Annotated in this window: 34 protein-coding genes; 13 read left to right on the plus strand and 21 right to left on the minus strand. The window is 72.2% G+C overall.

What is annotated here, in order from left to right; all coding sequences use genetic code 11:
* Positions 1-94: 94 nt before the first annotated feature.
* Positions 95-1531, minus strand: a complete 1437-nt coding sequence (locus tag ACFUUZ_RS24880; protein ID WP_378700157.1) for an FHA domain-containing protein — start codon at positions 1529-1531, stop codon at positions 95-97.
* 190 nt (positions 1532-1721) lie between these two features.
* Here ACFUUZ_RS24880 and ACFUUZ_RS24885 point away from each other — a divergent pair, with 190 nt between their 5' ends.
* From ACFUUZ_RS24885 to ACFUUZ_RS24900, 4 genes are all read left to right on the plus strand, one after another.
* The gene (locus ACFUUZ_RS24885) at positions 1722-2915 is read left to right on the plus strand and encodes a hypothetical protein (RefSeq protein WP_378700159.1); all 1194 of its coding nucleotides are present in this window, start codon (positions 1722-1724) and stop codon (positions 2913-2915) included.
* 139 nt (positions 2916-3054) lie between these two features.
* Entirely contained in the window at positions 3055-4269 is a 1215-nt protein-coding gene (locus ACFUUZ_RS24890; RefSeq protein WP_378700161.1) for a hypothetical protein, read from the plus strand.
* A gap of 11 nt (positions 4270-4280) precedes the next feature.
* Positions 4281-5492: a hypothetical protein gene (locus ACFUUZ_RS24895; protein WP_378700163.1), complete on the plus strand. Its 1212-nt coding sequence runs from the start codon at positions 4281-4283 to the stop codon at positions 5490-5492.
* Positions 5452-7146, plus strand: coding sequence for a serine/threonine-protein kinase (locus ACFUUZ_RS24900; RefSeq protein ID WP_378700165.1), 1695 nt, complete (start codon positions 5452-5454; stop codon positions 7144-7146). The genes ACFUUZ_RS24895 and ACFUUZ_RS24900 overlap by 41 nt, the downstream gene beginning before the upstream one ends.
* Before the next feature lie 60 nt (positions 7147-7206).
* On the opposite strand, the gene ACFUUZ_RS24905 is transcribed toward ACFUUZ_RS24900, so the two are convergent.
* The 4 genes from ACFUUZ_RS24905 to eccCa (ACFUUZ_RS24920) form a co-directional block, all read right to left on the minus strand.
* Positions 7207-7494 carry a WXG100 family type VII secretion target gene (locus tag ACFUUZ_RS24905; protein ID WP_378700167.1) on the minus strand — a complete coding sequence of 96 codons (288 nt, stop codon included), beginning with the start codon at positions 7492-7494 and terminating at the stop codon, positions 7207-7209.
* Between the two features lie 40 nt (positions 7495-7534).
* Entirely contained in the window at positions 7535-7831 is a 297-nt protein-coding gene (locus tag ACFUUZ_RS24910; RefSeq protein ID WP_378700169.1) for a WXG100 family type VII secretion target, read from the minus strand.
* Between the two features lie 123 nt (positions 7832-7954).
* Positions 7955-9313, minus strand: a complete 1359-nt coding sequence (locus ACFUUZ_RS24915) for a type VII secretion-associated protein (protein WP_378700171.1) — start codon at positions 9311-9313, stop codon at positions 7955-7957.
* Positions 9310-13344, minus strand: a complete 4035-nt coding sequence (eccCa, locus tag ACFUUZ_RS24920) for a type VII secretion protein EccCa (RefSeq protein ID WP_378700173.1) — start codon at positions 13342-13344, stop codon at positions 9310-9312. The genes ACFUUZ_RS24915 and eccCa (ACFUUZ_RS24920) overlap by 4 nt, the downstream gene beginning before the upstream one ends.
* A 171-nt stretch (positions 13345-13515) precedes the next feature.
* Between eccCa (ACFUUZ_RS24920) and eccD (ACFUUZ_RS24925) the strand changes: the two genes are divergently transcribed.
* The 3 genes from eccD (ACFUUZ_RS24925) to ACFUUZ_RS24935 all read left to right on the plus strand — a co-directional run bounded on the left by eccD (ACFUUZ_RS24925) (position 13516) and on the right by ACFUUZ_RS24935 (position 17380).
* A complete protein-coding gene (gene eccD, locus ACFUUZ_RS24925; RefSeq protein ID WP_378700175.1) occupies positions 13516-14994 on the plus strand; it encodes a type VII secretion integral membrane protein EccD in 1479 nt (492 codons plus the stop codon).
* 89 nt (positions 14995-15083) lie between these two features.
* Positions 15084-16481 carry a type VII secretion-associated serine protease mycosin gene (gene mycP, locus ACFUUZ_RS24930; RefSeq protein WP_378700177.1) on the plus strand — a complete coding sequence of 466 codons (1398 nt, stop codon included), beginning with the start codon at positions 15084-15086 and terminating at the stop codon, positions 16479-16481.
* A 92-nt stretch (positions 16482-16573) separates the two neighbouring features.
* Positions 16574-17380: a potassium channel family protein gene (locus ACFUUZ_RS24935; RefSeq protein WP_378700179.1), complete on the plus strand. Its 807-nt coding sequence runs from the start codon at positions 16574-16576 to the stop codon at positions 17378-17380.
* A 112-nt stretch (positions 17381-17492) separates the two neighbouring features.
* On the opposite strand, the gene eccB (ACFUUZ_RS24940) is transcribed toward ACFUUZ_RS24935, so the two are convergent.
* Positions 17493-18965 (minus strand): type VII secretion protein EccB, encoded by a 1473-nt coding sequence (eccB, locus tag ACFUUZ_RS24940; protein WP_378700180.1) that lies wholly within the window; start codon positions 18963-18965, stop codon positions 17493-17495.
* Between the two features lie 114 nt (positions 18966-19079).
* Between eccB (ACFUUZ_RS24940) and eccE (ACFUUZ_RS24945) the strand changes: the two genes are divergently transcribed.
* Complete coding sequence (gene eccE, locus ACFUUZ_RS24945; protein ID WP_378700181.1) at positions 19080-20723, plus strand: type VII secretion protein EccE; 1644 nt, start codon at positions 19080-19082, stop codon at positions 20721-20723.
* Between the two features lie 3 nt (positions 20724-20726).
* Here eccE (ACFUUZ_RS24945) and ACFUUZ_RS24950 read toward each other — a convergent pair whose 3' ends face one another.
* Positions 20727-21293, minus strand: coding sequence for an NADPH-dependent FMN reductase (locus ACFUUZ_RS24950; protein ID WP_378700182.1), 567 nt, complete (start codon positions 21291-21293; stop codon positions 20727-20729).
* On the minus strand, positions 21290-22096 hold the full coding sequence (locus ACFUUZ_RS24955; RefSeq protein ID WP_378700183.1) for an S-methyl-5'-thioadenosine phosphorylase: 807 nt from the start codon (positions 22094-22096) through the stop codon (positions 21290-21292). The genes ACFUUZ_RS24950 and ACFUUZ_RS24955 overlap by 4 nt, the downstream gene beginning before the upstream one ends.
* Before the next feature lie 105 nt (positions 22097-22201).
* Between ACFUUZ_RS24955 and ACFUUZ_RS24960 the strand changes: the two genes are divergently transcribed.
* Together ACFUUZ_RS24960 and ACFUUZ_RS24965 are read left to right on the plus strand one after the other, a co-directional pair.
* Positions 22202-23107 (plus strand): DMT family transporter, encoded by a 906-nt coding sequence (locus ACFUUZ_RS24960; protein WP_378700184.1) that lies wholly within the window; start codon positions 22202-22204, stop codon positions 23105-23107.
* A 43-nt stretch (positions 23108-23150) separates the two neighbouring features.
* Positions 23151-23465, plus strand: a complete 315-nt coding sequence (locus ACFUUZ_RS24965; protein ID WP_378700186.1) for a metal-sensitive transcriptional regulator — start codon at positions 23151-23153, stop codon at positions 23463-23465.
* Positions 23466-23530: 65 nt separating this feature from the next.
* On the opposite strand, the gene truA is transcribed toward ACFUUZ_RS24965, so the two are convergent.
* The 8 genes from truA to infA all read right to left on the minus strand — a co-directional run bounded on the left by truA (position 23531) and on the right by infA (position 28177).
* Positions 23531-24424: a tRNA pseudouridine(38-40) synthase TruA gene (gene truA, locus ACFUUZ_RS24970; protein WP_378700211.1), complete on the minus strand. Its 894-nt coding sequence runs from the start codon at positions 24422-24424 to the stop codon at positions 23531-23533.
* On the minus strand, positions 24396-24920 hold the full coding sequence (rplQ, locus tag ACFUUZ_RS24975; protein ID WP_378700188.1) for a 50S ribosomal protein L17: 525 nt from the start codon (positions 24918-24920) through the stop codon (positions 24396-24398). Before rplQ ends, truA begins: the two co-directional genes overlap by 29 nt.
* 54 nt (positions 24921-24974) lie before the next feature.
* Positions 24975-26033: a DNA-directed RNA polymerase subunit alpha gene (locus tag ACFUUZ_RS24980; protein ID WP_357018662.1), complete on the minus strand. Its 1059-nt coding sequence runs from the start codon at positions 26031-26033 to the stop codon at positions 24975-24977.
* Positions 26034-26132: 99 nt separating this feature from the next.
* Positions 26133-26738: a 30S ribosomal protein S4 gene (gene rpsD / locus ACFUUZ_RS24985; RefSeq protein WP_378700190.1), complete on the minus strand. Its 606-nt coding sequence runs from the start codon at positions 26736-26738 to the stop codon at positions 26133-26135.
* Positions 26739-26760: 22 nt separating this feature from the next.
* Positions 26761-27174: a 30S ribosomal protein S11 gene (rpsK, locus tag ACFUUZ_RS24990; RefSeq protein ID WP_030522613.1), complete on the minus strand. Its 414-nt coding sequence runs from the start codon at positions 27172-27174 to the stop codon at positions 26761-26763.
* An 8-nt stretch (positions 27175-27182) separates the two neighbouring features.
* The gene (gene rpsM, locus ACFUUZ_RS24995) at positions 27183-27554 is read right to left on the minus strand and encodes a 30S ribosomal protein S13 (RefSeq protein WP_378700193.1); all 372 of its coding nucleotides are present in this window, start codon (positions 27552-27554) and stop codon (positions 27183-27185) included.
* A gap of 187 nt (positions 27555-27741) precedes the next feature.
* Positions 27742-27855 carry a 50S ribosomal protein L36 gene (rpmJ, locus tag ACFUUZ_RS25000; RefSeq protein WP_040686659.1) on the minus strand — a complete coding sequence of 38 codons (114 nt, stop codon included), beginning with the start codon at positions 27853-27855 and terminating at the stop codon, positions 27742-27744.
* A gap of 100 nt (positions 27856-27955) precedes the next feature.
* Complete coding sequence (infA, locus tag ACFUUZ_RS25005) at positions 27956-28177, minus strand: translation initiation factor IF-1 (RefSeq protein ID WP_003418601.1); 222 nt, start codon at positions 28175-28177, stop codon at positions 27956-27958.
* 273 nt (positions 28178-28450) lie between these two features.
* On the opposite strand from infA, the gene ACFUUZ_RS25010 reads away from it, so the two are divergent.
* Positions 28451-31387 (plus strand): AAA family ATPase, encoded by a 2937-nt coding sequence (locus ACFUUZ_RS25010; protein WP_378700195.1) that lies wholly within the window; start codon positions 28451-28453, stop codon positions 31385-31387.
* 10 nt (positions 31388-31397) lie between these two features.
* Here ACFUUZ_RS25010 and ACFUUZ_RS25015 read toward each other — a convergent pair whose 3' ends face one another.
* From ACFUUZ_RS25015 to eccD (ACFUUZ_RS25030), 4 genes are all read right to left on the minus strand, one after another.
* Positions 31398-31895, minus strand: a complete 498-nt coding sequence (locus ACFUUZ_RS25015) for a DUF4254 domain-containing protein (protein ID WP_378700197.1) — start codon at positions 31893-31895, stop codon at positions 31398-31400.
* Positions 31896-32122: 227 nt separating this feature from the next.
* On the minus strand, positions 32123-36211 hold the full coding sequence (gene eccCa, locus ACFUUZ_RS25020) for a type VII secretion protein EccCa (RefSeq protein ID WP_378700199.1): 4089 nt from the start codon (positions 36209-36211) through the stop codon (positions 32123-32125).
* Between the two features lie 25 nt (positions 36212-36236).
* Positions 36237-37640 carry a type VII secretion-associated serine protease mycosin gene (gene mycP, locus ACFUUZ_RS25025; RefSeq protein ID WP_378700201.1) on the minus strand — a complete coding sequence of 468 codons (1404 nt, stop codon included), beginning with the start codon at positions 37638-37640 and terminating at the stop codon, positions 36237-36239.
* Positions 37637-39058 (minus strand): type VII secretion integral membrane protein EccD, encoded by a 1422-nt coding sequence (gene eccD / locus ACFUUZ_RS25030; protein WP_378700203.1) that lies wholly within the window; start codon positions 39056-39058, stop codon positions 37637-37639. Before eccD (ACFUUZ_RS25030) ends, mycP (ACFUUZ_RS25025) begins: the two co-directional genes overlap by 4 nt.
* Positions 39059-39310: 252 nt before the next feature.
* Between eccD (ACFUUZ_RS25030) and eccA the strand changes: the two genes are divergently transcribed.
* Complete coding sequence (gene eccA, locus ACFUUZ_RS25035) at positions 39311-41146, plus strand: type VII secretion AAA-ATPase EccA (protein WP_378700205.1); 1836 nt, start codon at positions 39311-39313, stop codon at positions 41144-41146.
* A 12-nt stretch (positions 41147-41158) separates the two neighbouring features.
* On the opposite strand, the gene eccB (ACFUUZ_RS25040) is transcribed toward eccA, so the two are convergent.
* Entirely contained in the window at positions 41159-42664 is a 1506-nt protein-coding gene (eccB, locus tag ACFUUZ_RS25040) for a type VII secretion protein EccB (protein ID WP_378700207.1), read from the minus strand.
* A gap of 152 nt (positions 42665-42816) precedes the next feature.
* Here eccB (ACFUUZ_RS25040) and eccE (ACFUUZ_RS25045) point away from each other — a divergent pair.
* A partial coding sequence (gene eccE / locus ACFUUZ_RS25045) for a type VII secretion protein EccE (RefSeq protein ID WP_378700209.1) occupies positions 42817-44617 on the plus strand: 1801 nt, incomplete at its 3' end.

Genomic DNA, 44617 nt, shown 5'->3' on the forward strand with positions numbered 1-44617 from the left:
CTCGAGACTCGCGCCTGTGGCGCATGCGCTTCGAGCGCTGAACGACGAGACGGGCCGCGAACGGGGCTCGTAAGACTCGCCCCCTTCGGGAGACTTATCTCCCGAAGGGCGGTGGCGCTGCCGGTTCGAAGCGGAGGACTCGGTTGCCGATCATGACCTCGGCGCCGGGGACCAGGAGCATGGGCTGGTGTGGGGCGAGGCGGAGCCAGTCGCGGTAGCCGGGCATTCTCGTCCTGGTTCCGTTGGTGGAGCCCAGGTCGAGGACGGCGACGTCCCAGTTCAGGAGCCGGATCTCGGCGTGCGCCCTGGACATGCCGCCCGAGCTGTCCTCCACCTTGAGCGGCACCATGCCGCGGTTCACCGACTCGGAGTGGTCCGGGTCGCGGCCGATCACCGCGTCCGCGGCGAGCAGGTAGGTCATGCCGTCGTCGAGCAGCAGCAGCCCGAGCGGGGGGCGGATCACCTCGATCAGCGGCTGGGTCTGGTCCACCGGCATGCCGCAGACGGTGCAGAACGCCGAGCGCGGGTCGGTCGGGTGCGCCCGCGCGCACTTGAACCCCATGACCTTGACGTTGAGCGGGGCCGCCCGCGCGGTCGCCTCGAGCCTGCGCTGCAGCTCCGGGTCGGGCGGCGGCGCGGGGTTGGTGCCGTGCTCGGTCGGCGCGCGGTGCGGGTCCGGCGGCATGGTGACCGCGCGGGCGCCGGTGCCGACCGCGGGCAGCGCGTCGGTGGCCTCGACCTGGTCGAGCAGCGCGGTGGCGGCGGCCTCGGTCTCGTCCCGCGGCTCGGCCTGCTCCCGGCGCTGGGCCTGCTCGTCCTCTGGCTCGGCTCGCTCCCGGCGTTGGACCTGCGCGTTTCTGGGCTCGGCGCGCTCCCGGCGCGGGGCACGCTCGATCCGCGCGGTCGGAATCGGCGACGGCTCGGCCCTGCGGTGCGCGCCGCTCGGGTCGCTTGCACCCTGGTCGCCGCTGCTCGGGGGCGCGCTTCCGGCCCGGACAGCGTCCGACCAGAGGATCGCCCCCGCGCCCAGCGCGATCCCCTCGACCAGCCAGCCGATGCCGCGCTCCGCGGGCAGCTCGGGAATCCGGCCGTTCCGGTCGTCGACGAAGAGCGCGGCCGCGCGCGCGGGCACCGGCGCCACCCGGTCCACCGTGAAGGCGGCGTCGCTGCCGCGCAGCTGCTCGACCCCGGCCTCGCCGACGAGCACCGCGGTGACCGCACCGTGCAGGAACACCGCGACCCCGCCGTCCGCCCCCACCGACAGGATGCCGAAATCCACCGGCTGCCCCGGGCTGATCTGCTCGGCGTGCTTCATGAGCCAGCGGGTCGCCTCGCGGGCGATCATCGCCCCCGGCCCCGCCTCCCGCTCGAATGCCTCCCTGACCAATTCGGCCAGCGACTCCACCGCCGCCGCGGTCGGCGAATCCGGCGCGGGCGCGGCCACACCGCGATGCCGGACGACCACCACCGCCCCCGCGACCCTGGCCACGGCGTGCTGCCCCGCGACGACCTCGACCTGCCGATCCCTCACCGGCACCGACCTCCGCGGAATCGATCGCCCCGGCGGCGTGAACGCGGAGTGGTCAGCACGCGATCAAGCCTATGGCACCGCGGGTTACGGCGTCCCGCTGCCCACCGTTGCTTCGCCCCGCCGCGGGGCGCCGGTTCCGGTAACTTCGTAATCCACATCGCCGAGGATCGAGGGGCCTGTGATGGTTCGGATGTCGCGCATCGCGCTCTGCCTTTCCACTCTGACCGCGGCGGGGTTGCTCGCCGGATGCAGCGTCCCCGGCGTCCCGGTCGCCGGCGAGCCGGATGTGCGCAAACTCGAGGTCGGCAAGTACGAGGTGGACCGGCACGCCTACGAGGTGAGCGCGGACGGCCACGGCACCGTGCTGGAGGGCATCCGGATGGCCGACGCCGTGGCCCCCGCCATCGATATCGACCCCTCGCTCTCGCACGGCCGCAGCAGCAGGCCGCTGCTCACCGTCGACGACACCATCGGGCTGCTCGCCGCGGTCTCCCGCCCCGTGCTGGAGAACCGGAAGTTCCTGGTCGGCTACGTCGGGGCGGGCGCGGACCGCGCCGACCCGAAGGGCGAGAACCTGCCGACCGCCGACGCCACCGCCGTCACCACCGTGCTGCTCCGCTTCCCGGACCAGGGCGCCGCGGCCGCCGCGGCGCGCGAACTGGAGGACGCCGACATCGCCGTCTCCCCGGAGAACCAGAAGCTCTCCTCGGCCAAGTTCTCCGACGCCTACCTGCACTGGCGCCCCGGGGTGCCGAGCGTCGGCGCCTTCATGGCCCGCGGCGAGTTCGTGATCTCGCTGTTCGTGGAGCGGCCGAAGGCGGAGAGCGCCGACCTGGTGGAATGGGTGGACAAGACGCTCAGCGCCCAGGTCCCGCTGGTTGACCGGTTCGACGCGACCCCCGCCGCCGACTTCGACGAGCTGCCGGTCGACCCCGACGGCATGCTCGCCCGCGCCGTGGTCGAGGACCGCACCGGCCTCACCCCCGACCCGTCGGTCTTCGCCGTCTACGGCCCCAACCTCATGCTGCACACCGTCGACGACCAGGCCGCCAGGCAGCGGCTGATCCGGGACACCGGGCTGGACCGGAGCGCCGTCGCCTACAGCAGCACCGTGCACCGCCTGCGCGACGCCGACGGCGCCCGCGCCTTCATGGACGGCCTGCTGGCGGACCCCGGCGCGCAGTACGACCCGATCAGCGCCCCGAACGACGTCCCCGGCGCCAAGTGCCTCCGGCTCAACGAAGCGGGCGACATGGAGATGGAGTACGCCTACAACTGCTTCGTCACCTACAAGCGCTACCTCGCCGTGGTCAGCAGCGACTCGGAGCCCGACGTCAGGCAGAAGGTCGCCGCGCAGTACGCGCTGCTCGCCAACAGCCTGTAGGGCCTCGCTTCACACCCGGCCCCCGGTCGCGGCCGGGTGCTATGTTCTCTCGGGTATTCGTCCCGCGAGCGGAGGACTCGCGGGCACACGCCGGTCGCGGCGGGTAGCCCCGCAGCCGCGCCCGCGACGGAGGGGACAGATGGTGAACAGACGCTGGGGGCTGTGCGCGGCCCTCGTTGCCGCGGTCGTCGCGGTGACGACGGCCTGCGGCACGGACGACGCGGCGAAGCCCGCCCGGCCCGAGGTGGATCTCGCCGCGCTCGATGTCGGGAACCTGACCGCCGAGCCCAAGTACTACGACAAGCCGACCAGCATCGACATGGCGCGGCTCGTCGAGGGGATGCGGCTCGGCAACCACCTGCCGCTGCCGATGGAGATCGACCCCGAGGTCAAGTACGCGCCGACCGTCAAGGCGGGGGTGCGGCTGTTCACCTCCATGAGCTCGGCCGCGATCGCCAACCGGGTCGCAGGCAATCCGCTCGACCTGAATGCGCGCATCACAGGGTTCGTCACCGGCTTCGTCACCGCCGGGCGCAGTGACACCACCACGACGCTGTCCTGGGAACTCGACAATGTGGCCATGCTCTTCGAGACCGAGCAGGACGCGGAGAACGCCGTCGACGCCTTCGCCGAGGTGGAGCGGGGCTACCTCGCCGAGAAGGCCGTCCCGCAGGCGATTCCCGGTTTCCCCGAGGCCAAGGCCCACCTGGTGACCGAACTCGACGGCCGCATCAATTCGTACGTCGCGGTAGGCAGGTTCGCCCTGCTCACCCATATCTACGACAACACCATGCAGCAGCTCGACGCCACCGACGCGGGGCTGCTCACGGCCAGGGTGGCCCGCAGCATCGAGAAGATGCGTCCCGCCCTGGAGAGCTTCGTGCCGACCCCGGTGGGCGACCTGATGAAGCTGGACGTCGATCCGGAGAAGGTGCTCGCCCTTCCGCTCAATACCGTCGACGATCCGGGCCAGGTCGGCATTCCCGGCGTCTACAACCGGCACGGCGGGCTCCAGATCGGCTTCAATCCGGAGAAGGACAGCGAGATGTTCGAGGCGGCCGGGGTGGACGCCGTCGCCTGGAAGGGCGGGTATGTCTACCGCGCCAGGGATGCCGTGGCCGCGGAGAAGCTGATCGACCGGCGGGCCAAGGTCGGCAAGTTCTACCGCCGCGTGCCCGGCCCGGCGGGCCTGCCCTTCGCGCAGTGCCTGGAGTACATCGGCCCGGCGGAGGGCACGGTCCACTACTGCGGGGTGAGCTTCGGGCGGTACGCCGCCGAGGTGACCGCGAGCCAGCTCCAGGACGTGCACCAGCGGATCTCCGCGCAGTACGCGATCCTCGCGCGGGCGAAGTGAAGGGAAGATCGATGACGCTCCGACGCCATCTCCGCCTGGTCGCGGCAGCGCTCGGCACGGTCGCGCTGCTCACCGGGTGCACCAAGGTCGACGGCAGCCCGGCCGCCGCCGAGATCGACGTCCGCACGCTCGACGTCGGGAGCTACCCGACGACACCGCTGGAATTCCGCTATGCCTACGACCACACCCTGCTCGGCGGGCAGAATCTCGCGGCGATGCGGCTGGCGAACCACATGGTGCTCGGCACCGAGGTCGATCCGGATTTCCACTTCCTCGCAGGCTCGGACGCGCTGACCAGCCGCACCAAGATCGAGCAGATCTTCGCGGATGTGAACGGGCCCGTCATCGAGCGGCACAAACCGGTGACCGGCTTCGTCGTCACGCTGACCGACAAACTCGCGAAGAGCGACGCGGAGCGGGCTCAGTCCAGCAGGGTGACAGTAGCCGTCGTCCAGTTCGCGGATGCCGCCACCGCAGAGGTGGCGGCGCGAGAGGCGGAGGCGGCCGACTTCGCGGTGGCCGCGGACCTCAATCAGCGAGTGAGCATTCCGAACGTGCCCACCGCGCACGCCCACTGGCGCCCCGGCGTGCCGACGCTCGGCGCCATGCAGGCCCGCGGCGCCTACCTCATCAGCACCTTCGTCGAAATCCCGAAGCCGGATCTGGTGCACCTCTCGGACCTGGCCCGGACCGCACTGGAGAATCAGGGCAGGCTGCTCGACGACCTCCCGCCGGTCGTCGGCGCGGAGCTGCTGCGGCTCGACAACGACCCGGAGAACATGCTGAACCGGACCCTGAATCCGGACGCCGAGGGATGGCCGAGTCTGGCCGGGCAGGCGAGCTTCCTGCGCCGCGGCATGCTCACCCAGGCGAACGCGCAGTACGACCGCGCCAAGGGCCTCGACAAGGCCGGTGTCGACGCCTATGCCTTATCCGGCGCGGGCTCGGGCGCCACCCAGCTGTACCGCGCCAAGGACGCGGCGAGCGCGGCGGAACTCGGTGCCCCCGTGCTCGAGTGGGCCACCTTCACCGAACCCGTCGAAGCGCCCGCGGACGTTCCCGGCGTGCGCTGCGGGGCGCAGACCGCGGAACGCTCGATCACCCTGCGCTACCGCTGCACCGTCCCGTACCAGCGCTACCTGGCCTCGGTGGAGAGCGACCAGATCGTCGACCTGCATCAGCGTGCGGCCGCGCAGTACGCGCTGCTGGCCAACACCTACTAGGTACCGCGGGTCACAGCCGCATCCGTACTGTCTGCATGGGACGGCACGCTGCGAACCAGAACAGGAGGACCCGGACATGCCGATCAGCGCGGGCACGATCGTCGGCGGGTACCGCGTGCTGCGGGTGCTCGGCGCGGGCGGCATGGGCACGGTCTACCTGGCGAAACACCCGACGCTGCCCAGGACCGACGCGCTGAAGGTGCTCAGCCCCGACCTCTCGACCGACCGCGAGTTCCGCGCCCGCTTCGAGCGCGAGGCGAATCTGGCGGCCGGGCTGGATCATCCGAACATCGTGTCGGTCTACAACCGGGGTGAGGAGGCCGGGCAGCTCTGGATCGCCATGCAGTACGTGGACGGCACCGATGCGGGCGCGGAGTTGACCAGGATCGGCCGCGGCCTCGACCCGCAGCGCGCGCTGCACATTCTGGCCGAGGTCGGGAAGGGCCTCGACTACGCGCACCGGCGCGGGCTGCTGCACCGCGACATCAAGCCGGCCAACTTCCTGCTCGCCACCCCGGAGGATGGCGAGGAGCGGGTGCTGCTCACCGATTTCGGCGTGGCCAAGTCCACCGATGACGCGAACGAGCTGACCCAGACCGGGAGTTTCCTCGCCACCATCGCGTACGCGGCGCCGGAGCAGCTGGCCGGGATGCCGCTGAACCACCGGGCGGATCTGTACAGCCTGGCCTGCTCGTTCTTCAAGCTGCTGACCGGGCGCAATCCGTATCCAGGCAGCCAGCCCGCGCTGGTGATGATGGGGCACCTGCACCAGCCGCCGCCGCGGGCGACCGAGGTGAATCCGGCGCTGCCGCACGCCATCGACCACGTTTTCGCGCGGGCGATGGCCAAGGAGCCCGCGGAGCGGTTCCCGAACTCGCGGGAGTTCGTCGAGGCCGCCACGGCGGCACTGAGCGGTCGCGGATTCAGCGCACCGACCTCCGGGTTCCCGGCACAGCACCAGCCCAGCTACGGGTATCCGACGAACCCTCGGGGTGAGGTGCCGACCGAATCCGGGATCGTCACCGTCCGCGCAGGCGCACCGCCGAAACGGAAGGGGCTGGTCATCGGTGCGGTCGCGGCGGTGCTCGTCGTCGCGGCCGCGGCGGGCGGGGTGTGGGCGCTGAACCGGGATTCCACGCCCGGCGGGCAAGCAACGGCCTCGGCGACCTCGTCGGTGCCTGTCGCGGCGGCGCCGACCTCCGTCGAGCAGGCTCGACAGGAGAATCCCGCATTCCTCGGCGAACCGGTCGTCATGACGCTCTTCACGGGCGACAAAGACGAGGACCTGAGTTCGGGGGTGAACGTCTTCCTCAGTCCGAGCCCGCAGACGGATTTCCTGACCGGGCTCGGCTTCGGCTACAACGCCGGCTACGCGAAGGAAGGCGACGAGCAGTCACCGCGGCGGCTGGATTGGCTCGGCGAATACGACCTGACGCGGAATGTGACCCAGGGATATCTGATCGTGGCCCGCAGTGATGCGAAGGCGGGCGGCGGCGGGCTGCTGGGGCTGCCGACCACGGTCAGTCAAATGAAGGCGACGATCATCGTCGTCGACGACCCGGAACTCGTCGGAGCCATTCAGAACTGGTCATCGAATTCGGAGCAGGTGCTGCTGACGAAGCTGATTCCGATTCTGAAATCCCGGGTCAAGTAACACCCGGCGGTGGGTGCCCGCGCCGTCGAGATGCGCGATCACCCACCGCTCGTCAGCGATTCAGCACTGGATCTTGCTGGCGTTGAACGCATCGGTACGAAGCGCGGCGTCCAGCGCTTCCTGGGTCGCGTTGATCAGCTGCTGCATCGCCGCCTGGGTGTCGGTGAACTCGTCGTTCCATCGCTTCTGCACCTCCTGGAAGGTGCTGGCAGCGCCGGACTCCCAGACCCCGGCGAGCTTGGCGGACGCACCCTTGATGGCCTCGTCCTGAGTCCGCAGGGACTCCAGCTGCATCCGCAGATCGGCGATGGTCTGGGTGATCTTGCCCTTGTCGTAAAAGATATCCACGATTGTTCTCCCCTGTACTTGTAGGCGTATCGCTGTCGAACTAAACCTTCAGGAAGCCGCCCCCGGACTCTTCTTCCATCCGCCCGTACTGCTTGTTGGCCTCGTTGAGCTTGACCGTCATCTCGTCCAGCAGGGCGTTCAGCCGCCTGCCCTCGTCGTTCCAGCGCACCGCGGCTGCCTCGAAGGAGCCGTTGGCGGTACCGCGCCAGCCGTCGCGAGCGGTATCGACGGTGGTCTGTACCTGCCGGAGCGTCGCCCGCATGTTGTTGACCACGGTCTCGACCTCGGAAGTGGCCTGCTGGGCAGCGGCCTGATCAATACCGACAATGTTGGACATTCCGATTACCTCTCGTTGAGTTGGATGACCGTCGCCGGGCGAGGTGGTCGATCCCCTACATAAGTCTTGGACGCGGTGTGCGCCTTCTCGGTTCCCATGTTCTCCCCCGGATTCAGGCCCCCGTCAGGCACGAACGGTCAGCGACCGCGCCACGTCTTCGCATGCGGTCCGAAATGTGTCCCACCTCCCCCTGTCGAACTGACACCCGATGCCCGCCTGGACACCGCGGTCGACGATGACGTGCCACCTGACTTCGGAACCGTCCCCCGGAAACTCGTCGTAGGCGAGGCCGGGGCGGTCACCGAACACGACGTCTCGTTGCACGGTACCGAATCGGCCGGGGTCGGCGCGAGAGATCTCCGATTGCAGGTCACGAGCGACGTCGTCGATGTCGGCGGCCGCGGCGAGCACGGTCTGGGTGACGGTGATCCGCGCGCGGGCCGCGGAATCCGGTGCGAGCACGATGCGTTCCGGGTCGGCGGCGCCCGCGGGGCGCCAGCCCGCGGGGACGCTGACGGTGAGCCTGCCCGCCGTCGCGGGGGGCGGGGGCGCGGGGCGGGAGGTGGCGGGCACGGCGGGGCTGTCGGCGACCGAGCCGTCGGCCGGGGCGCGGAGCAGTGCGACGCCTGCGACCGTGGCCGCGGCGGCCAGCGCCACCAGCACGGCGGCGGCGCCGAGGACCAGCGGGGAGCGGCGGCGGGGCTGCCTGCGGGCGCGCAGGTTGGCGCCGATGGTGGCCTGCACGTCCATGGCCTGCCTGCCGGGCAGTGCGGTCTCCCGGCCGGGGGCGGGGCGCCGGGTGTCGGACCAGACGGCCTTGGCGATCTCCCGGCCGGAGAGCGCGATCACCTCGGGGACGAAGGCGGGGGTGGCCAGGTGCTGCCGCAGCAGGTCGCCCACCTCGGGGTCGACGGTGCCGACGACGAGCACGGCGTGCGGCGCCCGGTCGTCGAGGACGCGGTCGGCGAGTTCGGCCAATCGCTCGGCGGTGGCGGGTGGCGCGAGTTCGCCCGCGCCGAGCGCGGGTTCGTGTTCGCAGGCCACCACGGTGGCGGCGGCGCCGTCGCAGTCGACCAGCGCCACCGTGCAGGAGAGCGCGGTGCACTCGACGACCAGCACGCTGGCTCCGGGGAGCGCCCGGCTGCGCAGGTAGTGCTCGGCGGCGACGTGCGCGGTCGGCACAGCGGCGACGTCGGCGGCGACGCCGGGCAGCAGCCCGCGCAGCGCGCGGTCGAGCGCGGGGCCGCCCCACTGCGTCGGGTGCGCCACCGCGACCGCCGGGAGCGGCAGCGCGAGGCCGCGGCGCTCGGCGTCCCGGCGCAGTTCGCCCGCGAGCGGGCCGCCTCCGTCCGCGCCGGTGGCGCCGCCGGTGCCTGGCAGCCCGTCCAGCGTGACGTTCCACTCCACGGCGCCGCGCGGGTCGGGGCCGACCACGGCGTGCAGGTCGTCACCGTCGAGGTGCAGTGCGACCGTCGGGCTCACCGGTCCCGGCTCCAGGCGGCCTGGAAGAGCCCGGTGCCGGAGCGGCCGACCAGCACGCCGCGGCCGGGCGGCTGCTCGCTCGGGCGCACGGTGCCGAAGAGCTGGCCCTCGTCCCGGTTGCCGCTCATGATCAGCCCGGTGGTGCCGACGTCCTTCATCCGGGAGATCACCGGCTCGAAGAGCGAGCGCGAGGCGCCGCCCGCGCGGCGGGCCAGCACCAGGTGGAAGCCGATGTCCTTGGCGTGCGCCAGGTACTCGACGATAGGCATGAGCGGGCTGCCCGCGGAGGTGACCACCAGGTCGTAGTCGTCCACCACGAGGAACAGCTCGGGCCCGGTCCACCAGGAGCGGTCGCGCAGCTGCTGCTGGGTGACGTCCGCGCCGGGCATCCGGCTCTTGAGAATCTTGGCCAGCTCACCGGCCATCGCGGAGAGCACGGCCTCGGACGGCGCGTACCCGGCCAGATGCTCCCCGTCGACCACGCCGAGCATGGTGCGCCGGTAATCGCCGAGGATGATCTTGGCCTGGGCGGGCGCGTTCGACTCGACCACGCCCTGGCAGATCCCCCTGAGCAGGTTGGTCTTGCCGCACTCGCTGTCGCCGAAGGCCAGGAAATGCGGCAGCTCACCGAAGTCGAGGAAGACCGGCGCGAGCTCGGACTCGTTCAGCCCGACCGGAACCCGCAGGTTGGTGCCGAGCTGCTCCGGGGTGCGCGGCCAGCCGGGCAGCGCGCGGAGCAGGTCGTCCCGCTCGAACCGCTCGGGCAGCATGCGCACCTGCGGGGCCGGGCGGCCCGGGTTGCGCGCCGCGATCTGCTCGACCGCGGCAGCGGCGGCCTGGCCCAGGTCGTCGGTGCCCGGCCTGCCGTCGATCCTGGGCAGCGCGGTGAGCATGTGCAGCCCCTCCGGCGTCATGCCGCGCCCCGGCCTGCCCTGCGGGACCAGCGCCGCCAGCTTGCGGCCGAAGTCGGAGTCCATGGGATCGCCGAGCCGCAGCTCGATGCGGGTGCCGATCTGGTCCTTGAGCGCGGGCCGCGCCTCCATCCAGCGGGAGAGCGCGACCACGACGTGCACGCCGTAAGAGAGGCCCTGGCCTGCCAGGTTCATCACGGCCTGCTCGAGCGGCTCGAAATCCTGCCGGATCGAGCCGAAGCCGTCGATGACCAGGAACACGTCGCCGAACGGGTCCTCGTGCGCCCCGGCCGCGGCCGGGCTGCTGGCCGGGTCCATGGCACGAAGCCGGCGGTACTCGGTCATGGACTCGATGCCGAGCTGGCGGAAGCGGAGCTCGCGGTGCCGGACGATGGTGGTCATCTCGGCCACCGTGCGCCGCACCTTGTCCACGTCGAGCCTGCCCGCGACCGAGCCGACGTGCGGCAGCCCCTGCAGCCCGGCGAGCGTGCCGCCGCCGAAGTCGAGGCAGTAGAACTGCACCTGCTCGGCGGTGTGCGTGAGCGCCAGCGCCATGATCATCGCGCGCACCGCGGTGGACTTGCCGGACTGCGGGCCGCCGACCACCGCGACATTGCCGCGGGCGCCGGAGAGGTCGATCAGGAACGGGTCGCGGCGCTGGTCGTAGGGGCGGTCCACGATGCCGATCGGGGCGCGCAGCGTCGCCACCGCCGAGTACTCGCCGGTGAGGATGGAGCGCGGCACCAGCTGGTCCAGGGTGGGGGCGTCGTCCAGCGGCGGCAGCCAGATCTCGTGCGCGGGCCTGCCGTGGCCGTTGATCCGGGAGACCAGCATCTCCAGGTCGGAGAGGCGCTCGGCGTCCTCGCCCGGCTCCGGGTCGGCGCTGGCCTGCACCGGGAGCGGAATTCGGTCCACCGCGCGGAAATCGACGTGCGCGGCGGTGAACTGCCGCGCGGTGACGTCGATGTCGCCGCCCGCGACCCCGGCCTGGGTGACCTCGCGCTGCGAGCCGCCGCCGACGTACGGCCCCGACACGTAGGAGGCCTGGAACCGCTGGATCTCGCCGGAGTCCGCCTTGAGGTAGCCGCCGCCGGGGTTGTTCGGCAGGTTGTAGGCGTCCGGCACGCCGAGCACCTGGCGGGACTCGTTCGCGGAGAAGGTCTTCAGCCCGATGCGGTAGGAGAGGTGGCTCTCCAGCCCCTTGAGCTTGCCCTCCTCCAGCCGCTGCGAGGCGAGCAGCAGGTGCACGTGCAGCGAGCGGCCGAGCCGCCCGATCATGACGAAGAGCTCGGCGAAGTCCGGGTGCTGGGTGAGCAGCTCGGAGAACTCGTCCAGCACCACGAAGAGCGCGGGCAGCGGGTCCAGGTCGGCGCCCGCGGCCCGCGCCTTCTCGTACTCGGAGACGTTGACGAAGTTGCCCGCGGCGCGCAGCACCTCCTGGCGGCGGTTCATCTCGCCCGCCAGGGCGTCCTTCATGCGGTCGACGAGGTCGGCCTCCTCCTCGAGGTTGGTGATGACGGCGGCGACGTGCGGCACGCCGTCCAGCCCGAGGAAGGTGGCGCCGCCCTTGAAGTCGACCAGCACCAGGTTCAGCTGGTCCGGCGAGTGCGTGGCGAGCAGGGAGAGCACGAGGGTGCGCAGGAACTCGGACTTGCCGGAGCCGGTGGCGCCGATGCAGAGGCCGTGCGGGCCCATGCCGTTCTCCGCGGCCTCCTTGATGTCCAGCTCCACCGGCAGCCCGTCGGCGCCGATGCCGAACGGCACCCGCAGCCGCTCCCGGCCGTAGCGCGGGCGCCACGCCTGCTCCGGGTTGAAGGCGCCGAGGTCGCCGAGGCTCATCAGCTGCGCCCAGCTGGAGATGGCCTCGGCGTCGTCCACCTCGACGTCGCTGCTGCGCTGGGTCGCGGCCCGGTACGGCGCCAGCCTGCGCGCGACCTGCTGCGCCTGCTGCACGCTGATCCGGTCGATCAGCGCGAACCGCTCCTGGTTGCCGGTGGCGCCGCGGCCGGTGCACTCGCCGTTCTCCACGATCATCTTGATGCCGCGGGAGACCGCGAGCCGGGGCGCGTAGCCGCACAGGTCGATGAGCGTGACGCCCTCGTACCCGGATTCGCGCAGCTGCTCCTCCTCGGCCTCGAGCAGCCCGCCGTCCACCACGATCACGATGTGCACCATGTTCGGGTTGGCGGGCTGGTTGCGCGAGTAGCGCACCCGGTTGGCCAGCAGCGGCGCCAGCCCGGCGGTGGCCTCCCGGATGGAGCCGAAGAACATGCGCTGGGTGCCGATGCCGTCCTGCGCGTCCGGGTGCTGGGTGTGCGGGAGCCACTTGGTCCACTCCCACTCGCGCGCGGTGTCCTGGCCCGCGACGATGGCGATCAGCACCTGGTCGGGGGCCTGGAACATGGCCAGCTGCACCAGCATCGCGCGGGTCATGTCCCTGGCCTCGGCGCGGTCGCCGTCCAGCGCGATGGTGGCGAAGCCCTTGACCGCGATGGCGGTCGGCAGATCCGGCACGGTGGAGTGCGCGCGGACGAAGCGGCGCAGCGAGACCGCGGCGATCGGCTCCAGCTCCTCCACCGGGCCGGTCTCCGGCGCGACCAGCCTGGTGGCGAGCCGCTGGCCGCCGAGCCCGATCCTGGCGTGGCAGAAGTCCTTGTCCCCGGCACGCCGCTCCCACATGCGGCTGGTGCCCGCCAGCATCCAGACCAGCTCCGGCTCCGGGTGGCTCCACTCGACGGCGGCGCGCTGCTGCGCGGCGGTGTCGTTCACGTCCCGGCGCACCTGGTCGAGGTAGCGCAGGTAGTCCTTGCGGTCCTCGTTCGCCTCGGCCGCCTTCTGCCCCTTGCCACCCCCCTGACCGGCGAACATGCCCGCCATCGAGAGCAGCATCATGAGCGGGAACATCAGGCTCATGGGGTTCGACGCGATCCCGCCGCCCTGGGTGAAGAGCAGCGCCATCATGCCGACCATGCCGATCACCATGACCACCGGCATCAGCTTGAGCAGCAGGTTTCCCGGTGTGACGCGGGGGATCTCGGGCGGCGGCTGCAGCGTGACCTCGCCGCCCGGCGTGCGCGGCATCTCGCGGCGGGCACGCCGCTGGAACCTGACCGTGCTCATCGACTGCGTCCCCCATCTTCGCCCGCCGCGGCAGAGCCTCGGTATGGAGGCCACGGCTGACATGTCGTACAGTTCGACCAGCATTGTGCTGGGCGGAGGGTGGGTTCGCAAGCTGCTGCCCGGGGGCTCCCCCAGCGTATGGCCTGCGGAAACACGACGTGGATCAGGAAGTTGGGGGACAGCGTGACGCACGCGCGGCTCGGACACATCGACGAGGACTCCTCGCGCGGCATCGTGCGCGCGCCCGACCTCGCGCGGGTCACCATCCTGGCCAAACACACCCAGGTCGACATGGCGATTCCGGTCGATGTCCCGGTGGCGCTGGTGATCCCGAGCGTGGTCGACATGGTCGCCCAGCACAGCAGGAGCAACGACTTCGACAACGAGGGCGAGCGCTTCGAGCCCGCCGAGTGGGTGCTGGCCCGGATCGGCCACCCGCCCTTCTCGAACTCGCTGAGCCTCGGTGAGCACGGCGTGCGCGACGGCGAGCTGCTCATGCTGGAGAGCGCCTCGCAGACCGCGCCGACCCCGCTCTTCGACGACATCATGTACAACGTCGCGATCGCCGACGCCGACCACTTCCGCGGCTGGACCCCGCGCACCGCCCGGCTCACCGGCGCGGTGCTCGCGGCGCTGACCATGGTGGTCGGCTGCCTCGGGCTGCTGCTCGCGCCGGACGCCATGCCGGTCTGGGTGAGCGGCTCGATCGCGCTGGTGGTGGCGATCCTGCTGGTCGTCGCGGGCATGGTGCTGAGCCGGATGTACGGCGACACCTCGGCGGCGCTGGTCATCGCGGGCTGCGCGCTGCCGCCCGCGCTGAGCGCGGGGCTGCTCTACGTTCCCGACCACTACGGCTGGGCGCACGTGCTGCTCGGCTCGGTGCTGCTCGGCGCCACCGCGGTGCTGGCGTGGCGGGTCACCGGGGTCGGGCTCGGGCTCTTCATCGGCGCCGCAACGCTGGCGGTCTTCATCGCGCCCGCCGCCATGGTCGGGCTGCTCACCGAGCAGCCGGTGCGGGCCATCGGCGCGGTGCTCGCCGCGGCCGCGCTCGGTGGGCTCTCGCTGGCGCCGCGGGTCTCCATGCTGCTCGCCAAGCTGCCGCTGCCGCCGGTGCCGTCGCCGGGCACCCCGATCGACCCGACCGAGGACGACCCGGACGACCACCGGGCGCTGCCGACCATGGAGGTGCTGCGCGCCAAGTCGGAGCGGGCGCGGATGTACCTGGCCGGGCTGGTCACGGCGACCACGCTGGTCACCGTGGCGGGGGCGCTGGCGGCGGCCGACCCGGAGGCGGAGACGCCGTACTGGCAGGGGATCGCGCTGTCGCTGGTCTGCGCGGTGGTGCTGGCGTTCCGCAGCCGCACCTACGCCGGGGCCGAGCAGGCGGTGGTGCTGATCGCGGGCGGGTCGGCGATCGTGCTCGCCATGCTGGTCGGGATGGCGATCGAGATGGAGCAGCCGCTCGTGGTGTTCGGCGCGGCCATGCTCATCCTGGTCGCGGCGCTGGTCCTCGGCATGGTGGTGCCGAACCAGACGGCGACGCCGCCCATGCGCCGCGCGGTGGAGCTGCTGGAGTACGCCTTTGTGGCCGCGGTGCTGCCGCTGGTCTTCTGGGGGGCCGAGCTGTACGCCCTCGTCCGCGGGCTGTGAACCCGGTGCGGCGCGCTACGGCGATCCGCGCGGCCGGACGCGAAGGCGCGAACTTCCGTTCGCGGCCGCGGCCCGCCGGGGTGAACTCGGTGCGGCGGTTGGCCGCGTTCGTGGCGGTGCTCGCGGTCGGCGCGGGGCTGACCGCGGGCCCGGCGCTGGCCGACAATCGGCCGCCGATCGTGGATCCGGGGGCACTGCCCGCCGGGGACCCGGCCGCGCCCCCGGGCAAGACCGAGCGACCGGGGAACGCCGCCTGCTACAGCACCCAGCAGGGCGGGGAGGGCCCGGCCGTTCCGCCGACCCAGCGCGCCCTCGACCTGGACCGCGCCTGGCAGTTCTCGCGCGGCGCGGGCCAGGTGGTCGCGGTGATCGACACCGGCGTCTCCCCGCACCCGCGGCTGCCGAACCTGACCCCGCTGGGCGACTTCGTCGCCGCGGGCGGCGACGGCAGCGAGGACTGCGACGCGCACGGCACCGTCGTCGCGGGCATCATCGGCGCGAGCCAGGTCGCGGGACAGGGCTTCTCCGGGGTGGCGCCGGAGGCCGGGCTGCTCAGCATCAGGCAGACCAGCGCGCTCTACCAGGAGGAGGGCGCGGGCCGGAACAAGGGCCCGGACGACATGCCCGACGGCTACGGCAAGGTCTCCGCGCTGGCATCCGCGGTGCGCAGGGCCGCCGACGCGGGCGCCACCGTCATCAACATCTCCCTCGTGGCCTGCCCCACCGAGAAGCCGGAGAGCCGGGAGTTCGCCGCGCTCGGCGCCGCGGTGCGCTACGCCGCGCTGGAGCGCGACGCCGTCATCGTGACCTCCGCGGGCAACACCGACGCCTGCAAGTCGAGCAACCCGGGGCTCGACCCGCTGAACCCCGGCGCCGACCCGTGGACCAGGGTGACCTCGTTCGTCGCCCCCGCCTGGTTCGACCAGTACGTGCTCTCGGTCGGCTCGATCGACGCCGTCGGCGCGCCATCGGCCTTCACCGTGCCCGGCCCGTGGGTCGGGGTCGCGGCGCCCGGCGAGAACGTGGTCTCGCTGGACGCCCGCGCGGGCGGCACCTCCAACGGCAAGTACAGCAACCAGGGCCAGTACACCGCGTACAGCGGCACCAGCTTCGCCGCGCCGTACGTCTCCGGGGTGGCCGCGCTGGTGCGCGCCCGCTTCCCCGAGCTGAGCAGCGCCGAGGTGATCCGGCGGATCCAGGCCACCGCGCACGCCCCGGCCGAGGGCTGGAACCCGTATGTCGGGTACGGCGCCGTCGACCCGGTCGCGGCGCTCACCAACGAGGTGCCCGCGGCGCTGCCCGCGAAGGTGCCGAGCGAGGCGGTGAGCATCCAGCTGGCGGTGCCCGACCCCGAACCCGCCCCCGACCACACCGCGCGGAACGTCGCGCTGATCGGCACCGCGGTCATCGTGGCCGCGGGCGTGCTCGGCTACCTGGCCTCCTTCCCCATCCGCCGCCGCTTCGGCGTGCACGAGGACGCGACCTGAACCACCGGGTGCGCGCGGCCGGTTCCGTGTAGCGTCGGCGCTCGGCACCGCGAAACCTACGGTGACCACGGCCGATCGAATCGGGTACCGCCATGACGAGCGTGACTGCGCCGCTGAGCCGCCGGGAGGCATGGGAGCGCGCGACCAATGTGCCGATGCTGCTGCTCGCCGTACTCTTCCTCGGCGTCTACGCCTGGTACGTGCTCGACACCGGCGCCTCGCCGTACCTGGACACCTGGCTGGCCCGGGTCGACCTGGTGATCTGGGCGGCCTTCGCGGCCGACTTCGCCATCCGCGTCTACCTCTCCCGCGACCGCTGGCGCTTCGTGCGCACGCACCCGCTGGAGCTGCTCATCGTGCTGGTGCCGCCGTTCCGACCGCTGCGGCTGGTGCGCGCGGCGCTGCTCATGCTCGGCACGCTGAACCGGGCGCGGCTCACCCGGTTCCGGCTCTCCATCTACGTCGGCACCAGCTCGGTGCTGGTGGTCCTGCTGTGCAGCCTCGCCTTCTTCGACGCCGAGTACGGGGCGCCGGACGCCAAGGTGCAGAACTACGGCGACGCGCTGTGGTGGTCAGCCGTCACCGTGACGACGGTCGGCTACGGGGACTACTACCCGGTGACCGCCGAGGGCAGGCTGGTGGCGCTGGTGCTGATGACATTCGGGATCGGGTTGATCAGTTTCGCCATCGGCACCACGACCAGCTGGGTCTTCGACCAGCTCAAGGCGGTCGAGGCGAGTGCCGATCAGACCGAGAAGCAGATCGGCACGCTGCTCGACGAGATCCGCGGGCTGCGCGCCGAGGTCGCCGAGCTGCGCCGGGCCCCGGCTGCGGCGAACAGCTCGCCGGTATCGGCGAACGGCCCGCCCGCCCCGGCGGATTCGGGCCCGATCGGCTGACGGCGGTCCGGCACGGCGAATGCGGCCCGCGCAGGGCGATTCACCCCGCCCCGGGGAAGCGGCGGCCCGGGCTGATACGCGCGGCCCCGCCGGTGCCCGAGCCCGAGCGGCGTCAGCGCTCGGCGGCGACCGGCTGGTCGGCGGGGGACGGGTCGGGGGCGACGCCGTCGTGCGCGACCATCGCCTCCTCCCGCCCCAGGCTCGGCCCGGCGGCGAGCAGCCCGACGATCGGCCACGGCGCGGGCTCGGCGGGGATCCCCTCCATGCCGAGCGCCTTGGCGGCCTCGGCGTTCTTGATCCCCCACCTGACCCCGGTGTCGCCGACGTAGAACAGGCTGTCCCGCCTGCTGCTGTCCGGCTCGATCCCGGTGCTCTGCACGTAGGCGCCGGTGCTCGGCTTCAGGTAGACGGCGTCGGCGTTCGGCCCCGACCCGTCCGCCTTGGCCAGCGGAACGGTCCTGGCATCGTCGGGCAGCGGCAGGTCGACCCCGGTGAGCACCTCGAGTTCGGCGCGCCGCGCGCCGTCCTCGCTGCCCGCGGCGGCGGCGATCGGCCGCCAGGTCAGGCAGCTGACCGGCCGCTCCTTGTCGGTGACCAGCTCGGGCGCGGTGCGCGGGTAGTGCTCGACCGCCAGCGCGGACGACACGTTCGCCCTGGTGCGGGCGGTCTGCTGAATGGTGGTGTTCCCGGAGCCGGGCGTGGAGTTGCGGATGATGTCGGCGGTCAGCGGCGAGATCGGCTGCAGGCCGTCGCTCAGCACCGCGTAGTACTCCTCGGTGGTCGGCACCTGCACCACGTCGCCGATCTGGTAGTCCCCGATCGGGTAGCCGGGCGCCGTGCCCGCGCCCTCGATCCGCGGGGCGACCAGGGGCAGCACCTCGGGGACCGCGTTCAGCAGCCCGTCGCTCACCGGCCGCGGCGTCTCCCCCGTGATGCCGAGCGCGTCGGTGACGGCGCGCGAGGTCATCTCGACCCGCGCCCGCTTGCCGTCGTAGATCAGGTACGCCGAATCGCGCCCCTGCACCAGCAGCGCGCGCTCGGCGGGCAGCGCGTCCGCCTTCTCCCCGGTGTCCGGGTCACCGACCAGCACCGAGGTGCTGAGACCGCCGCCGCCGTCCACCTCCAGCTGGTCGCAGACGGTCCAGGCGCGGCCGGTGCCCTTCTTGTCGAAGAGCAGCGCGGCGGGCGCCCCCGGAATCCCGATGAGCTGCCCACGCGGCTTCTTGCCGAGCTCGGACTCCTTGACGATGGCGGGCTTGGCCGCCTCCCCCGCGGCCAGCCGGGCCGAGGCCAGATTCAGCGCCGGGTGCACCGTGTCGCCGATGACCACATAGACCCCGCCGGACTCCTTGCCGATCAGGATGGTGTTGTTGCCGATCTTGTCCTGCGGGCGCAGCAGCGCCAGCACCCCGCAACCGGCCAGCACCACCAGGGCGAGCACCAGCCCGACCGCGTACGCGCGGGACTGCGATTTCATCGGATCGTGCAGCATGCGGACGTCGCGCCGAACCAGCGCGTGCTCCATCCGCCGCACCAGGAAGCGGTACCCGCTGACCTGCCAGCGGGTGGTTGGCTTCGATGGCATTGTTCCTCCCCCGAACGGTGCTCCTACCCGCGCAACACAGTACAGTTCGCGGGGACTGCTTTTCAGTTCGGCCAGCGCGAACAGGGCCGAACCGGTGTTACTGGGGGGACGACGATGGCCGAACCTGTCGGCGCGGGCCCACGCCCGTTGCTCGGGCGGATATCACTGCAGAATCTGCTGGTCGCGCAGATCATCGGGCTGGGGGCCGGGTTGATCGCGCTGACCGTCGGGCTCGGCGGGCTGCCCGCGCTCGGCGTGGTGCTCACCGCGGCCGCGATCCCGCTCGTCCCGGTCGCGAAGCGGACGATCCTGGACTGGTTCGCGACCGCGTGGGGGTACTTCACCCGGCGCGAGTACGAGCTCGGCGACACCGTCGACTTCCGCGGCCCCGACGGCCGCTCGCACGGGCTCTACCGGGACGGCAGCCGGGTGGTGACGGTGGTCGAGGTGCTTCCGCCGCTCGGCGGGCTGACCCGGATCGCGCGCACCACCGTGCACGCCTCGCACCTGCTGCCGCTGCCCGAGCTCGCGCAGTGCCTGAACCAGCACGACATCCTGCTCAGCGGGATCGACATCATCAGCCACGGGCACCGCAGCCGCTCCGGCACCCCGGCGGGCGCGATCTACGAATCGCTGCTCGGCCCGCTGCCCGCGACCGCGCACCGGGCGGTCTGGCTGGCCATCGCCTTCGACGCGGTGCGCTGTCCCGGCGCCGCCGCGCGCCGCGGCGGCGGCAACGACGGCGCCGCGCGCGCCGTCACCATCGCGACCCAGCGCATCGTGCGCGCGCTGGAGGACGCCGACTGCGCGGCCCGCATCCTCACCGCCTCCGAGATCCGCGGCGCCGTGCTGCAGGTGACCGGCAACTGCGACCCGCGCGAGCTGACCCACCGCTGGCGCTACGCCGAGCTGGGCAACGCGGTGAACATCGGCACCGCGGTCGACCCCGGCAGGCTCGGCTCGGACCTGCTGGCCCAGCTCTGGGTGGCGCCGTCGCGCGGGACCACGGTGGCGGTCCGGCTGCGGCCGGGCAGCAATGCCGGGTCGGTCAGCATCGGGGCGGCCTGGCGGCTCTCCGCCAGGGAGCTGCCGGAGCCGCCGAAGCTCGCGGGCATGGTCTCGATGAACGGCAGGCACCGGGACGCGCTGCTGGCGCACCTGCCGCTGGCCGTGCCCGGCGTCGACGAGACGGTGCCGATGGCCGAGTACCCGATCGAGGTGCTCGGCGCGCTGCACCTGCCCTCCTCCGGCTGCGGGCAGCTGATCGGCTCGGACGAGGAGGGCAACGGCGTCGCCATGCGGCTGATCGGCAGCGGCATCTCCACCGTCTACCTGGCGGGCGAGCTGTACCTGGCGCAGCAGCTGGTGTTCCGCGCGCTCGCGGTCGGCGAGCGCGTCCTGATCCGCACCGACCGCCCGCACGCCTGGGAGAACCTGGTGACCACGATCGGCAACCCGGAGCGGCTCGGCATCGCGGTCGAGACGCACCAGTCGGACGCGGGCTTCACCGCCGCGGTGGTGGACGGGGTGCTCGCGCCACCGCCGCACGCGGGCGTCACCACCATCTACGTCACCGGCGACCCGTCCGCCTGGCCCGCCACCAGGCCGGACCTCTCGCTGCACCAGCCCGGCGCCATCGGCAACCACGTCATCCTGCGCACCGGCACCGCGCAGGCGCACCTCACGCTGGTCTCCATCCCCCGCGAATCGACCTACATCGGGCAGCCGCGCGGCCGCCGCGCCATGGCGAACCAGTAGCGCTCAGCCGGGGTACGGCTCGGCCGCCCGCGCGGCGCGCAGCGCCCGGCCCCACCAGCTCAGCTGCCGCAGCATGCGGGCGGCGCCATCGATCGCGGCGCCGTCGGCGGTCTCCCCCGCGGCGTCGAACTGCCGCTTGACCCGGTGGAAGCTCACCGACTCGCGCACCGAGACCATGTGCACCTCCGCCACCACCTGGCGCAGCTGCTCGACCGCGCGCAGCCCGCCGGAGACGCCGCCGTAGGAGACGAAGCCGACCGGCTTGCCGCGCCACTCGTGCTTGGCGCTGTCGATGGCGGTCTTGAGCGCGGCCGGGTAGCCGTGGTTGTACTCGGAGGTGACGAAGACGAAGGCGTCGGCCGCGGCCAGCCGGTCCCGGAAGGCGCGTACCGCGTCGTTCTCGGCGAGGTCGAGCGGCAGCGGGGTGGTGGCGAGATCGATCGTCCCGGCCGCGAAGTCGGGGTGCGCGGCCACCGCGCGCATAAACCAGTCCGCCACGGTCGGCGCGAACCGGCCCGCCCGCACGCTGCCGACGACCACCTCGAGCCGCAGCGGGGCCGCGCCGCTCACGGCAGCTCGAACGGGAGCCGGACGCCGTCGTGCACCCGGCAGCGGGCGCAGGTCCCGGTACTCTCGGTGGCGGCCACCGCGCGCCGCACGAGCGCCTTGAACGGCACCAGGTTGCGCTCGAACTCGGCGAAGACGTCGACCGCGTGCACGCCGTCGCCCTCCTCCAGCCCGGCGTCCAGGTCGGTCACCAGGGCCACCGCGGCGTAGCACATCTCCAGTTCGCGGGCGAGCACCGATTCCGGGTAGCCGGTCATATTGACCAGGTCCCAGCCCTGCGCGGCGAACCAGCGGCTCTCGGCGCGGGTGGAGAAGCGGGTGCCCTGCACCACGACCATGGTGCCGCCGGACTCCAGGCGCAGCTCGCTGTCGGAGTTCGCCACGGCGGCGCGCAGCTCGTCGCAGTACGGGTCGGCGAAGGAGACGTGCACGCCGCCGCCGTCGAAGTAGGTCTGCGCGCGACCCGAGGTGCGGTCGACCAGCTGGTCCGGCACCGCGACGGTGCCTGGCCCCCAGTCGGCGCGCAGGCTGCCGACCGCGCAGGGCGCGAAGATCCGGCGCACGCCGAGCGCGCGCAGCGCCCACAGGTTGGCCCGGTACGGCAGGGTGTGCGGCGCGAACTCGTGCTTCTTCCCGTGCCGCGGCAGGAACGCCACCGGCCTGCCCTCGACCTCGCCCACCGCGATCGGCGCGCTGGGCGCGCCGTAGGGGGTCTGCACCTCGTGCTCCTCGGCGGCGCCGTCGAAGAAGTCGTAGAAGCCACTGCCACCGATCACGGCCAGGGCCGGTCTGCGCTCCGAAGTCATGGATCGATTCTCCGCCGGCGGCGGTGCGCCGCGGGCGGGCGGGTCCGGGGCCCAACACATCCCGACCGGTCGGGCGAACCGGGTGGGCGGCAGGATGGGCGTGTGATGTCGCGGGCGGCGCTCGGCGTGTGGTTGACGGTGGCCTCCGGGCTGGCCTTCGCGGCGTCCGGGCCGCTGGTGAAGGCGGTGCTCGGGGCGGGCTGGTCGGCCGGGGCGGTGCTCGCGGTGCGGCTCACCGGGGCGGCGGCGGTCATGGTGCTGCTGGCGCTGCTCGCCGACCCGCGCGGGCTGCGGGCGAGCCGCCACGAGCTGCGCACCGTGGTGCCGTTCGGCGCGATCGGGGTCGCCGGGGTGCAGGCCACCTTCTTCCTGTCGCTGGCGACGCTGCAGGTGGCGGTGACGCTCATGATCCAGTTCCTGGCGCCGGTGGTGGTGATCGCCTGGCACTGGCTGGTCGGCAGGCGGCGGCCGCGCACCGGCACGCTGGTCGGCGCGGCGGTGACGCTGGCCGGTGCGGCGCTGGTGGTGCAGGTGTTCGGCGCGGGCAGCCCGGATCCGGTCGGGCTGGCCTGGGCCGGGCTCTCCATGATCTGCAACGCGGCCTTCTTCCTGCTCTCCGAGCGCAGCTCGGCCCGGCTCGGGCCGGTCGCGCTGCTCGGCTCCGGGCTCACCGTGGCCGCGCTGACCACCTGGCTGCTGGCCGGGATCGGGGCACTGCCGCTGGTCGTCGGCGGCGGCGCCGCGCTCATGGACCAGCGCGAGCTGTCGGTGCCGCTGGCACTCACCCTGCTGGTCCTGGTGAGCACAGTGCTCGCCTACCTGTGCGGGGTCGCGGGCGCCGTCCGGCTCGGCTCGACCCTCATGTCCCTGGTCCTGCTGAGCGAGGTGCTCTTCGCCGTCGGGCTCTCCTGGCTGCTGCTCGGCGAGGCGGTGACCCCGCTGCAGCTGGTCGGATCGGTGCTGGTGGTGACCGGTCTCGCGGTCGCGAACCGGACGACGGAGCCGCCGTGACTGCTGTACCCTTGGGGGGTATCGAACCAGACGAGGAGCGCCGGTGACCGACCCCAGCCACGAGCACGACCACACCGGGCACGGCTACATCACCGCGAAGGACGACTACCTCAAGCGGCTGCGCCGCATCGAGGGGCAGGCGCGCGGGCTGCAGCGCATGGTCGAGGAGGAGAAGTACTGCATCGACATCCTCACCCAGGTCTCCGCCATGACGAAAGCTCTGCAGGCGGTGGCGGTGGGGCTGCTGGAGGACCACATCAGCCACTGCGTCGTCGACGCCGCCGTCGCGGGCGGCCCCGAGGCGGAGGCCAAGATCAAAGAGGCGACCGAAGCGATCGCGCGGCTCGTCCGCTCCTGACGCGCGAGTCCCCGCGCAGACAAGTCGAGCCGCCGCAGGCGGACGCGATATACGCCGCGCCAGGATCAGCCGCCGCAGCAACCGGCAGGGGGCACGGTGCGCATCTCGCGGGTCTGCGCATTCCGCGCGGCGAGATCCACGTCGGCGGGGTAGTCAACGGCAACCAGACTCAGACCGTGCGCCGGAGCTACGGTGACGGAACTGGAGCGCTCCCGCTCGTTCAAAAGACTCCCGACCCACTCGGGCGTCCGCCGCCCCTCCCCCACCGCGAGCACCGCACCGACCAGACTCCGCACCATGGACCAGCAGAAGGCATCGGCACTGACGTGCGCGGTGAGCGCGTACCCCGACTGCTCCCAGTCGTACCGCTGCAACTCGCGCACCGTGGTCGCCCCCTCCCGCCGCCGGCAGAACGCCGCGAAATCGTGCAACCCGAGAAGTTTCCGCGACGCCGCGCGCATGGCGTCCACATCGAGCGCCCCCTTCGCAGGCACCACCCCCCGCGCGGCGAGCGGATCAGCACCCCAGGGCGCGGTGGTCAACCGATACACATAGTGCCGCCGAACAGCGGAGAACCGAGCGTCGAAATCAGCAGGAGCACGCCGAGCCCCGGTAACCCGAACATCCTTCGGCAGGAACCGCGCCAACCGGTGCACCAACTTCGCCCCGTCGAACTCCCCCGCCGTGTCGAAGTGCGCGACCTGCCCCTCCGCGTGCACCCCGGCGTCGGTGCGCCCGGCAACGGTCAGCTGAATCGGCGAACGAAAAACCTTGCTCAGCGACTCCTCCAGCACCCCCTGCACGGTCCGCAACCCGGGCTGCCGAGCCCACCCGGTGAATTCCGTCCCGTCGTAGGCGATATCGAGCCGCACGCGAACGAGCCCGCCACCCCCACGGGTGACGGGCTCGTCGCCGGAATCCGGAGTCAGCTCAGGATTCCTTCTTGTCCTCGGCAGCAGCCTCGGCCTCGGGCGCCTCGGCGGCCTCCGCCTTGGTCTCCTCGACCTCGGTCTCCTCGGCGGCAGGCGCCTCGGCAACCGGCTCGGCCTTCTTCGAGGCGGCGACGCGACGAGCGCGATCGGCCTCGTTGGTCACGGTCTGCTCCCGGACCAGCTCGATCACGGCCATGGGGGCGTTGTCGCCCTTGCGCGGCAGCGTCTTGATGATGCGGGTGTAGCCGCCATCGCGACCCTCGAACGACGGGCCGATCGTGGCGAACAGCTCGTGCACGACGGTCTTGTTCCGGATCACCTTGAGCACCTCGCGCCGGTCGGCGAGGGTGCCGCCCTTCGCCTTGGTGACCAGCTTCTCGGCGTACGGGCGCAGCGCCTTGGCCTTGGATTCGGTGGTCGTGATCCGACCGTGCTCGAAGAGCGCCGTGGCCAGGTTGGCGAAGATCGCCTTCTGGTGCGACGCCGACCCGCCGAAGCGAGCACCCTTCTTGGGCTTGGGCATTTCACTGTCTCCTTATGAGAGGCCGCAGCCGGGGGGATGCCTCCCCCCGGGGACCTAGAGCTGTTCGGTCTCGGCGTAGTCCTGCTCGCCGCCGTCGGTGTCGCTGAACGTGCCGCTGTCGCTCCAGGTCCCGGTGTTCGCGTCGTACCCGACCACGGAGGACGGGTCGAACGAGGCGGGGCTGTCCTTCAGCGAGAGGCCGAGCGCGTGCAGCTTGACCTTGACCTCGTCGATGGACTTCTGGCCGAAGTTGCGGATGTCCAGCAGATCCGACTCGGTGCGGGCGACGAGCTCGCCCACCGTGTGCACACCCTCACGCTTGAGGCAGTTGTAGGAGCGGACGGTGAGATCCAGGTCCTCGATCGGCAGCCCGAACGAGGCGATGTGATCCGCCTCGGCAGGCGAGGGGCCGATCTCGATGCCCTCGGCCTCCACGTTCAGCTCGCGGGCCAGGCCGAAGAGCTCGACCAGGGTCTTGCCCGCCGAGGCGAGCGCGTCCCGCGCGGTGATGGAGTTCTTGGTCTCGACGTCAAGGACGAGCCGGTCGAAGTCGGTGCGCTGCTCGACGCGGGTGGCCTCGACCTTGTAGGTCACCTTGAGCACCGGCGAGTAGATCGAATCGACCGGGATCCGGCCGATCTCCGCACCGGACGCCTTGTTCTGCACGGCGGGCACGTAGCCGCGGCCCCGCTCGACGACCAGCTCGATCTCGAGCTTGCCCTTGTCGTTCAGGGTGGCGATGTGCATGTCCGGGTTGTGTACGACGACACCCGCGGGCGGCACGATGTCACCGGCGGTGACGGTGCCCGGGCCCTGCTTGCGCACGTACATCGTCACCGGCTCGTCCTCCTCCGAGGACACGACCAGGCCCTTGAGGTTCAGGATGATGTCGGTGACATCCTCCTTCACCCCGGGGACGGTGGTGAACTCGTGGAGCACGCCGTCGATGCGGATGCTCGTGACCGCGGCCCCCGGGATCGAGGACAGCAGGGTACGCCGCAGCGAGTTGCCGAGGGTGTAGCCGAAGCCCGGCTCGAGCGGTTCGATGGTGAACTTCGAGCGGTTCTCCGCCACGACCTCTTCGGTCAGCGTCGGACGCTGGGAAATCAGCATGGGATCATCCTCCTGTGTGGGCGCCCGCTATTTGACGCCTCGTGGTGGGGGTGTTGCGCGTGGCCGCCGCGCACGGCGGCCACGCACCAGCAGCGCTGATTACTTCGAGTAGTACTCGACGATCAGCTGTTCCTGCAGCGGCACATCGATCTGGGCGCGCTCCGGCTCCTGGTGGATCAGGATCCGCAGCCGGCCCGGCAGCACCTGCAGCCAGCCCGGGACGGGCCGGTCGCCGACGGTCTCGCGCGCCACCTGGAAGGGCAGCGTCGGCAGCGACTTCTCCTTGACATCGATGATGTCGTACTGGCTGACGCGGTAGCTCGGCACGTCGACCTTGACGCCGTTGACCAGGAAGTGGCCGTGGCTCACGAGCTGACGGGCCTGCCGCCGGGTCCGGGCGATGCCGGCGCGGTAGACGACGTTGTCGAGGCGGGTCTCCAGCAGGCGAAGCAGGTTGTCACCCGTCTTGCCCTTCTGCCGGTTGGCCTCCTCGTAGTAGCGACGGAACTGCTTCTCCATGACGCCGTAGGAGAAGCGCGCCTTCTGCTTCTCCTGCAGCTGGAGCAGGTACTCGCTCTCCTTGATCCGCGCCCGGCCGTGCTGGCCGGGCGGGTAGGGGCGACGCTCGAAGGCCTGGTCGCCGCCGACCAGGTCGACGCGCAGACGACGCGACTTGCGGGTGATGGGTCCGGTATAACGGGCCATGTCGTTCTACTTCCTTTCCCGCTTAGACGCGACGCCGCTTGGGCGGACGGCAGCCGTTGTGCGGCTGCGGGGTGACATCGGAGATCGTGCCCACTTCCAGCCCTGCGGCCTGCAGTGAACGGATCGCGGTCTCGCGGCCCGAGCCCGGGCCCTTGACGAACACGTCGACCTTCTTGACGCCGTTCTCCTGCGCCTTGCGGGCAGCGTTCTCGGCGGCCAGCTGGGCGGCGAACGGGGTCGACTTGCGCGAGCCCTTGAACCCGACGTGGCCCGACGACGCCCAGGAGATGACGTTGCCGGAGGGGTCGGTGATCGACACGATCGTGTTGTTGAACGTGCTCTTGATGTGCGCGTGGCCGTGCGGGACGTTCTTCTTTTCCCTGCGACGCGACTTCTGGGACTTCTTCGGGCCCGAGGCCCGGCTCTTCGGAGGCATCGGTTCCCTTACTTCTTCTTACCGGCGACGGTCTTCTTCGGACCCTTGCGAGTGCGCGCGTTGGTCTTGGTGCGCTGGCCCCGCACGGGCAGGCCGCGACGATGCCGGATGCCCTGGTAGCAGCCGATCTCGATCTTGCGGCGGATGTCGGCCTGCACCTCGCGGCGCAGGTCGCCCTCGACCTTGAACTCGGACGCCTCGATGTAGTCGCGGAGCCGGGTCAGGTCGTCGTCGCTGAGATCCTTCGACCGCAGGTCGGGGCTGACCCCGGTGGCGGCGAGGATCTCGTGGGAACGGGTACGGCCGATGCCGAAAATGTAGGTCAGCGCGATCTCCATGCGCTTGTCGCGCGGGAGATCGACGCCCATGAGACGTGCCATCTGGCAGGTTCCTTAATGGTTGCGGAGGTCTGCTCCCTGTCCATCCCCTCGTCCGGGGCACCGGCCTCCGTTCCGGTGGTGAGCGCACACGCCCGGGTGGATCTCGCGACCCACCCGTACCCAAGCGTGTGGCTGGCGCTGGGAGTTTCTTCGGTCAAGCCCGATCGGCGATCGGTGCTCGGTGGTGTCAGCCCTGACGCTGCTTGTGCCGCAGGTTCTCGCAGATCACCATGACCCGCCCGTGCCGGCGGATCACCTTGCACTTCTCGCAGATCTTCTTGACGCTCGGCTGAACCTTCACGTCCGTCCAATCTCTTACTGTGGCCCACGGGGTGTGGACACAACTTTTCCCCAGCCCGACGGCTGGGGAAGCTTTCCTTCGTGCTCGCGAGGCGAGCCCGTCACTTGTAGCGGTAAACGATCCGGCCGCGGGACAGGTCGTAGGGCGACAGCTCGACGACCACCCGATCCTCGGGCAGGATGCGGATGTAGTGCTGCCGCATCTTCCCGCTGATGTGCGCGAGAACCTTGTGCCCGTTCTCGAGCTCGATCCGGAACATCGCATTCGGCAACGGCTCGACAACTCGACCCTCGACCTCGATGGCCCCGTCTTTTTTCGCCATGTCCTCCGCGATCCCGGTTACGCTCAACCTGGTGTGATTGCTGCTCTGGTCCTGCTCGGCGCCCGCACCGCACCGTCCGGACACCAACGAACAATCGAACGTCGACAACGGATCGAATGTTCCCGGGTGAACGCATGCCTGTAGGCGCACCGTCGCTCCAGCTTACCGAGGGGCCGCCGATCAGGCAAAATCGCCCCTTCCCCGCCGGGCCGGGCCGGTCCCGTAAACTGACCTCGAGTCCAGCGAAATGCTCCAGCACATCGAGGGGGACAGGTGAGCCGCAACGACGACGGCCTCCCCATGCTGCCGCCGTGGCTCTCGGAGAGCGACGTCACGCAGGTCGGCTACGAAGCACCCGTTCAGAACCTCCCGTCCGACGAGGAGGCTCCCGCGCCGCGGCGCTCGCGGTTCCGCAACCGCGCCCCCGAGGGGGAGCGGCCCGAGTCAGGGCGGCGGGAGAAGCGGCGGCGCGGGTGGCGGCGCGGGGACGAGGCGCCCGCCGCGGGCACCGGTGGTGACCTCGACGAGGACGAGGGTGGGGCGCGTTCGGCGTCCGGCGAGTTCGGTCATGGTGCCGCGACCGAGCGGGCGGGGGATGTCGGCGAGATTGATGCCGGCGCGCCGCCGCGGTTCGAGTCGGAGGGCACGGGCGACCGTGGCAGCTTCGAGGCGCGTTCGAGCGCAAGCGAATTCGCGCCGCGGCCCAGCGAGCAGCCGGAGGCGCGGCACGCCGAATCGGCGCCGAGCGCGCAATCGGAGGCCGGGCACGCGCCATTCGCGCCGGGAAGCGGGCAGCCGGGGGCCTGGCACGGCGAATTCGCGGGCGAGAACGGGCGATCCGAATCGGAGGCGCGGAGCGCGGAGTTCGCGCCTGCGGCCGGCGGCGAAGAGATCGGACCCGGTGCGGCCGTTGGGCGGCCGATAGCAGGTGCGGAGGCCGGGGCGCCGGAATTAGAGGGGCAACGAGGGGAATTCGGGCCGCGGGGCGCGTCCGCGCGGCACGAGTCGGGGACACAACGGGAGGACGAGGCGCTGCGGGATCCGCGGAACGGGGCGGTCGTGCCGGAGGAGAGTCCGCGGCCGACGCTGCCGACCCGCAACCCCTCCAGCCCGTCGAGCGCGTTCCAGCCGCTCGGCGCGGGAGCGAGCGCGGCGGGCGGGTTGCGCGAGGCATCGGCGGTGCGGGAGCGGCGCCGGGCTCGGCCCGAGCTGCCGCCGCCCCCACCCGCGGCGGAGCCGCCCGAGCGGCTGTCGCCGCCGAACGGCTCCGCGGGCGAGCAGCCGGAATCCGTTGCGCCGCATCGCGATCTGGCCGGTTTCCGGGAGGGGCTCTCGGCGCTGCGCCGGGATGCCGAGCCGGAACCGGAGGAGCCGCTGGAGCGCGGGCAGATCGGCACGCCGGACGCGCTGCCGCCGCGCGCCCCGGTCGCGCCGGTCACCGGTGGCAGTGTGCCGCCGTGGCAGGTGCCCGGCGGTGGCCCCTACGGACCGCCGCAGGCGGAGCCGGAGAGCGCTCCGGAACTTGCTGAGCCGGAACAGGATTCGTCGGCCTACCAGTCGGCGCCCGCCCGCCCCGTAGTGCCGCAGAACTTCGAGGTGCCGGCGGCGGGGCCGCTCTACCCGCCCGCTCCCCCGCACGCGGCGCCCACCGCCTACCCCACCCCGCCCGCCGGGAACGGTTCTCCCGCACCCGATCCCGTGCCGTCACCGCCGCCGTACAGCACGTCGCCGACGAACGTGGTGCCGGTACCCGGCGCGGACCGGGGGCCGCTTTCGTACGGGCCGAACCCGGATTCGGCGCCGCAGCACGCCTCGCCCGACTACGGGCACGAGCCGAATCGCGCTCCGGCCGAGCACGGGGAGCCGAATCGGCTGTACGCGAACCAGCGCGGCCTCGACGCACAGCCCACCGCCAGCCAGGTGGCACCGCCCCGCGGCCCCGCCGGGGCGCCGCTCGACAGCCCCGCGCAGGACGGCGCGCCGCGGTACGACTCGGCTCCGAATCATCCACAGGCGAATTCGCAGTACGGCCCCGGCCCGAACCAGTCCCCGGGGAACCAGCAGTACGGCCCCGGCCCGAACCAGCCGTCGGGTAACCAGCAGTACGGCCCCGGCCCGAACCAGCCGTCGGGTAACCCGCAGTACGGCCCAGGGCCGAACCAACCACCGGTGCATCCTCAGTACGGCCCCGGCCCGAATCAGCCGCCGGGAAATCCCCCGTACGGCCCCGGCCCGAATCCCTACGACGGCAGGCAGTTCAACGCGACTCCGCCGAACACCTACACCTCCACCCCGCCCCCGTCGCTGGACGACGTGCCGATGCGCCGGGCCAGGAAGTCCCCGGGCAGCGGCTGGCGGAAGGCCGTGCACCACGTTTCCGGCGGCGCCATCAACCCGGGCATGTCGGCCGAGGAGCGCCGGCTCCAGGAGCTGGTGGCGCGGATCAGGCAGCCGGTCCGCGGCGACTACCGGATCGCCGTGCTCTCGCTGAAGGGCGGCGTCGGCAAGACGACCACCACCGTCGGCCTCGGCTCGATCTTCGCCTCGATCCGCGGCGACCGGGTGATCGCCGTGGACGCCAACCCGGACTTCGGCACGCTCTCCCAGCGGGTGCCGCTGCAGACCCGCTCCACCGTGCGCGACCTGCTCCTCGACCCCGCCATCCAGCGCTACTCCGACGTCCGCAGGCACACCTCGCAGGGCACCTCCCGGCTGGAGGTGCTGGCGAGCGAGCGCGACCCGGCGGCGTCCGAGGCGTTCAGCGACGAGGAGTACCGCGCGGTCGCGCGGATCCTGCAGCGCTTCTACAACATCATCCTGACCGACTGCGGCACCGGCCTCATGCACTCGGCCATGTCCGGCGTGCTGGAGACGGCGCACTCGCTGGTGCTGATCTCCTCGGCCGCCATCGACGGCGCCCGCAGCGCGGCGGCGACCCTGGACTGGCTCTCCCTGCACGGCCACGACCACCTGGTGCGCAATGCGGTGGTGGTGATCAACTTGCCGCGCGAGGGCTCGCCGACGGTCGGGGTGCAGCACCTGCGCGAGTACTTCCTGTCCCGCTGCCGCGCGGTGCACATCATCCCCTACGACGGCCACCTCTCCGAGGGCGCGGAGATCGACCTGCACCGCCTGCACAAGAACACCAAGCGGGCCTACGTCGAGCTCGCGGCGACGGTGGCCGACGAGTTCGCCGTCTACCGGAGTTGACGGCGCGCGCTCACCACTCGGGCAGCCTGCGCCTGCCCTCCAGCACGTCACGCACCAGGTCGTCGTAGCCGTCGGCCAGCTCGGCCAGGTGGTGCCAGGCGCTGTGCAGCCGGTCGTCGTCGGCGTCCAGCGTCATCAGGGCGCGGTGCGCGCGCACCGAGGACTCGGCGAGGCGGTCGGTCACCGCGCCGATGGTCTCGGTGTGCAGGGTGGCGCCGAGCCGGTGCTCCGGCACGTTGCGCGCCACCCAGTCGTCGATCGCCATCACCAGCTCACCCCGGCGGCGGTCGATCTCCAGCACCGCCGCGGGCGCGATCGGCGTCTCCGGGCCGCCGGGGCCCATGCGCCGCTCGTGCAGCACCGCCAGATCACGCGCGAACCAGAGCAGCGGCCCACCGACCACCCGATGGCCGCGCAGCGCGCGGAGCAGGAGATCCGAGAAGGGTAGCTGTCCTTTTTCCGAAGCACCCGGGTCGACACCCCTCGGCGTCCCGGGAAAGGTCGTCACGACCGTAGAACTATCCGAACCTGCCACGTTGCCTCGCAGTCATCGCCGCACAACACCGGATCAGAGCGTTCAAACGTTGACCAGACTAAACCCCGCGAAGACCCTGTCAAGCGAAGTCCCGGCCGCGACCGGAGCCCGATTCCAAAGCGTTACCCGCCGGTGCTCGGCCGAAATTCCTTGTCGGCCGATGGTTTTACCGGTGCGCGGATGGGTAGCGGTGCCTCAGGTCAGAGTTCGGGCAGGTAGGCGATCTGCACCATCTCCTGGCCGCGGCTGCGGGAGACCAGGGTGCCACGGCCGGGCGGCAGCTTGCTCGGCCGCACATCGCCGATCACCTTGCCCTCCTCCCTGGGTCCGCTCATGATCAGCGCGTCGACCGACAGGTTCTTGAGGCCGCCGAGTACCGGGTCGAACAGCGCCCGCGAGACCCCGCCCATCCGGCGGGTGACGACGAAGTGCATGCCGATGTCGCGGGCCTGCGGCAGGTACTCCAGCAGCGGGGCGAACGGGTTGCCGGTGCCGGTGGCGACCATGTCGTAGTCGTCGACCACGATGTAGATCTCCGGGCCGGTCCACCAGCTCCGCTCGCGCAGCTGCTGCGGGGTGATGTCGGAGCCGGGGAGCCGGGTCGCCAGGTAGCCCGCGACCTCCTTGATCATCGGCGCACAGGTCTGCGACGAGGTGGAGTAACCGGCCAGGTGCTTGCCCTCGACCACGCCGAGCATGGTGCGGCGGTAGTCGATCATGATGATCCTGGCCTGCTCGGCGGTGGAGTTCTCCACGATGCCCATGACGATATTGCGCAGCAGCGTGGTCTTGCCGGACTCCACGTCGGCGAAGGCCATGAAGTGCGGGTCGACCTCGAAGTTGAGCACCAGCGGCTGCAGCTCGGATTCGCCGAGCCCGATCACCACCTTCGTGGGGCCGAGCTCGATGCCCGCCGCGGCGGTCTGGGCGAGCAGCTCGCCGCGGTCCAGCCGCAGCGGCAGCATTCTGACCTCGGGGGCGCGGTGCCGCGGGTGCAGCTGCTGCAGCCCGGCGCGGGCCGCCGCGACGCCGTCGGACACGGTCTCCGGGTTGGAGTCGGAGTCGAGCCGGGGCAGCGCGACCAGCATGTGCAGCTGCTGCGGGGTCATGCCGCGTCCGGGGCGGCCGACCGGCACCTGGTGTGCGGTCCTGCGGCCCATCTCGGAGTCGGAGGGGTCGCCGAGCCGCAGCTCCAGCCGCGTGCCGATCTGGTCCTTGACCACCGGGCGGATCTCCGCCCAGCGGTTGGCGGCGATCACCAGGTGGATGCCGTAGGAGAGGCCCTGCGCGGCGATCGCGTTGATCTGCGCCTCCAGGACGTCGAACTCCTCGCGGATCACCGCCCAGCCGTCGATCACCAGGAAGACGTCGCCGAACTGGTCGTCGGCGAGCGGGTTGCCCGGCGAGGAGGCGCCGCCGGGAACGTGCTGCGCGGCGGCGAACTTGCGGCGCCGGAAGTCGACCATGGACTCGATGCCGCGCTCGGTGAAGCGCTCCTCGCGCTGGCGCAGCAGGGTGGTCAGCTCGGCGATGGTGCGCCGCACCCGGTCGCCGTCGAGGCGGGTCGCCACCGAGCCGACGTGCGGAACCCCGTTGAGCCCGGTCATGCTGCCGCCGCCGAAGTCGAGGCAGTAGAACTGCACCTGCTCCGGGGTGTGCGTGGCGGCCGCGGCCATGATGATCGAGCGCAGCGTCGTCGACTTGCCGGACTGCGGGCCGCCGACGACGGCGATATTGCCCTGCGCGCCCGCCAGGCTGACCGTGAGCACGTCGCGGCGCTGCTCGTAGGGCTTGTCGATGACGCCGATCGGCATCCACAGCTGGCCGTGCCGGTTCACCGGCGAGCGCCAGTCCGGGTCGGGCAGCAGCATGTCCACCGTCGGCGAGTCGTCCAGCGGCGGCAGCCAGACCTCGTGCGCGGGCCTGCCGTGCCCGGTCAGCCTGCGCACCACGACGTCGAGCAGGCTGTCCGGGACGCCCTCGTCCCGCGCTGCGGCCTGCCCGGGCGGCGGCGGCAGCTCGGGCCTGCGGTTGCCCGCGGGCGGCGGCGGGGGCAGCCCGAGCGGATCGTCCGCGGCCTCGTCCCGCTGCTCCGCGGCCTCCGGCAGCTCCACCGGGCTCGCGGTGAAGACCGTGGGGCGGCCGCCGGTGACCGGGCCGCCGTCCTCGGCGGCCTCGCCGCCCTGCGGGGCGATGTACGGCCCGGAGACGTAGGAGGCGTTGAAGCGCAGCGGATCCGAGGCGTCGCTCTTGAGGTAGCCGGAGCCGGGGACGCTGGGCAGGTGGTAGGCGTCGGTGATGCCGAGCACGGCGCGGGACTCGTTGGCGGAGAAGGTGCGCAGCCCGATCCGGTACGACAGGTGCGATTCCAGGCCGCGCAGCTTGTTCTCCTCCAGCCGCTGCGAGGCGAGCAGCAGGTGCACGTGCAGCGAGCGCCCGAGCCTGCCGATCTGGACGAAGAGCTCCGCGAAATCCGGCTTCTGCGAGAGCAGCTCGGAGAACTCGTCGACCACGATGAAGAGCGCGGGCAGCGGGTCGAGCGCGACGCCCGCCGCGCGGGCCCGCTCGTACTCGGTGACGTTGGCGTAGTTGCCCGCCGAGCGCAGCAGCTCCTGCCTGCGGTTCATCTCGCCCGCCAGCGCGTCCTTCATGCGGTCGACCAGGGCGAGTTCGTCCTCGAGGTTGGTGATGACCGCGGCCACGTGCGGCAGCGGGTCGAGGCCGAGGAAGGTCGCGCCGCCCTTGAAGTCGACCAGGACCAGGTTGAGCGCGTCCGGGGAGTGCGTGGTGACCAGCGAGAGCACCAGCGTGCGCAGGAATTCCGACTTGCCGGAGCCGGTGGCGCCGATGCACAGCCCGTGCGGGCCCATGCCGTTCTCGGCGGACTCCTTGATGTCCAGCTCGACGGGGGTGCCGTCCGGGGTGATGCCGATCGGCACCCGCAGCCGCTCGCGCGCGGTGCGCGGCCGCCACACCCGGGCCGGGTCGATGAGCGCCGCGTCCTGGATCCGCAGCAGCGACATGAGCCCGGGGTCGGAGACCGAACCCTCACCGAGGCTGACGATCTGCGCCGCGGTCGCCAGCCGGTACTTGGCCAGCCCGCGAGCCAGCGCCGCGGCCTCGGCGGTGCCGACCGTGTCGACGGTCGCGAACTTCTCCACCCCGGCGGCGCTGCGGGCCGAGACGTCGCCGTCGCCGACCAGCAGTTGCAGGCCGCGGCGGGCGGCGAGGCCGCCCTCGGGGGCGGTGAGGTCGAGCACCGTCACCGAGTCCAGGCCGGACTCGCTGACCAGCCGCTCGCTGCCGTTGACGTAGCCATCGTCGATGACGACGACCAGGTGCAGCCTGCCCTGCGTCGGCTGCGGATTGCGCATGAAGCGGCCGCGCTCGAGCAGCTCGCCCTGCAGCGCCGTCTCCAGCTCGCCGAGCGAGGTGTAGAGCATGCGGGCCGAGCCCATGCCGTCCCGCTGGGTCGGATGTTGCAGGTGCGGGAGCCATTTCGTCCATGCCCACGGACCGTCCGGGTCGGCGCAGACGATCGCCACGATCAGGTGGTCAGGGCCGTGGAAGACGACCAGCTCCATGAGCATGGCGCGGACCAGCATGCGGGCCTCGTCGGGCGGGCCCTCGATATTGATGGCGGGGAAGGCGCGCAGCGACACCGCGGTCGGCAGCCGGTGCACCACCGAGTGGGTGCGCACGAAGCGGCGCAGCGCGACCGTGGAGACCGGCTCCAGGTCCTCCAGCGGGCCGGTCTCCGGGCGGGCCAACTTGGTGGCGAGGCGGTGGCTGCCGATCCCGACCCGGACGTGGCCGAAGTCGGGGTCATTGGGTCGGCGCTCCCACATCCGCCTGGTACCGGTCAGCGACAGCAGGTCGATGGGCTCGGGGTGGCTCCAGACCAGCGTCTCCAGCTGCTTGCCGCCGGTGCGCCTGACGTCCTTGCGGATCTGGTCGAGGTAGCGGAAGTAGTCCTTGCGCTCCTCGTTGAGCTCGACCGCGCGCTTGCCGCCGCCGCCGCGGTACCCCGCCATCATGCCGACCATGGACATGACCATCATGAGCGGGAACATCATCATGAAGGGGTTGGCGAGCAGGTTGCGGCCCATCATCGCCATCATCGCGATCATGCCGACCATGGCGATCACCATGACCACCGGCATGATCTTCATCATGAGCGGTGCGGGCAGCGGCCGCGGCACCTCCGGCGGCGGGGTCAGCGCCACCTCGCCGCCCGGCGCGCGCGGCGGGGCGATGCGGGGGCGTCGGACGAAACCTTCGGTAGCCATGGGTCCTTCGGGGTCTTGCGGTCGGTCAGGGGGTGAGCTCGGCCTCGATGTCCCGGCGTCGGCGGCGGTACGGGAGGCTGACCGCGACCGCGACGGCCAGCCCGGAGAGGCAGACGACGGAGCCGATCACCGCGATCCGGCGCGGGCGCGGATCCGGCCCCGGCGGCAGCACCGGCGCCGCGATGGGCCTGGCGACCGCGGCGCCGACGCCGATCGGCTGCGCGGGCAGCGGGGCGGTGAGCGCGGCCACCGGATCGATCAGCCCGGCGCCGACGGTGTCCTCGCGGCCGATGCCAGGCGCCTGCGCGGTGCGGGTGATCCGGTCGATCACCTGCTGCGCGTTCAGCTCCGGGTAGCGGGCGCGCACCAGCGCGGCCAGCCCGGCCACGTACGGCGCGGCGAAGCTGGTGCCGTCCACCGCGCGGATCCCCTCCGCGGTCTGTACGCCGTTGACCAGGCCGGCGCCGCCCGGCTTCGAGTCCAGCGAGACGATATTGCGGCCGATCGCGGCGACGCCCACCCAGGGGCCGTGCAGCGACAGCTCGGACGGTTTGCCGTCCGCGTCGACCGAGCCGACGGCGAGCACGTAGGGCGCGAACCAGGCCGGGCTGGCGACGGTGTTCACGGCGGACCAGCCGCTGCCGTCGTTCTGCGTCTCGCAGGCTCCGCTGGAATCGACGTTCCCCGCCGCGGCGACCACGACCACGTTGCGGTCGTAGGCGTATTTCACCGCGGCGCCGAGCGCGCCGTCGGAGGTGTCGGTGCCCGCCCGGCTGCACGCCACCTCGGAGATATTGATCACGGTGGCGCCCATGTCGACCGCGCGGACCACGGCGCCCGCGAGTGTGAGCACGCTGCCGTACCCGCCGCTGCGGATCTCGCCGGGCTGGGCGCGGGCGCTGTCCTTGCGCTCGTAGGCCAGGCTGAGCTGCCGGATGGCGAGGATCTCGGCGTCCGGCGCCACCCCGACGAAGGCGTCCTCCAGGCTCGGGCGGGCGGCGATGATGCCCGCCACCAGGGTGCCGTGGCCGTCGCAGTCGACGGTGCCGTCGCTGTCCGAGACGTAGTCGCCGCCCGGCTGCAGCGCGGGCAGCCGCGGGTGCCGGTTCACCCCGGTGTCGATCACCGCGACCTTCTGCCCGGCGCCGCGGCTGAACTGCCAGGCCGCCGGGAGGTCGAGCACCCGCTGCGCCATCGGCGGCTCCTGCGGCGGCGCGCCGATCAGCACCGGCTCGGCGCAGAGCGACCGCTGCTCGGTCGGCTCGGTCGGGGCGGGCGCGCCGCTGATCGCCTGGGCCGCGCCGAGCGCGCCGGGGTCGATCCCGGGCGGCGGGATCGCCGCCGCCGGGGCGAGCGCCGCGGCACACGCCCCCGCGAGCAGCACCGCCGCCCCGCCGACCCGGGCAGCCACTCGGCGCGCGGAGCTCATAGGTCGATATTCCTGGCCATCGAGTAGACGCCCGCGATCCACAGCACCAGCGGGATCACGGCGACGATGAGCAGGTACTCGAAGATCTCGATGCCGCGCCTGGTCACCGGGGTGGCCTCGATGTGCGGCCCGATCACGCCGAACGCGATCGCGCCCGCGGCGAAGGCGAGCAGCAGCCCGACGGCGAGCAGCTCGAAACCGCTGTCGCCGAGCGCGAGCCCCGCGATCAGCGCGACCGTGGTCAGGCAGCCGCCCGCGATCAGCGTCACCGCCTGGATCAGGTCGGCGAAGGCGCGGCCGCGCAGGCACAGGATCACCGCCGTGACGCAGGCCAGCGTGATCCCCTGCCAGCGCGGATGGCCGAGCGGGTCGGCCGCGCCGAAGGCGCCCAGCACGGTGACGATGGCGCAGGCGAAGATCAGCCCCGACTGGTACCGGTTCGCCGCCCGCGCCCGCAGCTCCAGGCCGGTGGCCGAGGGCAGCGCGGTCGCGCCGATGGCGCCGATGCCCTCGAGGGTGGGGCGCTGCTCGTGGTCGGCCGGGTCGATCGCGGCGCCCGCGGTCGGCACCGGCGGGATCGGCAGCCGCGCCAGCCCCGCGGCGAGCCGCGGCGCCATCGAGATGGCGATCAGCCCGACCACGAGCAGCCCGCCCGCCAGCTTCGGCAGCCCCGGGTGCCAGGCCAGGTAGACCCCCGCCGCGCCGATGCCGACCACCGCGAGCGCGCTCGCCGCGATGAAGAGCGCGGCGCCGACGCCGGTCACCCGGTACCCGAGCACCGCGAAGACCAGCAGCACCGAGCTGCCGAGCAGCAGCTGCGCCGCGCCGAGCTGCCCCGGCACGAAGAGCGCGGCGCCCGCGAAGGCGAGCAGCAGGCCGTCGGCGGAGAGCCAGGTCGCGGTCAGCTGGTCGCGGTACCGGCGGGCGGCGAAGCCCGCGCCGGTGAAGGCGGCCGCGGCGGCGCCGGTCAGCGCGAAGGCGGGGGCCAGCGGATCGCCGTGCTGCCGCGCCACGACCAGCAGGGCGATCAGGACGAGCACGGTGAGCAGCGAGCCGACCAGCCCGGTCCAGCGCGCGGAGCCGCCGGTCCAGCCGCGGAACTCGGCCGCGGTGAGTTGGGAGACCGCGTCGATGACGTCGTCGAAGAGCGCGGGCGCCTCCTTCGCCGTGACCGAGCGCAGCACCAGCAGCTCGCCGTCGTAGATCTCGGCCTCGTCCAGGCTGCGGCTCGGCGCGATGGCGTCCCTGCCCAGCCGGGCCAGCGTCCAGCGCTGCGCGTTCAGGTCGCCGGGGGCGTCCTCCGCGGCGGCCGGATTCGGGTTGCGCGACTCGATCAGCGCGACGAGCTCACCGATGTACCCGGCGATCGGGACCGTCGACGGCAGCCCCACATCCAGCTGAGTGTCGCCACCGATCACGGAGACTCGGGTGAGTTCCGCCTCGACGGCCCGGGCTCCCCCGGCCGACTGCGTTTCGATCAACGACGTTCACGCCCCCAACAGCGCCGAGTGCGGTGGCTCCCGGCGCGCACAGGTAGATGAGACTTGCGTTGCAGCCTCCCGGCAGCTGAACCTAATGTAACGGACAGACCACCGCCCACGCGATCGCGCAGGCCGGTCCGAGGTGAACTGAATGTCAACGGTAGAAGAAGATTTCGGGGTTCTCACACCATGACCGGCAATCGCCAAGCTCAGCGCGCCTTCGACGCCGGAGTCCTTTCACTCGGAATCTCCCTCGAGGGTCAGGAGTCCGCACGGGACCTGGAGTACGCCAAGCTGGCGTTCCAGCGCGCCACCGAGTGGGATCCCGCCATGTGCGATGCCTGGCTGGGCCGCGCGGCGGCCGGGGAGCTCACCCGCGAGGTGCTCGACAACCTCTGCCGCACCAGCGGCAGCACGCTGCAGCGCGAACAGCGCAGGCTCGGGCTGCCAGCCCGCAAGCTGGCCGGGCGGTTCCTGCCCGGCCTCTACATCGACTACCCGCTGGCCAGCTACACCGAGATCTGGCTCGCCTGGGCGGCGCAGCTGATCGCCGAGAAGGAGTACGGCGAGGCGGAGAAGGTGCTGGACGAGCTGGCCGCGCACCGGAAGTCGCGCACCGACGACCCGGAGCGCGAGGTCGACGACCGGATCGCCGCCTACGTGCGCGGGGTGCTGCACTACCAGACGCAGCGGTGGCCGGATGTCATGGCGGTGCTCGCGGGTTCGGCGGAGTGGCCGGACCCCTACCTCGCCGCCGGTGCCCATGTGATGGTCGGCACGGCCTGCGCGCAGCTCGGGCTCTTCGGCGAGGCGATCCGGCGGATGGAGCAGGCCGAGCGCGGCCCGATCCCGGCGGCCCGCTCGACCGCGATGTTCTGCCGCGGGCTGTGCCTGCGCGAGATGAACAACGAGGACGAGGCGCAGGCGCTCTTCGAGAAGGTGTACTCGCAGGCACCGGATTTCGAGGCGAACACCGCCGCCATGCGGGACCGCACCTACCGCATCACGATCACCTCCCGAGAGTCGATCGACGCGCGAACGGACCGCTGGGACCCGGCCTCCTCGCCCTCGATGGAGCAGATGGAGCAGGCCGAGTCCGAGGACCGGGCGAAGAAGATCCTGGCCGAGGCGCGCGCCGAGCTGGACTCGCAGATCGGCCTCGGCTCGGTGAAGACGCAGGTGGCCAAGTTGCAGTCCAGCGCGCAGCTGGCCAAGATCCGGGCCGAGAAGGGGCTCTCCAGCGCGCCGCGCGGGCAGCACCTCGCCTTCACCGGGCCGCCGGGCACCGGCAAGACCACCATCGCCCGCGTGGTCGCCAAGATCTACTGCGGGCTCGGGCTGCTCAAGACCGACAAGGTGGTGGAGACCAAGCGCTCCGACTTCGTCGGCCAGCACCTCGGCTCCACCGCGATCAAGACCGAGGCGCTGATCGACACCGCGATGGACGGCGTGCTCTTCGTGGACGAGGCGTACACGCTGATCCAGGCGGGGCTCTCCGGCGGCGACGCCTTCGGCCGGGAGGCGGTGGACACCCTGCTCGCCAGGATGGAGAACGACCGCGACCGGCTGGTCGTCATCATCGCGGGCTACGACGGCGAGATCGACCGCTTCCTGGCCAGCAACGACGGCCTCGCCTCGCGCTTCGCCAAGCGGCTGCAGTTCCCCTCGTACACCCCGGAGGAGCTGGGCGCCATCGGCGGGGTGATCGCCGACAAGCGCGATTCGCAGCTCTCCGAGGAGGCGGCGGCGCTGCTGGTGCGGGTCTGCGCGCACCTGTACGACCTGCAGAGCACCGACCAGAGCGGGCAGCCGCGGCGCGGCGTCGACCTGGCGGGCAACGGCCGCTTCATCCGCAATGTCGTCGAGGCGGCCGAGGAGGAGCGCGAATTCCGGCTCGCCAACGACGAATCGCTGGATCTCTCCGCGGTCGACGACGATGTGCTCATGCGGATCGAGGAGCCGGACATGCGCACCGCGCTGACCGGGCTGCTCGCCTCGCTGAACCTGCCCCCGATGAACTTCTGAGCAGCGCGGGAGCTACCCGGTCGGCTCCTGCGGCAGCTGGTCGCGGGCGACCATGGCGTCCCGCGGGTCGAGGGTCGGGCCAGGCACCAGCTGCCCGACGATCGCCCACGGCGCCAGCCGCGGTTGGCTCGACAGGCCGAGCACCCCGGCCACCTCCGCGTTCGGAACCCCGTGCCGGAGACCGGCGTCGGTGACGTAGAAGAGGCTGCCGCGGCGCGGGTGCCCCGGCTCCAGCCCGGTCATCTGCACGTACTCGCCGGTGCCAGGCGCCAGGTAGACCTCGTCCACCCGCTCGCCGGTGCCGTCGCCGGTGGCCAGCTCGACCGGGTGCGCGTTCTCCGGGATCGGCACCCTCGTCCCCGCCAGCAGCACAACGGTGGCCCGCTCGGACGGCGCGTCACCCGTCCCCTCGGCGGGCGCGACGCCGGGGTCCTTGGCCCAGGAGACGCAGGAGACCGGCGCGTCCTCGGCCCGCACCACGGTGGGCTTCTCCTTCGGGAAGTGGTCGAGCGGCAGCGCGCGCACGACCGGCACCTCGTCCAGCAGGTCCGGGGCGAGCGCCGGGATGTCGCTGAGCCCGTAGGAATCCGCGAACCGGATCAGCTGGGCGGTGAACGGGCTCACCGGCTGCAGCCCCCCGGCGAGCACCAGGTAGCGGTCGGTGCCGTCGGTGGGCGCGTCCGGTACCGCGACGATGCTGCCCACCTGGTACCGGGCCAGCGGCCCCGGCCCCGGCGCGCCCGCCTGCGGGATCTGCGGCGGCGTCAGCGGCGGCACCGGCGTCGTCGCGGCGAGCAGCCCCGGCCCGGCCGGGCGCGGGGTGCTGCCGCTCAGGTCGAGCGCGCGGGCCAGCACCGAGTTGCCCGGGTCGAGCTCGGCGCGCTTGCCGTCGTAGAGCAGGAAGGTCTTCCCGGAGTGCCGCACGAGCAGCGCCTCGCTCGGGGAAAGGGCGCGGGCGCGGTCGCCGAGTTCGGGCCTGCCCGCCAGCACCGTCGTCTTCCCGCCCGCGGCGGAGGCGGCGCTGCCGCCCGCGGAGAGCGAGATGGTCTCGCAGGTGGTCCACTCCGAGCGGTCGCCCTGGCCGGAGCCGGGCAGCACCGCGGGCGCCCCCGGGATCCCGAGCAGCGGGCCGCGCGGCAGGTCGTTGAGCTTGCTGTCCTTCACCGACTTCGGCTCCGCGGTGCTGCCGGTGATCAGCCGCGCCGAGGCGAGGTTCAGCACCGGGTGCAGCGTCTTGCTGCCGTCCTCGGCGCCGACCACCACGTACAGCGCGCCGCTCTGCTTGCCGGAGACGATCAGCGCGTCGCCGATCGCGCCCTGCGGCCGGATCAGGCCGAGAATGGCCGCGCCCGCGACGATCAGGATGCCGAGCACGAGACCGACCAGGAGCGAGCGGATCTGGGAGCGCATCGGGTCGTGCAGCATGCGCACGTCCCGGCGGACGAGGGCGTGGTCGAGCCTGCGCAACAGGAATCTGTACCCGTTGACCTGGGCGCGAGTTGTCAGCTGGGCGGGCACGCGATCTCCGGGAAGCCGTGGGAATCGCTCCCGGAGTCGATCACCGGGAGCCGTCTGTAGCGGACACGGTACCGTAGCCGGGGATGGCCCGGAACCGCTGACATCCAGAGCATTTCGAGCGCGGGCCACTCGGCTTCGAACAGGGAAACGCGATGACGACGCTGGCCGACCAGACGATGAACGACGAGGAAGCTCCCGGCGACGGCGAGCCGGATCCGAGCCCCGAACACCCCGAAGAGCAGCGGGAACAGCCCGCACCGGGCTCGCAGTACGACCGGCTGCGCGACCCCGCCTTCTGGCTGTTCCGGATCTACCCGCTGCGCGTGGTGATCCCGGCGCTGCTGATCGCCGCCGTGCTGGGCTGGGTGATCTTGGCCACCACGGACCACGTGCTCGGCGCGGTGGCGGCGGGCGCGGTGGCGGCGCTGATCCTGCTCGCGCCGTTCCGCGGGCGGACCCTGCTCGACCGGCTCGGCGGTGTGCTGGCCCGGCGCCGGGACCGCAGGCTTCCGGAGAACTGGGCGGCCACCGGGGAGCCGTTCGACGTCCCGGTGAGCGAGGGCGGCGGCTACGGCATGCGCTGGGACGGCGAGATGCTGCTCACCATGCTCCGCATCGACCCGCCGCCGGACACCCTCACCCTGCTGCGCCCCGGCGAGCTGAGCACCGACCAGCTGCTGCCGCTGGCCGAGGTCGCCCGCTGCCTCTCCCAGTTCGACCTGGAGCTGGCGGGCATCGACCTGGTGAGCACCGGCGCCAGGACGGCGGGCACCGGCCCCGCCGCGGAGCTGTACGAGCGCATCCTCGGCCCGCTGCCCGCGATCGCGCACCGGACGGTCTGGCTGGTGCTGCGGCTCGACCCGCTGGCCAATGCCGAGGCGGTCGCCAAGCGCGGCGGCGGCAGCACCGGCACGCTGCGGGCCGCCATCATCGCGACCCGCCGGGTGGCGAACCGGCTGGCGGCGCTGGACATCGCGACCTCGGTGCTGAGCGCGGGCGAGATGAGCGCCGCGCTGCGGACGCTGACCCACGGCACCGAGCTCGACCAGCTCATCGAGACCCCGCGCGGCCTGCGCAGCGGTGACCGCCACCTGACCATGTACCGGGTCGAGGCCGAGGCGGTGCAGCCCGCCGGGCTGGCCGCGATCTGGGCGCTGCCCAGCCTCTCCACCACCGTCACGCTGCGGCTGCGGCCCGGCGTCGCCAAGCCGGACACCCGCCGCGACCTGACCGGGACCGTGCTGCTGGAGGCGCTGGTCCGGCTGGACACCGCGGCCGAGCCGGAGGCGGTGCCGCTGCCGAGCCTGCGCCCGCTGCCGGGGCAGCAGATGCGGGCGCTCACCGACAGCATCCCGCTCGGCGCGAACCGCAGGGTCGACCCGGCCGCCTCGTACCGCGGCACGCTGGTCGCGCTGCGCGACATCGCGGTCCCGACGGCGGGCTGCGGGCAGCTGATCGGCGCCGACGAGGAGGGCCACGGCATCGCGGTGCCGCTGATCGGCGAGGGCACCAGGCACCTGGAGGTGGTCGGCAACCTTGACCTGGCGCAGCAGGTGGTGCTGCGGGCGACCGCGCTCGGCGCGCACGCCATCGTGCACACGGCGCGGCCGGACCGCTGGCAGTCCATGGTGGCCGCGCTGGAGGCGCCGCACATCCTCGCCATCGCGCCGCGCGCGGCGGGCGCCAGCTACCGGCTGCCCGCCGCCCCGCCGCCGCCCGCCGCGCCCTACCCGAGCACGACCGTGCTGGTGTTCGACGGCATCCCGCCGATGACGCACGCGGGCGGCGCCACCATCGTGCACGTGCGCGAGGCGGGCGAGCCCGCCTCGCTCGACGCGGATGTGGCGCTGATCCAGGATCAGGAGGCGCTGAACCGGATCACGGTGCGCACCGCGGCGACCGAGGTGACGGTCTCGATGGTGACGACGCCGCAGGAGATGGAGTACATCGGGG

This window comes from Nocardia sp. NPDC057353, assembly GCF_042667085.1.
GTDB lineage: Bacteria > Actinomycetota > Actinomycetes > Mycobacteriales > Mycobacteriaceae > Nocardia.

Bases quoted from the DNA above. Each gene is read 5' to 3' on its own strand.
- ACFUUZ_RS24935 (WP_378700179.1), top strand. From the start codon at position 16,574: ATGACGAGCGTGACTGCGCCGCTGAGCCGCCGGGAGGCATGGGAGCGC.
- mycP (WP_378700201.1), bottom strand. From the start codon at position 37,640: ATGAGCTCCGCGCGCCGAGTGGCTGCCCGGGTCGGCGGGGCGGCGGTG.
- ACFUUZ_RS24895 (WP_378700163.1), top strand. From the start codon at position 4,281: ATGACGCTCCGACGCCATCTCCGCCTGGTCGCGGCAGCGCTCGGCACG.
- eccA (WP_378700205.1), top strand. From the start codon at position 39,311: ATGACCGGCAATCGCCAAGCTCAGCGCGCCTTCGACGCCGGAGTCCTT.
- rpsD (WP_378700190.1), bottom strand. From the start codon at position 26,738: ATGGCCCGTTATACCGGACCCATCACCCGCAAGTCGCGTCGTCTGCGC.
- eccB (WP_378700180.1), bottom strand. From the start codon at position 18,965: ATGCCATCGAAGCCAACCACCCGCTGGCAGGTCAGCGGGTACCGCTTC.
- ACFUUZ_RS24910 (WP_378700169.1), bottom strand. From the start codon at position 7,831: ATGTCCAACATTGTCGGTATTGATCAGGCCGCTGCCCAGCAGGCCACT.
- ACFUUZ_RS24885 (WP_378700159.1), top strand. From the start codon at position 1,722: ATGTCGCGCATCGCGCTCTGCCTTTCCACTCTGACCGCGGCGGGGTTG.
- eccE (WP_378700181.1), top strand. From the start codon at position 19,080: ATGGCCGAACCTGTCGGCGCGGGCCCACGCCCGTTGCTCGGGCGGATA.
- rpsM (WP_378700193.1), bottom strand. From the start codon at position 27,554: ATGGCACGTCTCATGGGCGTCGATCTCCCGCGCGACAAGCGCATGGAG.
- ACFUUZ_RS24955 (WP_378700183.1), bottom strand. From the start codon at position 22,096: ATGACTTCGGAGCGCAGACCGGCCCTGGCCGTGATCGGTGGCAGTGGC.
- infA (WP_003418601.1), bottom strand. From the start codon at position 28,177: ATGGCGAAAAAAGACGGGGCCATCGAGGTCGAGGGTCGAGTTGTCGAG.
- ACFUUZ_RS24960 (WP_378700184.1), top strand. From the start codon at position 22,202: ATGTCGCGGGCGGCGCTCGGCGTGTGGTTGACGGTGGCCTCCGGGCTG.
- rplQ (WP_378700188.1), bottom strand. From the start codon at position 24,920: ATGCCCAAGCCCAAGAAGGGTGCTCGCTTCGGCGGGTCGGCGTCGCAC.
- ACFUUZ_RS24890 (WP_378700161.1), top strand. From the start codon at position 3,055: ATGGTGAACAGACGCTGGGGGCTGTGCGCGGCCCTCGTTGCCGCGGTC.
- rpsK (WP_030522613.1), bottom strand. From the start codon at position 27,174: ATGCCTCCGAAGAGCCGGGCCTCGGGCCCGAAGAAGTCCCAGAAGTCG.
- ACFUUZ_RS24980 (WP_357018662.1), bottom strand. From the start codon at position 26,033: ATGCTGATTTCCCAGCGTCCGACGCTGACCGAAGAGGTCGTGGCGGAG.
- eccCa (WP_378700173.1), bottom strand. From the start codon at position 13,344: ATGAGCACGGTCAGGTTCCAGCGGCGTGCCCGCCGCGAGATGCCGCGC.
- eccCa (WP_378700199.1), bottom strand. From the start codon at position 36,211: ATGGCTACCGAAGGTTTCGTCCGACGCCCCCGCATCGCCCCGCCGCGC.